This window comes from Novipirellula herctigrandis, assembly GCA_007859835.1.
Classification (GTDB): domain Bacteria; phylum Planctomycetota; class Planctomycetia; order Pirellulales; family Pirellulaceae; genus Novipirellula_A; species Novipirellula_A herctigrandis.
Genome location: SJPJ01000001.1, coordinates 5012278 through 5069948, shown reverse-complemented (window position 1 = coordinate 5069948; position 57671 = coordinate 5012278). Strand labels below are relative to the sequence as shown.

The 57671-nt window shown below is 52.4% G+C and carries 43 protein-coding genes and 2 pseudogenes (1 of these 45 running past the window's edge); 24 read left to right on the top strand and 21 right to left on the bottom strand.

Features of this window, described 5'->3' with window-relative positions; genetic code table 11:
- Both CA13_RS18420 and CA13_RS18415 read left to right on the top strand, forming a co-directional pair.
- Positions 1 to 188 carry the 3' end of a DUF1559 family PulG-like putative transporter gene (locus tag CA13_RS18420; RefSeq protein WP_146399060.1) on the top strand. The gene continues 1072 nt to the left of window position 1, outside the view, so the window shows 188 of its 1260 coding nt (coding positions 1073-1260); the start codon falls outside the window, past its left edge; it ends in the stop codon at positions 186 to 188.
- A gap of 120 nt (positions 189 to 308) precedes the next feature.
- The gene (locus CA13_RS18415; RefSeq protein ID WP_419194539.1) at positions 309 to 1508 is read left to right on the top strand and encodes a DUF1573 domain-containing protein; all 1200 of its coding nucleotides are present in this window, start codon (positions 309 to 311) and stop codon (positions 1506 to 1508) included.
- A 139-nt stretch (positions 1509 to 1647) separates the two neighbouring features.
- Here the strand turns inward: CA13_RS18415 and sucD are convergent, their stop codons facing one another.
- Together sucD and sucC are read right to left on the bottom strand one after the other, a co-directional pair.
- Positions 1648 to 2526, bottom strand: a complete 879-nt coding sequence (gene sucD / locus CA13_RS18410; protein ID WP_146399056.1) for a succinate--CoA ligase subunit alpha — start codon at positions 2524 to 2526, stop codon at positions 1648 to 1650.
- 69 nt (positions 2527 to 2595) lie between these two features.
- Positions 2596 to 3780: an ADP-forming succinate--CoA ligase subunit beta gene (sucC, locus tag CA13_RS18405; RefSeq protein WP_146399054.1), complete on the bottom strand. Its 1185-nt coding sequence runs from the start codon at positions 3778 to 3780 to the stop codon at positions 2596 to 2598.
- 225 nt (positions 3781 to 4005) lie between these two features.
- Between sucC and CA13_RS18400 the strand changes: the two genes are divergently transcribed.
- Positions 4006 to 6222 (top strand): FdhF/YdeP family oxidoreductase, encoded by a 2217-nt coding sequence (locus CA13_RS18400; protein WP_146403754.1) that lies wholly within the window; start codon positions 4006 to 4008, stop codon positions 6220 to 6222.
- A 39-nt stretch (positions 6223 to 6261) separates the two neighbouring features.
- On the opposite strand, the gene CA13_RS18395 is transcribed toward CA13_RS18400, so the two are convergent.
- The gene (locus CA13_RS18395) at positions 6262 to 7989 is read right to left on the bottom strand and encodes a hypothetical protein (RefSeq protein WP_146399052.1); all 1728 of its coding nucleotides are present in this window, start codon (positions 7987 to 7989) and stop codon (positions 6262 to 6264) included.
- 378 nt (positions 7990 to 8367) lie between these two features.
- Between CA13_RS18395 and CA13_RS18390 the strand changes: the two genes are divergently transcribed.
- On the top strand, positions 8368 to 9465 hold the full coding sequence (locus CA13_RS18390) for a hypothetical protein (protein WP_146399050.1): 1098 nt from the start codon (positions 8368 to 8370) through the stop codon (positions 9463 to 9465).
- 119 nt (positions 9466 to 9584) lie between these two features.
- Here the strand turns inward: CA13_RS18390 and CA13_RS18385 are convergent, their stop codons facing one another.
- Complete coding sequence (locus CA13_RS18385) at positions 9585 to 10100, bottom strand: hypothetical protein (RefSeq protein ID WP_146399048.1); 516 nt, start codon at positions 10098 to 10100, stop codon at positions 9585 to 9587.
- A 430-nt stretch (positions 10101 to 10530) separates the two neighbouring features.
- Here CA13_RS18385 and CA13_RS18380 point away from each other — a divergent pair, with 430 nt between their 5' ends.
- From CA13_RS18380 to rnc, 3 genes are all read left to right on the top strand, one after another.
- Positions 10531 to 11538, top strand: coding sequence for a PIN/TRAM domain-containing protein (locus tag CA13_RS18380; protein ID WP_146399046.1), 1008 nt, complete (start codon positions 10531 to 10533; stop codon positions 11536 to 11538).
- Positions 11516 to 11974, top strand: coding sequence for a hypothetical protein (locus tag CA13_RS18375; protein ID WP_146399044.1), 459 nt, complete (start codon positions 11516 to 11518; stop codon positions 11972 to 11974). The genes CA13_RS18380 and CA13_RS18375 overlap by 23 nt, the downstream gene beginning before the upstream one ends.
- A 247-nt stretch (positions 11975 to 12221) precedes the next feature.
- Positions 12222 to 13019, top strand: a complete 798-nt coding sequence (gene rnc, locus CA13_RS18370) for a ribonuclease III (protein ID WP_146399042.1) — start codon at positions 12222 to 12224, stop codon at positions 13017 to 13019.
- A 28-nt stretch (positions 13020 to 13047) separates the two neighbouring features.
- Here the strand turns inward: rnc and CA13_RS18365 are convergent, their stop codons facing one another.
- From CA13_RS18365 to CA13_RS18320, 10 genes are all read right to left on the bottom strand, one after another.
- Positions 13048 to 14508 (bottom strand): tetratricopeptide repeat protein, encoded by a 1461-nt coding sequence (locus CA13_RS18365; RefSeq protein WP_146399040.1) that lies wholly within the window; start codon positions 14506 to 14508, stop codon positions 13048 to 13050.
- Between the two features lie 247 nt (positions 14509 to 14755).
- Complete coding sequence (locus CA13_RS18360; protein ID WP_419194538.1) at positions 14756 to 15319, bottom strand: hypothetical protein; 564 nt, start codon at positions 15317 to 15319, stop codon at positions 14756 to 14758.
- A gap of 202 nt (positions 15320 to 15521) precedes the next feature.
- Positions 15522 to 15794, bottom strand: a complete 273-nt coding sequence (locus tag CA13_RS18355; protein WP_146399038.1) for an RNA-binding S4 domain-containing protein — start codon at positions 15792 to 15794, stop codon at positions 15522 to 15524.
- A 41-nt stretch (positions 15795 to 15835) separates the two neighbouring features.
- Positions 15836 to 16867, bottom strand: a complete 1032-nt coding sequence (locus tag CA13_RS18350; protein ID WP_146399036.1) for an endonuclease/exonuclease/phosphatase family protein — start codon at positions 16865 to 16867, stop codon at positions 15836 to 15838.
- Between the two features lie 267 nt (positions 16868 to 17134).
- Positions 17135 to 19018, bottom strand: a complete 1884-nt coding sequence (locus CA13_RS18345; RefSeq protein WP_419194537.1) for a hypothetical protein — start codon at positions 19016 to 19018, stop codon at positions 17135 to 17137.
- Positions 19019 to 19141: 123 nt separating this feature from the next.
- A complete protein-coding gene (locus CA13_RS18340; RefSeq protein WP_146399032.1) occupies positions 19142 to 20965 on the bottom strand; it encodes an adenylate/guanylate cyclase domain-containing protein in 1824 nt (607 codons plus the stop codon).
- Positions 20953 to 22443: a RecQ family ATP-dependent DNA helicase gene (locus CA13_RS18335; RefSeq protein ID WP_419194536.1), complete on the bottom strand. Its 1491-nt coding sequence runs from the start codon at positions 22441 to 22443 to the stop codon at positions 20953 to 20955. Before CA13_RS18335 ends, CA13_RS18340 begins: the two co-directional genes overlap by 13 nt.
- Positions 22440 to 23819, bottom strand: a complete 1380-nt coding sequence (locus CA13_RS18330; protein WP_146399030.1) for an HlyD family secretion protein — start codon at positions 23817 to 23819, stop codon at positions 22440 to 22442. The genes CA13_RS18335 and CA13_RS18330 overlap by 4 nt, the downstream gene beginning before the upstream one ends.
- 163 nt (positions 23820 to 23982) lie before the next feature.
- Complete coding sequence (locus CA13_RS18325; protein WP_146399028.1) at positions 23983 to 25344, bottom strand: serine/threonine-protein kinase; 1362 nt, start codon at positions 25342 to 25344, stop codon at positions 23983 to 23985.
- On the bottom strand, positions 25341 to 25895 hold the full coding sequence (locus CA13_RS18320) for an RNA polymerase sigma factor (protein ID WP_419194535.1): 555 nt from the start codon (positions 25893 to 25895) through the stop codon (positions 25341 to 25343). Before CA13_RS18320 ends, CA13_RS18325 begins: the two co-directional genes overlap by 4 nt.
- A gap of 268 nt (positions 25896 to 26163) precedes the next feature.
- Between CA13_RS18320 and CA13_RS18315 the strand changes: the two genes are divergently transcribed.
- The 7 genes and pseudogenes from CA13_RS18315 (at position 26164) to CA13_RS18280 (ending at position 33207) form a co-directional block, all read left to right on the top strand.
- Entirely contained in the window at positions 26164 to 26703 is a 540-nt protein-coding gene (locus tag CA13_RS18315; protein WP_146399024.1) for an RNA polymerase sigma factor, read from the top strand.
- Positions 26700 to 29750, top strand: a complete 3051-nt coding sequence (locus CA13_RS18310; RefSeq protein ID WP_146399022.1) for an MG2 domain-containing protein — start codon at positions 26700 to 26702, stop codon at positions 29748 to 29750. Before CA13_RS18315 ends, CA13_RS18310 begins: the two co-directional genes overlap by 4 nt.
- A pseudogene (locus CA13_RS18305) lies at positions 29751 to 29978 on the top strand (integrase core domain-containing protein); the annotation flags it as partial.
- Between the two features lie 71 nt (positions 29979 to 30049).
- Positions 30050 to 30565 carry a hypothetical protein gene (locus tag CA13_RS18300; protein ID WP_146399018.1) on the top strand — a complete coding sequence of 172 codons (516 nt, stop codon included), beginning with the start codon at positions 30050 to 30052 and terminating at the stop codon, positions 30563 to 30565.
- Positions 30566 to 30861: 296 nt separating this feature from the next.
- Positions 30862 to 32327: pseudogene (locus CA13_RS18290) on the top strand (IS701 family transposase).
- 109 nt (positions 32328 to 32436) lie between these two features.
- Positions 32437 to 32643, top strand: a complete 207-nt coding sequence (locus tag CA13_RS18285; RefSeq protein WP_146399016.1) for a hypothetical protein — start codon at positions 32437 to 32439, stop codon at positions 32641 to 32643.
- A gap of 3 nt (positions 32644 to 32646) precedes the next feature.
- Positions 32647 to 33207 carry a sulfotransferase domain-containing protein gene (locus tag CA13_RS18280; RefSeq protein ID WP_146399014.1) on the top strand — a complete coding sequence of 187 codons (561 nt, stop codon included), beginning with the start codon at positions 32647 to 32649 and terminating at the stop codon, positions 33205 to 33207.
- A 76-nt stretch (positions 33208 to 33283) separates the two neighbouring features.
- Here the strand turns inward: CA13_RS18280 and CA13_RS18275 are convergent, their stop codons facing one another.
- A complete protein-coding gene (locus CA13_RS18275; RefSeq protein WP_419194534.1) occupies positions 33284 to 34087 on the bottom strand; it encodes a hypothetical protein in 804 nt (267 codons plus the stop codon).
- 43 nt (positions 34088 to 34130) lie between these two features.
- The gene (locus CA13_RS18270) at positions 34131 to 34919 is read right to left on the bottom strand and encodes a hypothetical protein (protein ID WP_146399012.1); all 789 of its coding nucleotides are present in this window, start codon (positions 34917 to 34919) and stop codon (positions 34131 to 34133) included.
- Between CA13_RS18270 and CA13_RS18265 the strand changes: the two genes are divergently transcribed.
- Entirely contained in the window at positions 34918 to 35793 is an 876-nt protein-coding gene (locus CA13_RS18265) for a hypothetical protein (RefSeq protein WP_146399010.1), read from the top strand. The two genes, CA13_RS18270 and CA13_RS18265, sit on opposite strands and share 2 nt — an antisense overlap.
- A 2-nt stretch (positions 35794 to 35795) precedes the next feature.
- On the opposite strand, the gene CA13_RS18260 is transcribed toward CA13_RS18265, so the two are convergent.
- Entirely contained in the window at positions 35796 to 37838 is a 2043-nt protein-coding gene (locus CA13_RS18260; RefSeq protein WP_146403750.1) for a M3 family metallopeptidase, read from the bottom strand.
- 358 nt (positions 37839 to 38196) lie between these two features.
- Here CA13_RS18260 and CA13_RS18255 point away from each other — a divergent pair, with 358 nt between their 5' ends.
- The 6 genes from CA13_RS18255 (at position 38197) to CA13_RS18230 (ending at position 43822) form a co-directional block, all read left to right on the top strand.
- Positions 38197 to 39078 (top strand): rhomboid family intramembrane serine protease, encoded by an 882-nt coding sequence (locus CA13_RS18255; RefSeq protein ID WP_146399008.1) that lies wholly within the window; start codon positions 38197 to 38199, stop codon positions 39076 to 39078.
- Between the two features lie 32 nt (positions 39079 to 39110).
- Complete coding sequence (locus CA13_RS18250; RefSeq protein ID WP_146399006.1) at positions 39111 to 40037, top strand: sugar phosphate isomerase/epimerase family protein; 927 nt, start codon at positions 39111 to 39113, stop codon at positions 40035 to 40037.
- 5 nt (positions 40038 to 40042) lie between these two features.
- On the top strand, positions 40043 to 40621 hold the full coding sequence (locus CA13_RS18245) for a redoxin domain-containing protein (protein ID WP_419194533.1): 579 nt from the start codon (positions 40043 to 40045) through the stop codon (positions 40619 to 40621).
- Complete coding sequence (cbiE, locus tag CA13_RS18240) at positions 40611 to 41870, top strand: precorrin-6y C5,15-methyltransferase (decarboxylating) subunit CbiE (RefSeq protein WP_419194532.1); 1260 nt, start codon at positions 40611 to 40613, stop codon at positions 41868 to 41870. The genes CA13_RS18245 and cbiE overlap by 11 nt, the downstream gene beginning before the upstream one ends.
- Before the next feature lie 87 nt (positions 41871 to 41957).
- Entirely contained in the window at positions 41958 to 42200 is a 243-nt protein-coding gene (locus CA13_RS18235) for a hypothetical protein (protein ID WP_146399002.1), read from the top strand.
- Positions 42201 to 42334: 134 nt separating this feature from the next.
- Positions 42335 to 43822: a TlpA family protein disulfide reductase gene (locus CA13_RS18230; protein WP_419194531.1), complete on the top strand. Its 1488-nt coding sequence runs from the start codon at positions 42335 to 42337 to the stop codon at positions 43820 to 43822.
- Between the two features lie 66 nt (positions 43823 to 43888).
- Here CA13_RS18230 and rrtA read toward each other — a convergent pair whose 3' ends face one another.
- The 4 genes from rrtA to CA13_RS18210 form a co-directional block, all read right to left on the bottom strand.
- Positions 43889 to 44521: a rhombosortase gene (gene rrtA, locus CA13_RS18225; protein ID WP_146398998.1), complete on the bottom strand. Its 633-nt coding sequence runs from the start codon at positions 44519 to 44521 to the stop codon at positions 43889 to 43891.
- Positions 44522 to 44600: 79 nt separating this feature from the next.
- Positions 44601 to 46772 (bottom strand): VIT and vWA domain-containing protein, encoded by a 2172-nt coding sequence (locus CA13_RS18220; protein WP_146398996.1) that lies wholly within the window; start codon positions 46770 to 46772, stop codon positions 44601 to 44603.
- A 212-nt stretch (positions 46773 to 46984) separates the two neighbouring features.
- A complete protein-coding gene (locus tag CA13_RS18215; RefSeq protein ID WP_146398994.1) occupies positions 46985 to 48355 on the bottom strand; it encodes a DUF4185 domain-containing protein in 1371 nt (456 codons plus the stop codon).
- Positions 48356 to 48513: 158 nt separating this feature from the next.
- A complete protein-coding gene (locus CA13_RS18210) occupies positions 48514 to 51816 on the bottom strand; it encodes a carbohydrate-binding protein (protein ID WP_419194530.1) in 3303 nt (1100 codons plus the stop codon).
- Positions 51817 to 52339: 523 nt separating this feature from the next.
- On the opposite strand from CA13_RS18210, the gene CA13_RS18205 reads away from it, so the two are divergent.
- The 3 genes from CA13_RS18205 to nqrF all read left to right on the top strand — a co-directional run bounded on the left by CA13_RS18205 (position 52340) and on the right by nqrF (position 57523).
- Positions 52340 to 53614 (top strand): uroporphyrinogen decarboxylase family protein, encoded by a 1275-nt coding sequence (locus tag CA13_RS18205; protein ID WP_419194529.1) that lies wholly within the window; start codon positions 52340 to 52342, stop codon positions 53612 to 53614.
- A gap of 142 nt (positions 53615 to 53756) precedes the next feature.
- On the top strand, positions 53757 to 55160 hold the full coding sequence (locus CA13_RS18200; RefSeq protein WP_146398990.1) for a sugar porter family MFS transporter: 1404 nt from the start codon (positions 53757 to 53759) through the stop codon (positions 55158 to 55160).
- 47 nt (positions 55161 to 55207) lie between these two features.
- Complete coding sequence (gene nqrF, locus CA13_RS18195) at positions 55208 to 57523, top strand: NADH:ubiquinone reductase (Na(+)-transporting) subunit F (RefSeq protein WP_419194528.1); 2316 nt, start codon at positions 55208 to 55210, stop codon at positions 57521 to 57523.
- Positions 57524 to 57671 lie beyond the last annotated feature (148 nt).

The following is a 57671-nucleotide window of genomic DNA, read 5'->3' as shown; positions in this document are numbered from 1 at the left end:
GAAGCAACGGGGATGGTTACCTAAACCCTGGTTTCCAGTTCTATACTTCAACAAATACCAGTGGTGAAGCCGCTGACTCACAAATCAGTGGGTTCGCTGATAGCGAAGTTGAAATTGCTCCCAATGAAATGTTCAACGGGTTGTTCATCGACGAAATGATGTTGAAGGGCACCTTCGAGAGCAACTAGCTCGAACGACGTTGCCCCATGTCTTCGATCACCGGCCTGGGATTTGTCCCAGGCTGGCTGTCGTTCAAAGACGACCCGACCTATTGCCCCAAAGCTTCAACCATTTTCAATAGAATCACTATGTCGCTACATCCTTCCACTGGCATTCGTATTTCCATCGGCTTTGCTTGTGTCTTCATGGCGATCGGATTGGCCGTCTCGCTTGGCGCTGTCACGCCCAACAAGCCCTACGGTGTTCCTGACCATCGTCGAACCGAGTACGAGGAAAAGATCAGGTTGCTACGGATGGAATCAGCGGCAATCGAAACCGCAAAACGAAACACGTCACCCCGAGTTTCCATTGACGAAACAGAATATGACTTTGGCTACATTGACCCGGGCACCAACGGAGCGTCACACGAGTTTGTGGTCACCAACACGGGTGAGGGTGACTTGGTACTGAGCCCCGCTGGTAGCAGTTGTAAGTGCACTGTCGCAAAGATCAAAGACCGAATTGTACCCGCTGGTGAGTCCAGAAAAGTCGAGTTGATTTGGAACGTTGGGGAGGATGTTGCTGATCACTATGAGCAACGAGCCCACATCGAAACGAATGACCCAACGAGGGAGCAAATCGAACTCACCATCCGCGGAAAGGTCCGTTCGCAATGGGCATTCCATTCCGATGATCTGTTGAATCTAAAAGGATATGCTGGGCAAACCCTCGAAACATCCTGCGTGATCTACAGCCAAGTATTTGATGACTTCGTGGTACTCGAAACCGAACCGTCGACTGGCAAAATCCAGGTCAACGTTAAACCGATTCGTGCGATCGACCTTGTGGGTCTACATGCCCGGTCTGGCTACACGATTAAACTTACCTACTCCGCGCCGCAAACTCACTTGGAGAGTTTTGATGAAACGGTTCGCGTCCATCTGTTTGACACCGCCACAGAGACCGACCATTGGATCGAAATTCCGTTTCGTGGCAAGTTCGGAAAGCCAGTGGTTTTTCATGGTCCCGAATTAGACGCATCGGGTTTGGACCTCGGCACCATTGAACTTGGATCGAAAAAAGAATGGTCTTTTGTTGTCCGTTTTAAAACCGATGCCCCGCCCAAGGATGCGCATATCAAATCGTTGGAACCCGAGGGGCTAATTGCATCGTTACATCCGATCAAACGAGTTCCCAATACGTTTCGGGTAACGATTCGCTTAGCCGAGGACGCGAAACCCACCATATTCCGATTTAACAAGCAGGGCTACGTCGAAATCGCTGATCGTCAGCATCCCGATTTGTCGGATTGGATGCCACTGTTTGGCGAGATCATCCCAGCACCGTAAGTTGAACCAGCGTCTGAAATTCAAGATCTAACGAGTCGGGTTGCCCCCCGAGCCAAGATAAACTCGAGCCAAGATAAACTCGAGCCAAGATGATGTGTCCCGTGTCTTTCGCACGCTAAAGCGTGAAATCCAATGACACTTATGAATGTTTGGCGATCGCGTCGGCGACCGCTTGGCCCATGTCGGCCGGAGTTGGGGCGACCACGATACCGGCGGCTTCGAGTGCTGCGACCTTTTCGACGGCCGTTCCTTTGCCGCCACTAATGATTGCACCGGCGTGACCCATTCGTTTACCGGGAGGCGCCGTTCGACCGGCGATGAATGCAGCGACCGGCTTGGTAACGTGCTCTTTGACATACGCGGCGGCTTCTTCTTCGGCGGATCCGCCGATTTCACCGATCATCAGAATCGCTTCGGTTTGATCATCTTCTTGATAAAGCTTAAATAGGTCGATGTAGTTCGTCCCTACAATCGGATCCCCACCAAGTCCAACGCAGGTGCTTTGGCCTAGCTTCAAGTTACTGGTTTGCCAAACGGCTTCGTACGTCAATGTTCCGCTACGGCTCATCACGCCGACCTTTCCCTTTTGATGAATGTAGCCGGGCATAATACCGATCTTGCATTCGCCAGGCGTGATCAAACCGGGGCAGTTCGGGCCGATCAAGACCGAGCCACTTTCGCGAACCTTTCGATAGACGCGGACCATATCGAGCACGGGGACAAACTCGGTAATCGCAGCAATCACTTTGATGCCCGCATCGACCGCTTCAATGATTGCGTCGGACGTATACGCCGGCGGGACAAAGATCATCGTTGCATTGGCACCTTCTTGCTGGACCGCTTCCTCAACCGTGTCAAACACGGGGATGCCATCGACATCATGGCCGCCTTTTCCAGGCGTCACGCCGCCGACCATCTTGGTGCCGTAATCACGACAACCTAGGCTATGGAAGGTTCCTGCTTTTCCGGTAATGCCTTGGCAAATCACTCGTGTGTTGCCGTCGATCAGGATGCTCATGACTGTTGGGTTGTTCGAAAGGAGTGGTTGAATGGTGGAATTGTACGAGTTTTTGAAACTAACTAATCGTTACTTAACCGCTGCAACGATTTTTTTGGCCGCGTCTGTGATATCGACCGCGCTGATGATATCCACATCACTTTCGGCCAACATTTTCCGGCCTTCTTCGACTTCGGTCCCTTCGAGTCGGACGACCAACGGCACGGTAAATCCAATCGTTTCGCTCGCTTCGATCAACGCCGATGCAATCGTGGTACAACGAGCAATTCCGCCAAAGATGTTGACCAGAACGCCTTTGCAATTCGGATCCGAAAGCAGAATGCGGAATGCTTCGGTCACTTGTTGGGCATTTGCCCCGCCACCAACGTCAAGGAAGTTGGCTGGGTTTCCGCCGTGGTACTTGATGATATCCATCGTCGACATCGCTAATCCAGCACCATTGACCAAACAGCCGATATTGCCATCCAGCTTGACGTAACTCAATCCCGCGTCGCTGGCTCGGACTTCGCTTGGTTCTTCTTCGGACCAATCGCGGAGCTCAAGCAAGTCTGGGTGGCGGAACAAAGCATTGTCATCGAAGATAATTTTCGCGTCCAAGGCCACCATCAGACCATCCGACGTGATCACAAGCGGGTTGATTTCGGCCATCGAGCAGTCGTAATCGACAAAGAACTGGCAAATCGAAGTAAAGAAAGTCGCGGCCGATTTTGCCGCTGGGCCGTTGACATTGAGCTTCTTGCAAAGCTTACGCACTTGGAACGCATCTAAACCATAGGCCGGGTTGAAAGGCTCTTTGAAAATCAACTCAGGTGTTTTTTCTGCGACTGTCTCAATTTCCACGCCCCCCTCGGAGCTGACCATCAAAACCGGCTTGCATGCCGAACGGTCGATAACGATGCCGAGGTACAATTCACGAGCAATGTCACAGCCGGCTTCGACGAAAACGCGGTTGACCGTCTTGCCTTCGGGACCGGTTTGGATCGTGACTAGCTTTTTCTTCAACAGGCCCGCGGCGGCCGCTCGTGCTTCTTCGGCTGATTTGACGATCACGACCCCTTTTTGCGTTGGGTTGTCGATCACGGTCCCTTTACCGCGACCGCCCGCGTGGATTTGGGCTTTGACAACCGCGATCGACCCACCGAGCTTCTTGAACGCGGCGGCGGCTTCGTCAGCCGTACGAGCGACATGGCCTTCCAAAACGGGAACGCCCGCTTGGCGGAAGAGTTGTTTGCCTTGAAATTCGTGAATCTTCATCGAAGTGCAGCTGGATATTAGGGGGCGTATGCGGCAAATATGCCGTCTATAGAGAATGCTGGAATATACGCATCCAGCAAGTCGCGAGGAACCATAGGTAGAAAGAACAAACTCTACAACACCTAAAGAACCGCAAAACCTCAGCAAATCAGCGTTCGATCGAGTATAAACAAGCCCAGAAATTGCTACGGTTTTTCACTGCGATAGAAGATATAGGTGCGACCTGTGAAAGTAAGCAGCGGCGGCGGATTTCTCGCGATCCGATACACGTGGAAGAAAGGACGTGAAGCGGGAGGCGTTTGGAAATTGTTCAAAGCCCTCCGCAGTCGCAACGCCTGCAAGACCTGTGCGCTCGGGATGGGGGGCCAAAAAGGTGGCATGGTGAACGAAAAGGGAGCGTTCCCGGAAGTCTGCAAAAAGAGCATGCAGGCGATGGTCGCGGATATGCAACCGGCGATCGAGCCGACCTTGTGGGCCAAAACGCCCGTTTCTGAACTCCAAACCATGTCGCCTCGCCAACTCGAGAACCTCGGCCGGCTAATCCATCCACTCCGCTGGCGTAGAGGAACGGACCACTACGAAGTGATCACCTGGCAAGAGGCGTTCAAATCGATCGCCGAGAAACTCAAAGCGACACCTCCGGACGAGACGTTTTGGTACTTCAGCGGACGCAGCAGCAACGAAGCGGGCTTTTTGCTGCAACTACTCGCCCGCGTCTACGGCACCAACAACATCAACAACTGCAGCTACTATTGCCACCAGGCCAGCGGTGTGGGATTGATGTCAACGATCGGCAGCCCCACCGCAACGATTGTCCTTGACGATATCGACAAAGCGGATTTGGTGTTTCTAATCGGTGGCAATCCTGCGAGCAACCATCCGCGATTGATGACCTCGATGATGCATCTTCGTCGGCGCGGCGGAAAAATAATCGTGATCAATCCCGTCCGCGAAACCGGATTGATCAAATTTCGCGTCCCCAGTGATCCAATCTCTCTGATCTTAGGAACCAAGATCGCCAGCCACTATGTTCAACCGCACATCGGTGGCGACTTGGCACTGCTTTGGGGAATCGCCAAAGCGGTCAAACAAGCCGGGACACTCGACAAGTCGTTCCTCGAACACCATTGCCGTGGCACCGACGAGTGGCTTGCGACCCTCGACCATTTGTCGTGGCAAGAGATCGAAGCAAAATCAGGTGTCGCTCGAAGTGAGATTGAGACCATCGCAAAAGTTTACGGCGAATCCGACCGCGTGGTATTCGCATGGACGATGGGGATCACCCACCATGCACATGGCGTCGAAAATGTGCAAGCGATCGCCTCGCTAGCGATGGCACGAGGAATGATCGGTAAACCGGGCAGCGGCATGATGCCGATCCGCGGACACAGCAATGTGCAAGGCGTCGGATCGATGGGCGTCCAGCCACGATTGAGAAAACAGATTTTTGATTCGTTGCATTCCCAATTCGGAATTGATCTTCCCACAACCGAGGGCAAAGACACGTTGGCATGCATCGAAGCGGCACACAACGATGAAATGAAAGTTGGTTTTTGTTTGGGGGGAAATCTTTACGGATCCAACCCTGATTCGACCTACGCTGCCGAAGCATTGTCGCGGTTGGACATGAACGTCATGATGAGCACAACGATGAACACTGGACACGCTCATGGTTTAGCCGCAGAAACGATCATCTTGCCCGTTCTGGCTCGCGATGAAGAACCTCAACCGACCACGCAAGAGTCAATGTTCAATTTCGTTCGTATGAGTGACGGAGGCCCGCGACGAGTCCCTGGCCCGCGCAGCGAAGTGGAAGTGATCGCAACGCTCGGGCGTATGCTACTTTCCGATGCACCGGGTGTTGCCAATGCACCGGATATTGCCAATGCACCGGGTATTAACTGGGAAGCAATGCAGCGGACGGCGACCATCCGAGATTGGATCGGGGCGGTCGTGCCCGGTTACGAGAAAATCGCTGCGATCGACGACTCGAAAGAGGAGTTTCAGATCGGCGGCCGCACCTTCCATCAGCCTCGGTTCAATACCGACGATGGCCGTGGCATCTTTCATATCCACGAAATCCCACCGCTCAAAGGAACCGGGAATCAGAACCTGCGACTGATGACCGTTCGCAGCGAGGGCCAATTCAACACCGTCGTCTATGAAGAAGAAGATGTCTATCGCAACCAAAATCGTCGTGATGTGATTCTGATACACCCCGAGGATATCCAACGGTTGAGTCTCCAACATGATCAACGGGTCACCGTCAAAAGCGAGACCGGCCAACTAGCGAATATTTTGGTGAGAGAATACGAGATGATTCGTCCGGGAAACGCTTTGATGTACTACCCCGAAGCCAATGTCCTTGTGTCGCGTCAGGCTGACCCCAAAAGCAAAACGCCCGCCTTCAAAGGCGTCGTCGTTGAAATCGATGCGAGTTAGAGGTGAGATGCCTCATGTGACATGACAAACCCCATGCACCTAATTCGATTCTTTCAAAAGATGCCCTTGAAAAGAACCGAACTCGGCGAAATCAGTCGATCCAATTTGGTTTTTCGCGGCCAGCGTCACAACCAAATGAGCGGCTCCCTCAGGAACAACTGCATCGCCCTCTATCGTTCGCCATGTGTTTGGATCGCCATTGTGTGGGTAGACAATTGAATCAATACCACGCTTGACCAACCAATTGTTTTTGTCATCCCGAAACCGCAACGCCATCTTGATTAGCCCACGACCATTTTGGCGAGCTTTGGCGGATACACGATAGCGTTGGCCGGGTGTAACTGGAAAGGAGCAAAGCGCCGCAGCGTTTTTGGCGCCGCGAATCTCGATCACGGCTTTTCGTTCAGTTTCCGGTTTATCCGTCAGTTGATTGCCGCTGGTAGGATCAAGAAATTTTACTTGACCATCTGATTCAGGATGCACCCATGTTGTCCAATTTTCGAAAACGATTGGCGGACCGATAATCGCAGGAGAAATCGGCAACGCAGGAACGTATGGCAGGGATGCCGGCTCAACCGAATCACGCACCTCACCAATCACTTCCACACAGCCGGCAATTCGATCGGACCAAAGCGGATAGACGTCTTTGTTGTGCCACAGCGCCGTATTGGTTGGATCGGGCCACCAACGACCACGTTCACCGTACAACCACACGAAGCCGTCGCCTGCTTGGATCGCCATGGTCAATTGGCGACGAAGCACTGCCAATCGGTCTGTGACTTCAGGAGAGATCACCCACTTTGGAATAATGGTTGGTTCAACGATGTCGACAAACACGGGAAAACCAACTCGCATTTGAGCGTCATATTTTTTTCGCACGCTAGCATCGACTAACATTCGACCTCGCGTGCGGACATCGTGAGCAAGTTTGGCAAACTCATTCGGTTCGGTTAACCAATAGCCGTACTCACAACCGTCGATCAGCCGAAATTCCGCTGGCGACGCTTCGAGCAACCCTGTCAAAAACGAGGGTAGCAATCCGTAAGCATGTCCGGCCAAACACCAATCATAATCCTCGCGACGAAGGTCGTTGCCATTGATCGGCGAAGGTCCGCGATAACCATGATGATTGACCAAATAGCTCATCCAAAAATAGCTTGCCAATTCCATCTCGGGATATTCTTCCGCGATGGCCGTCATCACTTCATGGCCACGCTTCTGAGCCATTACGGCGTAATCACCGAAGGCATGCTCCGCTGCATTCGCTTGAGCATTGTATTCGAATTGTTTGAACGGTTTCTTGTACGGTTCCGGATCAAACAGCAAACCACGAAGTTTGCCACGTTTGGCCAATCGAGCCGCGATTCGCCAGCGGTCGACGACTCGCTGCCACGCTTGGTCATCGAACCAATCCGTATCTCCAGGATTCGCTTTCAAAATCAAATAGCTGCCCGCCCCCTGACCGGCTGACAAAGAATCCAACGCAATTTCAGTCGACGAGAACGAGACATTGTCCCAAGCCTCGACGGAATGTGCTTTCGATAGCGGATCAACAGGTGAACCCTCCGCCCGGACAACCACGACGCTGCCTGAAAAAGGCAACTTGGCAAATTGACGATAATCTCTCGCAAATTGTTGAGCGGTCGGAGCATTCCAACCGGTCGTGATAATTCGAGCGCGATCGTTCTGCGCCAACGGCACTTGCGCCCCAACGGCCAAGCAATGCAAGAGACACAAAAAAACAGAGATCAAGGATCGGATAGACAACGGTTTGCTTTTCCAAAAATCGGAACGGGAATGTGAACAACCACGAATTTTACCGTTCCTAGTGACGAATTGTTGGCACCCTATGACGAGTGCCTTTCGGAATATGCAAATGTGAAATCTGCCCGAGCCCCGTCGGGGGCAAGGCTCGCCTTCGATTGTTAAGCCAGCAACCCCTTAGTATTGACGGAAAAACGACAAAACCGATTGACTTTGGAGGGCAATCATCGCATATACTGAATCGAAATCTATTCCTGAATTCAGCGCCCCAATGATAATTAATTCGGGCCTCGCTACTGTACGCCATCGTTTTTCGCTTGCGACGTTTTCGTTCGCAATCGTTCTTTTCGTTTCCAAGAAGTCGTCAATAGGAGCGTTAGCATGACCACAACGTTTGTGGACACAACTGTTCGAGAAAACTCAGTCGTGCGAGACAAATCAGCTGTTCGTGCCAAACCATCGGAAGTTGATCCCGCCACCTCGAAGCCATTCACACTGGAACAAGAACTGAAACCGTTCGGAACGTGGGTCGACGCTCCAGTTTGGGTCCCGCCAAAAGATTCGAACAAAGAGATGGCCGAATCAATGCTCCAACAATCCGGTCTGCCGACGTCAAAGAGCAAACGTTGGGCTTCGGTCGAACGAGAGCATCGTGATCGGTTCACTCAAGTGCGCGAGATAGAACTGGCAAAAGCATCGATTCGTTTACCCAAAGGACGACTGTTTGTCAGCGTCACGGAACGGCAACACTTCGACCGGATTACGGACGCCATCCCCGACTGTGTTCAAACTCGGCTTGACGAGTTTCTTGCCGGACCAGGAAGAAGAACCGGAGTCAAAGTCTATTACCTCAAACCGCTTTGCGTGGAAGTCGGTGACGATCTTGTGTTTACGTCTCGCGAAGATGTAATGACGGCGATTGAAACCATTCAGCAAGAAGTGTTTACCGAATACCGCAGATTGTACATCCCACGTCGTGGTAAACAGTTTATTCGTCAGGCGGCTCACACCAGTTTGGCATTGCCTCGCGAGATTGCCAAATTCGTGATGCAACGTCGCAAGAAGATCGTGGATGCGTACCACGCAAAACTAGAATTTCAGCGACGAAAGACAGCGCTCCGTGCATTGCGAGCACATCAAAAATGTCGCAGTCATGGTTGCACGTTCGACGAAATGTTGGCGTTGACTAACCCGCTGGAACGCGACGATGTGATCGGACAATACGCAATCGAAAAAGAACTCTCGCGTGCCAAACAAGACCAGTTACTGCGCATGGCTGCGGGACAACTTCCGTGGTTCGTTGCCCTCTCAATGGGCTTGTCTTACCTCTCTGCTCTCTCGACGATCACGCTGACGTTTGCGCCGCCCATCATGGTTTGTGACCCAGCGTTCGTCGCAGAATTCCCCGGTTCGGGTGGCGTCTTGATGAACATCGGTCATTTCGACGAAATTGGCGGCGTCAGGCACGTTGAGTTCTAAGGCAGGCGGTGTGGGATGGCTGGAACAGACGCAAACCGCTTTGCAGGCTATCGATAGCAGGGCTACATCGATCAAGGCGCGGAGTTATTGACGCAGCATTGCGTCGGCAAAAAACGATGCTAGTTCTTTTCTTGGTCGAACATGGTGACGATCCAGACCAGGTTGCCAGATTTGAGTTTGACCGCAGGAGGCGTGATGTCGGTCACTTCGACGCCATCACGCGTTTCCCCGACCGCGAGCGCACAGGTGGATTTCTTCGTCCGCAGAATCACTTTCGGCTCTCCCAAATTCGCAAATCCAAGCACTTCCACTTGCGTTGCTTTTTCAACGCTCGACTTGCTTTTTCTTTCGGAGTTCGGCATTTCATCGCCGGGAAAACGGAACGGATCGACCCGATCAGGGTACTTCGGTTGATAGGAGATTGGGGTCGTCGTCGACTCGCCTGCTGCTTCAAACATGGTCAAGTTGGCCGTATTTCGGTGGGCGTGGCTGTCAATGGCGCTCGTCAAATCCGACTCGCTCGAACATCCACTCGCAAAAGAAATGACTGAGAGGATGGCGACAAACGCGAGCGTAGGGATTGAAAATCGCGGCGAGATCATCGTTAGCTTTTTCGTCTGTTTAGGAGGTGACATTGCCCATTTCCCTTCGATCCATTTTTTCTTTTGAGAAACACTCGGCCGGGAAACCGGACGTGCGTTCAGGAAAACGTAGGTCAGGCGGTGAGTTTAAGGGGTCATCGGACCACAATTTCGCCAGACCTTCGTCGGGCTCACGGGTTGGCTTGTACCCGTTGCAGCGATTTACTGGATCATTCCGGCTACTGCGGCGAACACGAAAGCCGTCGATGGCTGGTCCCGCAAAACCCTTCTTGTCGTCGATGCGTAACGATCCTAGGGATTTTTCCAAACTATCGAGCAAACCAAGGTACTGTTTCGAATTATCCCCTTGGGTCACACTAGATGGCTCATCTACACTATCCGTTATTCCTTTTCGTTTTGCCGACGCCTTTATCGTTATGTTGGCTATCCGATTCGACTTAACCCCCTACTCTGTCCAAGCCCAATGGCCCTGATCATCTTACGCTGCGTATTCCTGCTTTTTGCCGGAGGCGTTTCGACCTTTATCATTTCTTCGCTTTCAAGTGACACGCCCACGGCGGTTCCCTACTTGGTGTTTACCGGCATCATGTCGTTGGCGGCAGTGGTGATTATCACCGACATTTTCTTGCCTCGAAAACGGATCGACACCCTTTCGGCAATCTATTTCGGACTGCTCGTCGGCGTCCTTTTGACCTACGTCATGTGGATCGCCGTTGCTCCGCTGATCGACGCTTCGTTTAACGAGCGCGGGCTACAATTAACGATTGGGATGTTGTTGTGTTATATCTGCACGAGCCTGCTGCTACAAACCAAAGACGATTTTCGTTTTTTGATTCCCTATGTTGAGTTTGTTCGTGAAGTAAAGGGATTCAAACCGTTGGTACTTGATACCAGCGTCGTGATTGATGGCCGCATCGCCGACTTGGTGGGGACAGGAGTCTTTGACAACCAATTGATCATGCCTCGGTTTGCACTGACTGAATTGCAGGCGATCGCGGACAGTGGCGATAAACTGCGACGAACTCGCGGTCGACGTGGACTCGACGTACTCAACCGGATGCGAGCTGATGATAGCGTCGACTTGGTGATTTTTGATCGCGAGCTACCCGAATTGGCTGGTCAAACAGTCGACCTTAAACTCGTGCTCTTGGCCAAGCACCTCGACGGAAAAGTAGTGACGGGCGACTTCAACTTGAACAAAGTCGCCAAGATTCACAATGTGCCTGTGATCAACTTGAATGAGATCAGTAACGCGTTACGCCCCGTGTTTCTTCCTGACGAGACCTTCCGTATCAAGGTTATTAAAGCAGGCGAAGGGCCCGAGCAAGGTATCGGATACTTGGATGATGGAACGATGGTTGTGATTGAAGGTGCGCGACATCGGATTGGCCAAGATTTGGACGTTCGCGTCACCAGCACGCTGCAAACCAACGCGGGAAAAATGATCTTTGCCAAGCACGAAACGCGATAGTCGATTGGTGATGCCGAACGACTATTATCGCGCCGCGCTGCTCGCTTCGATTCCACTATTGTGGTGTGGCATTTGCCTAGTTCTCAGTTGGGCGAGCGGATGGTGGGTTTTGGCAAAACAGTTTCCCGCCCGTTCCAGAGTTGATGGTCCTGTTGCCCGAATGCGAACCGGATCGATCGGTCCGATTCACTATCATTCGATGTTAACTTTTGTGGCGGCCGAGCACGGGATTCGAATATCAATCTTCTTACCGTTTCGTATTGGACATCCACCTCTATTCATTCCGTGGGAAGCCTTTCTAAATATTCGCGACGATAGCAAGCTGTTTTCGCAAAAGGTCAAAATGTCGATCGGACAACCGGCAATCGCGCGTGTCGTTTTTCCAGGTTGGGTCAAATACCATATGCCGTTGGAGATGCGTTTCCCAGCCTCCTGACCGCTCAGTTAACCTGTTCCTCGTTGCGAAAAAAGAGTAGACTTGTGGTGTCGTCGCACCCCGGCGGTCGGGTTTCCACAAACCCGATCGCCGGCGTGTGACATGGTACGGCAAGGGCTCGCTCGCTCGAAGATCTCACCAAGGTTGCTGATAGGCCTTTGAAACGGCTAATCATCTTGGGGATGAACGGTAGCGGTTGCGTTCAGTTGTCGAGAGCGTCACGCGACAAAATTGGTAAGCTAGCTTCGTGAACTCATCGGAATCCAACTCATCATCTCCCGACGCGTCGGATGTCCACTTAGTGGATGATATTGACGGCGTCGATGGAGGTGACCAAGCCTCGAAATTGGCCCAGTGCCAAAAAATCATTGACTATTGGTTCAAAGATGAATCAATACTTCTTTCCGCTCTCACTCATGCATCGGGCGCGTCGCATCGGCTCGACAGCAACGAACGTTTGGAATTTCTCGGCGACGCAGTGTTAGGTTTGACGGTATGCCAATGGTTGTACGAGGAGTATCCCGAATACAACGAGGGTGATTTGACAAAGATCAAATCGTACGTCGTTAGTCGCCGCGCGTGTGGAAAAATCGCTTGTTCCCTCGGGCTCGATCGATGTTTGATCGTTGGCCGTGGCGTGACGCGGAACCGCAGCTTTCCGAAGTCGCTTGTGAGCGACGTTTTTGAATCCGTCGTCGCAGCAGTCTATCTTGATGGCGGCAGCGAGGTGATTTGCGATCGACTAAAGATTTGGTTGGCAGACGAAGTCCGGATCGCAGTCGAAAGCCAAGGAGCCAGCAATTTCAAAAGTGTCCTACAGCAATACGCCCAACGGGAGTTATCCAGTACTCCCGTGTATCGACTCGTTAAAGAAATCGGCCCCGATCATCGCAAGGCGTTTTTGATCGAAGCAGTGATTGGGGACCAACAGTTCACGGCTGCTTGGGGAAACAACAAAAAGGACGCGGAACAACGTGCCGCGTCCAATGCGCTTGCTCACTTGCATGAGCAACCTATTCCCTACCCCGAAGAAGACCGCGATTAGACTGTCTTTTCCATCGACACTATTGGGTTTACATCCCGGGCATCGTGAAGCCTTCGGGCAGCGTGAACGATGGGCCGTCGCTGCTGGTTGCCGGTAATGTTGAAGCCGGTGGTGCCGGTTTCGTGGGTGCCGGTTTCGTGGGAGCTGGTTTCGACGGAGCTGGCGTGGCTGATGGCGTGGCTGCTGGCGTAACAGTACCGGTCATACCCGAAGTCGACCACGATCCTTGCCCCCAATCCGGGGTCCCCGCAACAGTGGTCACGGGGCTCGATGCAGGTGCGATTGCCCCGCTTGGTGCTGGGGAATTAACGGCCGTAGGACATGAATCGGACGTCAATGGAGTTGCGGCGGGCTGCTTGATTGAAGCCATCGCTGGCCCCCAAGCCGTTGTACCAGGACGATAGCTCGCCGGGGCGGTCGGAACCGTTTGGCTCATCGGTTGACTTACCGCTTGAACCGTCGCGTTGGGAGTAGTCGATTCTGCAAGCGTGCTAGGTGACGCAGCAGCTTGTGGAGCGTCTGTGGCAGGTGCTTGGGCGATGTCCGAAATGTTGGTGTTGCTGGCGTCAAGCTGGACGAGCATTTCACGCGACCGATCGACGGCACGACGAACCGCTGCATCGCTAGACGCTTGAGCTTCGAACTTCATTGCCTCATTCAAATGATTTCGCGATTCCGCTTTTTGTCCTTTGCTGTAGTGCAGGTAAGCCATGTTGAAGTGAGCTACGGCCGCTTTGTTGTTTTCTTGCAAGACATTGAATGCACCTTGCTTGTCACCTGCTTCGAAGCGAACACTGGCTAGATTGTTTGCATAGCGACTCGTGCCGGGCGCCAATTGGAGTGCTTGGGTGAGCATCGCCGAGGCTTGTGCATGATCACCGGTTTTGCTGAGTGTCAAGCCAAGGTCGTTGTAAAGTGCAGCGTCCTTTGGACTTTCTTTGACGGCGAGTTGGAAGTACTCAACGGCTTGGGCGTGGTTGCCTTGGCGAAAATGAAGTCGTGCAACGCTTGTCAACGCGGCCGCATCGTTCGGTGCCTTTTCAAGTGCCTTGGAGTAGGCTTCCATCGCCTTGGGGAAATTGCCGGTCGATTCCCAAAGTTGACCGTTGGCCACAAAAACTTCGGGACCGACGTCCTCGGGCTTATCGGTCAGTTTGAGTGGATCCGAATCCGATATTTCGTCGGCGTCATGCGCACCATCGCGGCGGAAGACACTGGCTACCGCCCCGGTAGTTTTGCCGAATGCCGATTTGGCAGACGCTCCTACCGCACTAATCGACTTACCCGCACTTGTCGTGCTCGCGGCAATCGATTCGGTCATCGATGTTCGAGCCGGATCGGCGGGATCAGTCGCCGTCGATGGCTGCGAAAAAGGATTCATCGAGGCGATCGAAAAGCCACTGCTGGAACACCCCGTCGACCAAGTCAATGTCGAACCTGCGATGAGTGTCAAAAGAACAGCGCGGCGAAGTTTGGTTGAACGTTTCACGAAAAGGTCTCCCGAAGGAATGTCTTCAAACGAACCCTCAGTCAATTTAAGGTTCGCGAGACATCGATGCGTGCGATATTGCAGAATGTTAGTATCATTCCGATTATTGGGATCGACCGAATCAGAGAGGCTTCTTCAACGGTAATTGCGCTTTTGACGACAAACCCAAAAAAAGGTGAACTCCCGAATAATGGAAGTCCACCTCAAAAAAAACGCTATCAAATCGTCGTCGATCGCTACGGAGTCTCTACTCCGCTGCGCCTGCATCGCCCTGCGCGCTACGTTCAGGCAATTTTGGCTTGGGTAATACTTCCATCCAATCGCGTTGAATCCGGACTGCCCACGCACCCGGCGCCGTTGGTTGTTCCTTCTCGGTCACAATGACTTGCGGTGGCGGACCGACCATGTGCACGCTAGCAAGAGTTTGACGGACCGACGCGACACGTGCATTGGTCTCTTCGGGGCTCTTGCCGCGAAGCACATACACCGTTCGGCGCGATTCCGGTGCTTGAGTGGCAATCCAACAAACCCGGTTGTTTCCCGATGCCGAGAGGGCACCATCCCCTTGGCGGAACAGATCGTGACCGATCGTGTTATGCATCCGCCAACCATTGTGTTTCATGACTTCGAATGGCTGGACGACGTTAATCGCATCGGCCTCGTTAAACGGGTCAGGCCAGGCATTACCGCGGTGATAATCAACGTTAGCTTGATGCCAAAATTGGTGCCAATCAGCGGAAACGGTGCCACAACTAGCGCCAAGCATTAGTGCTGCGATGGCCAATGATCGTCGACGAATTGTAATCTTCATAATCAGGCAGTTCCTTCCGCCGAGTGCGAGACGTGTCCAACACACACCATCGGCGATACGACCCGATCGACTTGTCCAAACGGTATCGCCGTAGCGAAGGATAATCGAGCAGGGGAAGGATATTCAGTAAAACCGCCATACATTGCCACCCCCTGGATTGGGGTTTACCACTGCGGTTCAAGGGGCGCGTGGAAAGAGCCTCCTAATTCATCAAGTCGTCAAAATCGGTTTCGTTAACGATCAGAACTTCGCCATCAAAATCGACCACATCACCGATCACGATTTGTTTGCGACGCCGAGTCTCCACTTGGCCATTGAGCGAAACCTCACCTGCTTGAATTCGTACTTTTGCTTCCCCACCGGTTGCAACTAAGCCTCGACATTTTAGCAGGTCATCCAAACGGATCACTGGCCCGCGATTTCCCGGAACTCGATTAGAGGGGTTTTGTTCGTCGTCGTTCACTTCGTTACACATTCACCATTTCACTTCAAACGCACTATTTCACTTCAAACGCACTATTTCACTTCAAACGTCGCGAGCACCGGAAGATGATCGCTAATATCACGCTGTGAAGGTGGTATTTCCCAGTAGTGTTCCCAATGTTGCTCCGGCAGGTCTACCGCACCTTTCACATTCAAACTCGGAAGCACTTTGATTCCTTTGAAGACCAAATCCGCTTTGCTCGGATCATCCGTAACTAATGATCGGCTAACTAAGATACGATCAAACTGCTTCCCTTTCACTAAATGCGTTTGTCGCTTGTCGGCGGGCAAAAAATTGTTCAAATCGATCAAGTCATCTGCGTCCGTCGATGTTTCTGAGCCACTGGCAATCGCCACATCACTGGTCGTTCGCTTGGAACCAGACCTTTCTTCGGTGTTCAAGTCACCTAGCAAAATCACATTCTCACCCCGCTCGATTGCCGCACCAATCCACTGGTGCAATAGTCTCGCTTGGCGAATTCGAATCGGAGTCCCCTCTTCGCGGGATCGCAAGTGAACATTCATTAGTGTCACTCGTTCGAAACGATCCCCGACCGGAAAATGGAATACCGCCATCAAGTGCTTGGTAACGTTGTAGTAGCGGTCATTGGCCACCGAAGCTTCACTACGGTCAAATTGAGTCTGCAACAACAGGTCGGCAGGCTGTCGATACAAAAAACCGACATCTTGTTCGGTAAAGTGGTCCTGGCCCTCGATGCACAATTCCTCGTACGCTAGCGAGTGTTCGCGTTCGAGCGAGCGAGTCAAATACCAAAGCACTCGCCGGTTTTCGACCTCTTGAACCGCCACAATGGTTGGCTTTGCCTTGGCCAGACTCGCTGCAACCGCATCCCGTTTCCAATCCCACGCTTTTCGATCCGGCGCTGATTTTTCACGAGCAAGTTTGCTGTAATTATCGCCCGATTCCTCATCATAGAACCATTCCAAGTTCCACGTCATTACGGTGAGATTATCTTGGGCGACTGAAACTGGGTCAAACGGAATACCGCTGGCCATCAGAAACGCCGAGCAGATTGGCAAAAAGATTTTGATAGGGTGGAACAATTGCAGTTGATCCTTTTTAGTAGGAATGCGAGGGCCAAGTAGAAGAACCTATTTAAAACCTGACAACAACCCAACACTCGATCATAAACGCAAGCTTAGTGAACAGGAACGGATTTCACCCATTCTTCACGCGATGACGCCGACCGATGGTCGCGAAAAAGACTCACTATCGATACCGTCGCCCGAGAATCAAGGAAGCCACCCACGCGCTGCGGCGGCCACTGTTTCGACAATGGGAAATTGCTACGAGGCCAGAAATTGCTTGCCTTACTGAACCGCGATGGTCAGCCAACCGTCGCGAGCGTCAATGTAGGTGGGGCGAAACTCTCGACCACGAAGTGCATCCACTTTCACCGTCGCTGGGATCTCGATTTTGCGATGCAGCAACGTTTCTGGAAATGCTTCGGTGAATTTCTTCTGGATATTTCGCTTCAAACCGGACTGAGAGACACTCAATTTCTTTCGCCCCGGAAAATCAACATCGACTTCGCTGTCACGAAGCAGCACCATTCGGCCATCCTGCATTCGCGCCGGGCGATACATCGCCGTGATCTCCATTGCCACTTTTAATTCACGCTTTCCTTCGGCGAACCGTGTACCACGAAGTCCCAATCGCACAGCGCCATCACGTGCTTCGAAAACGATGGGTTGGACGCGAGCGAAGTCGAGTTCAAACGAAGTCGCTTCGTCGTCATCGTCACTATTCTTTGCTACGGCCTGTTGATCGGTACGCGACAATAATTGATTGATCTCGCTCTCTTTCACCGTTCGCCCCGCTAAAAGAGGACCGAGCGTATTGTCCACCACCGACTCTTGGAATTGGACTGCTACGTCATACGCAGCATTGATCGGCGGTTTAGAAACAACGGTCGAAATCTGATCGCCACGACGGAAGGTCGCATCAATGAAGATCGCTTCGTCAGTCGAACCCCATAGACGAGCCGGTTCTTCAAGCGACAAACGCCTTAACATCGGGGTGATTCGCCCCGAGACATCGGGCGGTTTGATTTCACTCGCTTGATTGGTTTCCTGCAAGAATTCATCCTTAACACGAGCTTCCAATTTTCTCAATGCGATCCGATCCGCTAGCGGTTTTTGTTCGGCTGATTTCTTTTTCGCAATGCGACGGACGATTCGAAGACGGTGTTCGATCGCATCGATTTGTGTATTCAAGACCGCTGTCGCAACTGCAGGTTCGAGTGTGACGCCTTGCTCGTTGACGTTGAGTGTTCGCCATGCGGAATAGTCCCCATTGCCAGTGGTTCGCAGCCGAACGGGGCCGTTGTAGCCGAAGCTCTTGGTAGTGACATGTCCCGCCAAAGCAACTTGGATTCGTGCCGAGCCAATCGACGGCAACAGGTTCGCAGTGACCACGCCATTGGTATAAGCAGTGCCCACGATTCGCGTTCCCAAAATACAATCACGAACCGGTTTCGACTCGTTGACCGCTCGATTGACCAACTTTTGGACGATCGGCTCCCCAACCAATACTGTCACGTTCGGACGGCCAAAAACGTCTTTCATGACTCCGACGACTTCTTTCGCTTGGCCCGATTCATCAATCAAACCAACAATCGCAGCAATCGCAGCAGCGTCTTCGGCCGAAGGAACGCGATCCAGCACTTCGATCCGCTCGACTAACGAATCGAGTTGCTTTTGGAATTGAATGACTGACTTGTCGGCATCTCGAAACCGTATCGCCGAGATCAAGTCTTCGACCGAATCACGCAAATGACGGATCACACTGATTTCCAGTCCCCGCGCGTTCCCAACCAATCGATGTCGCAAGTCAAATGCGGCGTATGCCAATTTGGCTGCCGATGCATCGTCGTTGATCGCGGTCGTGATCGGGGCCATTTCCAAGTAATCGAGCCATTCCTGACCGTTTGCCTTGGACGTCTGCGTCTGCATCACGCCGCGGACAATATTGCTGCGGCGGAGAACCTCCTGTTTAGCCGTCTCCAAATCAGGGAAGCGTTCGGCGACGATTTGGTTTTTCGAGTATTCAATCTGAGAAACCAGTCGCGCCCGATCGTAATCAGACAATTGCCCCAACGATATGCTGCATTGAAACGCCAAAAAGAGGCCCCAAAACGCCGATGATGCGATTTTCAATAAGGTAGTACAGGCAGTTGTCGATCGATGTCCCATGACAATCCTTGGACCAAATAGGTGGTTTGGGCAGCTTACAGCGGTCCATTGTAGATACTGGCCAGAGGAATGGTGAGAGGGCGTCTGGCTTTTATTTGCGCGTGCCTTTTGAGGTGAAGAACGCTACTTCGAAAATGGAATCGCACCAGACCAATCTGGCGGAGCAACAGCCTGATAGCGATCCATGTACTCGACAATCATTCGACTGGGGCGGTCGCGATCGGCAAGCTCTCCGAGAATCGAGCGGGCTTCAGACCATTCGCCCGCCGTAAATTTTTCGAGACCTTTTTCGTAGGTTTGGAAAAGTTGTTCTTCGGAGAACTCGGAAGTGACTAGCTCAAAAATCTTGGTGGGATGAGTGAAACCCGCCGGACAAACGTTCGCTAGTGGGCGAATTCGAAGACCAATAGCATCGGAATTCGCAATCGCGTTAGCGGTGGCTTGGTCCATAATCACATGAACACCAAATGATTTGGTCAATCCTTCCAAGCGACTGGCCAAGTTGACTACTGGGCCAAACGCCGTCACTTTCACCTGGTCGACGGTTCCAATTTGGCCCGCTACGGCGCGACCGGTCGCAATGCCAATGCCATGTTGGAAGCCGGTTCCACCAGCGGAAGCTTTCGCATGGGTTGCACGGATTTGCATCGCTGCCTCCGCTGCGCGCGTCGCACGATCGTTTTGCGCGAGCGGCCAACCCCAAAATCCCATTGCAGCATCACCATGGAAATCGCCAATCACACCGCCACTATCCAAAATCGCTCGGGTCATCAATCCAAGTGATTCGCTGACGCGGCCAAGCAATTCGAGTAACGAATCAGAATGCTCCTCACTCCGTCTCGAAAAACCACGAAGATCACAAAACATCACGGTCAAGTCAGTTTCTCGCGGCGCGAGAACTTGTTCAGGATCCCGACGAGCCAACGCATCCATTACCAGAGGAGCAAAAAATTGGCGCATCGATGCTTGGCGACGTTCAAGTCGATGGCTTTGCCGTAAATTGGCAACCATCGAACCGACGAGCTCCGCAAACTTCAAATCATCCTTTAACCCTTCGGGAACCTCTCGTGGTGCACTGGCCGGTTTCGAATCGCCCATCTGCATTTCAGCCGGTTCGACCATTGAGTCCGCGGCGAATTGCCCTGTGACGTAAATCGCCCATCCTCGGCACGCTTCCGAACGCATCGGCACACAAAACGCCCAATCGACCCCTTCATTGGTCGTAAACGCCGAAGCTGCGCCCGCTTGATCGGACCATATCTGCAAAACGCTCTCACGCTTTTCGATTGCACTTCGAGCCAACTTGGCACTGACCGAGGTCGAATTGGTATCGAAACGCCGACTATCGTAATGCAGCACGCTGACGTCACTCGTCGGCCTACCGTCATCCGACTCCGTGGCTACAACCGCAACGGCGGTGGCCGAAGGAGTTGATTGCAACAGCACGTTCGTCATCCGCACCAACAACTCCTCATCCGTCCCGCTGCTAGTGATCAAATCCGGTAGCCGGCTCAACACTTCAATTCGCGAAGCGGCGTCACGAAAATTGCGACCGCGTAGCATCGCTTGATCAAACGCATGTTCGGTGAGTTGGCGTTTCGATGAAATGCTGCTTTGTGGTGAAACATCGGACGCCCCAGGTCGATTGGCGAACGTGAACGTGGTTTTTCCGATCACGAAATGTTCGCCAACTGCCAATTTGAAGTGGCGAGATTGCTTACCGCGATAAAAAACCGGGTTTCGCGCCACAGCGTTTCCGGTCACTTGAAGATGCTTTTCAGGCAGCGATAAGAGCCGAACATGTTTGCGCGAGATCATCAAATCCCAAGGCACGTTCCAATCGCTGTCAGCGCGGCCGAGCGTGATTTCACGGCCCGAAGTGGGGTCTGGCAGCGGCCGACGCCAACGCTGTGTCGAAAGTGGTCCTTGAGCGATTAGGTCAAGCATGGCCGTGTCCCCTCAAAATAATGGGTCAAGAATGCTTTTCGATCTCCCGTTTCACCCGCCAATTGTACCATTGCATACAACCGCTGTTGGTCGCGCCGCTTTTTTTGCGACAAGGCCTCGTCATTTCGAAAATGTTCCGGTAACGCCGCTCGCACTTCAAAACACTCTGGCGCCTGTGGTCCCGCGATGACCCCTTGCCGATCGAGCATCGATAACGCAGTAGCCAAACGGTGATCATGACGGCTGAGTCGTTGAAGCCGGTCATTGAGCCATTCCATCCCAAAAGCGCGGCACGATTCGTTGTGCTCGACCAGTGTGTCGTATAGTCGGCCATAGAATTCGGCATCGGGATTTGCCCATTCGATGAACTGCATTTGCGTCATCAAGTCCTGTTGATCATAGAGCCAAAGGCACCGGCTCGGTTGATTATCGCGCCCCGCTCGGCCGACTTCTTGATAGTACGATTCAATCGATCCTGGGGTTTCGGCGTGAATCACAATCCGAATATCTTCTTTGTCGATTCCCATCCCAAACGCCGGTGTGGCCAGGACAATATCGCCATCGGCTCGCATAAAACGGTCTTGTACCTGACGCCGTCGTTGGCTGCCCAAGTCGCCATGATAACAATCGTGGTCGATTCCAAGTCGCATCAAATCATCACTAAACCGAGTGAGCGTCTTGATCAAGCTGAAGTAGACAATCACGCTGCCACCGGCGTAGTCGGGATCGTTCAAACACGCTTGGATCGCTTCGAACTTTTCGCTGTCGCCAAGAACCTGCTGGACATCCAAACGCAAATTCGGTCGATCGATCCCCTGATAGAAAAGTCGAATCTGCTCTGGATCGATACCAATTTGTTTGTAGATATCGGCTCGGCACTCGGACGTCGCAGTTGCGGTCACCGCGATCGTGGTCGGACGGCCTAACCGATCGCGAATTTCTCCCACTCGCGAATAGTCAGGGCGAAAATCGTGCCCCCACTGGCTTACACAATGAGCCTCGTCAATCGCCAACAATTTTATCTGACGCTTACCAATGACCTCACAAAATTCTGGTTTGCGAAACCGCTCCGGAGTGACGTAAAGCAATCGGTACTTCCCCAAGGCAACTTCGGCATACCGTTGCTCGCGACTTTGACGGTCGAGTGACGAGTTGATATAGGCCGCCTCGATACCTTTTTCCCTCAGCGCAGTCACTTGATCGTGCATCAAAGCAACCAGCGGCGAGAGGACCAACACAAGATCGCGAGAATCTTTAGGAATCGTCAACGCGGGAATTTGATAACAAAGGGACTTTCCCATTCCCGTCGGCATGACGACCATCGCGTGATTCCCACCGAGGACGTGCTCAATCACCGCTTGCTGGTCCGGCCGGAACGACGAATAACCGTAGTAACGACGCAGCAAATCATCGGGATTTTCCATGTTCGGTTTATCAATCAGTTGGGTTCGCGAGGCGGAAACCAACCTTGCTTTCATTCCGCTTCGGTTGCCTTCTCGTTATCGTTTTGCTCCACCGGTGCCTCGACTGTTTTCATCACTTTATCAAACTGTTCAAAATTGGCGACCGCTGTTTCGCGAGCCTTCTCAGCTTTTTCCAATTGCGCTACGGCATCAAGCCTTTCTATTCGACTTTTGATTCCTGGGTCCCCACTCGTTTGGATCAAGCTAAGTTTATCTCGCGCGTTCTTCACCTCCAACCCATGAAAATCAATGGTACGTCGGAGTGCTTCGCTTTCAGCATCCACTTGCATGTTGCGGATGACCATGTCCTGCTGAGCTCGTTTGAGTCGCGATTGTGCTTTCTGAAGTTCAAAAAGCGGTACCGCGCCTTGGGCTCGCAATTCTTCGGTTGCCTTGCAATAGGGCTCGGCTTCCTCCAGTTCAGCCTTTGCTGATGCATAATCTCGGGCAAGTGAAAAGATCGTTTCGTTCGCGGAATTGGATTTTCCGAGTGCGGGTGCTTGGATGTTGGTTCGGTCTTGGTTGAAGAAGCCGCTGCGACGATCGCGAAAATCACTTTCAGCTTGGGGGCGAGTCTGATCGCTAAGGGGAATTCGCTCACGAAGATAGGGAGTCGGACTGTTCGGTTGCGGACTGAGGACAGCAGGGCCAACCGGGAGAGTCGGAGGCTGGATTTGATTCGGGTAAGGCGGAGAGATAAACTCATTTGCAGAAGCATTGAAAGTCAATCCATTGTTTCGGGTTTGCATCGGTATTGAGTTTGGATCCCAATCCAATTCGTCGCTTTCGCCGAGCAGCTCATTCATACGCCGCAGAACGATTTTGTCTCGATTCTCGCCTCGCTGCTCGTGCCGCTTGGTCAGTGACTCCAATCGCTCCCGAGTTTCTCTGATCTCCTTTTCTTGCCGAGAGTGCATTTGGTCAAACTCTTGTTCGAGCTGTTGACGTAGTTCTGTGATTTTTTCCTCTCGCTTCTCGTCGTCCTTACTCATCGAACGGAGTGCATTCACCAATGGGTGTCGACCAGAAATCGTTGGGCCGATCGGAACCCACCGTTGTGTCTGCATCGGAACTCGCGTTGTTTCCATTCGGTACGTCGTTTTTGTTTCGCCCGTCTCGTTTTCCACGGTGGTAACCGGCACGGCGCGAGTTACGTCTTGGTACCGCGTTTCAAAAACCGGCCGCATGCCAGGCAGGGCAATGGAACTAAAACCAGTTCTGTCTAGTTGGTGGTTCGGATATTGGCTGCTAGGCTGCGGCGGAAGGTATACAGGGCTCGATGGTTCAAGAGGCTCGGGCGGGTCGGCTTGAGCACTCGAAAACACGGTGATTGACAATACGAGCAGCCCCATTCGAACGAGACCTGAGTGAGAGAGTTGAAGCGTTGCCATTGGATGGATTCCGTTTTCGAGAAGAATGAAGTCATTTGTAGTAGTACTGCGAAGCAAACTGCCGGGCGGTTAGCCCTACCATTTTTCGAATGCTCGCCAACCCAGCCTGTTGGAGGCTGCTTTCGTAGTTGCAATCGCATAGGCCGGAGGCGCAGAAACAGACTCACAGAGAAGCCTCAAGGCCACTCAACGTTTGTTGGATCGAACGTAGTTCCGACACTGCTTCCGTGTCGTACCAAGCATCATTTCGAAGTGGATTCAAAACTTCTTTCGAGATCGGTGCCCGAATTGCCTTTTCCCTATTCGTTTCGGCAAACCACGACAACCCGATTCCGATAGACGTGATCAACAACACGCTGCCAATCGCCAGCCAAGCTCGCTTTCGATTTCGTTGCAATGATCTTGGTAAGGATTCCATCGTTGGATTCCGCACATGCGAGAGTGCATCCCGAAGTAAACTCGCTGCCGCATCGGCGGTGGCGGTTCGTTTGCCAATCTCGGTTTGCATGAACTGCGAGACAAGGCCATCAAGCCACACTGGCATCTGTTCGTTGATCGCGTTAATCGGTCGAGGCCGCGTTTCAGAAATTTTGCGTAGCACCGCCAGCGGGCTTTCGGCGCGAAACGGTGGGCGACCGGTGGCGAGCCTGTAAAGAACACTGCCGAGACTAAACACGTCGCTGCGCACATCGACCGTTTCCCCTTTGGCTTGTTCGGGACTCATATATTGTGGCGTTCCCGCGATCATGCCACTCATCGTTAACGTCGCGTCGTCCAGTGCTCGGGCCAATCCAAAGTCGCTGATCAAAACGCGACCGTTCCCTTCCTCGATTAAAATATTCGCTGGTTTGATGTCGCGATGGATCACACCCTGGCGATGGGCCGCGGACAACCCTTCGGCGATTTGGAGTCCAATGCAAAGCACTTCGTCGAGCGACAGTGGACCATCGCGGTCGATCCGTTGTTGTAGATTTCCGCCTGCGATCCAAGGCATCACGATGTAGGGCAACCGCGCTGTCGGGACAACGCTATAGATCGGCACAATCGCGGGATGGACAATCGCCGCGGCCGCTTGTGCCTCACGCATGAACCTAGCTCGCGCCGCTCCGACACCTGCCAAATGAGGCGACAAGACTTTGATGGCAACCGGCCGATTCAATTCGGGATCGATCCCGCGCAACACGACCCCCATACCTCCTTGGCCGATCACTCCTTCCACCACGTAGTCATCTATCAGACCCATTCCATGTTCGCACGATTCGTCCAACAATGGTCGAATCCACTGTAGTGATGCATCGAGTGGCTGATCGGATTGCACGGGAATCGGCTCGGTTCGTTCGGAAAGGACATTAACCATTTCTTCCCAACACTCGGCTTTGCCCGCCAATTCCTCTAAGCGATCACGACATTTCCGGCAGTTTCCTAAATGCTTCTCGACCGCTTCGGTTTGTTCGCGTGGCAGCGATTCGTCAAGCAATTGACGTAGCGTCTCGTTTTCAAAATGGGGGTTGGTTTTTGCAATCATTCGCTGAGTCGCTCGTCGACCAATTCTCGGATTCGTTTCAAGATTCGGCATCGTGCGACGTAGACCGCTCCTTCGCCGATGTCCAATTCCCGTGCCACATCGGCCACGTCACACCCATCAACCGATGTTTTCCAGAACGCCATCCAATTCACTTCGCCCGTGCGCCTGCGAACTTCGCCCGCGGCCCAGCGGAAAAGTTGCCGGCGGCAATCGTGTTCAAACTCGTCGGCGACTTTTTCGTTGGCTGTCGCCTCGTCCAGCAATCTTGCCACGCCACTGGCATCGATCGTTTCCCCACGAGCGGTTTGTTGGCGGAACCGATCGATGGTGGCGTTTCGAGTGATGCGGCTGAGCCAGCCACGAAACGATCCGTTGGCTTCGACGTCAAAGCGATCGATTGCCGATGTAACCGATAGCAAAACTTCTTGGACAATTTCCCGTGCATCAGCGTCTTGCAAGCCACGACGAAGCGTCATTCGATAGATGACTGGTTCATATACCGCCGCGAATTCAGCCCACGCTTGCTCGTCACGCGAATTCTGCAATCGCACGAGTAAGCTGGGGCGGGTCACAGGATCGGAATTCAACACACTCATCCGCAAACCACAGTTCTTTGGGAAGCAAGCATCCTTTGCTATAGAGTATCACGAACACAAATGGGATAATCTTGCACGGAGTAAAAAAATTCGACGAACTCGCATCGAGTTTCGGCAATCTCCGGGACAACGCATGCTCGGATCGAAAGTCACAGCGATTTCTGCTACGGTTTGAAATTCCCCAAATCCAACTCGCTCCCTCAATCGTCTTACCTTTAGACATATGGAAACGAGGCCCGAAACGTCCACTGACATCGAGACGCGACTCCGCCAACGGCTTGAGTCGTTGTTCGCCGATGCGCATGGGGAAATTCTCGGGACGCTGTTTTATTTAGTCGGAAATAAGGAAGATGCCCACGATGCCCTTCAAGAAACCTTCCTGAAATGTTGGCGACACCGAGAACAAATTGCCCAAGTCGCCAACCTACGTGCCTGGGTCTTTCGGATCGCCCTGAATACCGGCCGCGATTGTCGCAAGGCGGCGTGGAATCGGCGGCGACAATCTTTGCCGGAGCCAATTGATATGGTATCGACCACCGATTCTCCCGACGCGGGGATGATACGCGATGAACAAATCCTTACGCTCCAACACGAAGTGATGAAACTTCGAGAACAAGAACGCGAAGTCTTTTTGCTTCGGCAAAACGGCGAGCTTACTTACGAACAAATCGCCGAAGCGACATCTCTACCCCTAGGAACCGTCAAAACCCGAATGCGAACGGCCATCCGTACCCTCCGCAAAGCTGTAGGAGGCCTCTCATGAACTCGAACGATCAGAATAAAGACGAACTTCGCCAATCGTTGCTGGAATTGCATTACGATCTTCTTGACCAAGACGAAGCCCAAAAACTGCGCCAGCGAATTTCAACCGACCCCCAAGTCGCTGCCGAGTGGAGCGAGACCCGAAAGCTAGCCGACAAGCTCGCTGAAGCTGCACAAATACCCCGTAGCGCTAGTATCCCATCTTCGACCGCTTCGGAGCAACTTCCCTCGGCGACTCCGATTCCCTCTACCATCAAAGCCAAACCGATCTGGTTCGGCCCCACATTGATCGGCGCAATCGCCGCGTCGATCGGAATGTTGATACTGGGATCGTTGTACGTCAAACGACTGCCTGAAACCCCCATGGTGCCCGTTCGCATCGAAGCCAAAGTCACTCCTGTGATGACCGCGGGCACAGATCACCAGTACAACATTGTCACGAAAAAGCTCGATACCGTCGGAACCTCCATCGGCGGTTTTTCGGTCACTCCTGCGTCGTTATCCTTCGCGGTGCTCGCCAAAGGGACGATCTTGTTTTCCGGTGTCACCGATACCGATGCATCAGGAACGGGGAAGATCGTTCTACCATCGGACATCGTAATCCCAGAAAACGCAAAATTATCGATAACGGCAACTTCTGACAAATCGAACGTCTCATCGGCAACCATCGAAGTCCCGCTGGAACCGACGCGGTGTTTGACCTATTTGACGACCGATCGACCAGTTTATCGCCCCGGGGAAACAATCTATTTTCGATCGTTGACACTCGATCGTCGATCCTTTCGATCCATAGTGGACGTCCCGATTCGCTATGAAATCCTCGGTTCCAACGGAACTCCGATACAAACACTCGCAACCGAAGGTGTTACCGACCGTGGCGTCGGCAATGGTGCATTAACGATTCCCTCGACCATATCCGGCGGCCCCTACACGTTGATCGCCAAAAGCCTTGACGGATTCTTTCCCGACGAGCGATGTGATTTCCAAGTGCGACCGTATCGGGTTCCGCGGTTCAATACACAGCTTGATTTTCATCGGCGTAGTTATGGACCGGGCGAAACGGTCGAGGCCGATTTTCATGCGACAAAAGCAGAAGGCGGTCCAGTTGCAAATGCGAAAGTGCGAGTCAATGCAACATTAGACGATCGTGTCATTCACAGCGTTCGCACAACGACGAACAACAACGGATCATGCAAAATTGCATTTTCGTTACCTTCGCATATCGCTCGGGCGGCCGGAAAGTTGTTGGTGGTGGTCGAGGATAGTGGTACACAAGAAGCGAAAACAAAGACGATCCCAATCCAACTAGGTCGCATTGAGATCGACTTCTATCCCGAAGGAGGTTATCTCGTCGACGGTCTTCTTAATCGAGTCTACTTCTCGGCTCGCGATTCGCTCGGCAAACCGATTCATTTCGCGGGCGAAATCCAAACGCATCAGAATGAGCGTGTCACCACCATCGAAACGATTCGTGATGGTATGGGACGTTTTGAGTTCGTGCCCGAGCGAGGAAAACGGTACTCGCTAGTGGTCACCACTCCGGTGGGCATCACTCATTCACCAAAGTTGCCCGCCGTCGTGAGAGCCTTTCCCGTATTGGATACAGGGTCAGGCGTGTTCGATATCGACGAAGCAATCACAATGAACATCCGCACGCAAACAGAGCGCCGGGTGATCATTCGCGCTGTCTGTCGTGGCCAATTGGTTGGGGAAAAACAAGTAAGACTGGGCATTGGAGAGAATTCCCTTTCACTACCAATACGTGACGACACCGCAGGCGTGGTTCGGGTGACCGTCTTTGATGTAACGATGGTCCCGGCGCAGCCTCTTGTCGAACGATTAGTATTCCGCCGACAATCCAAACGGCTTCATATCGAAATCGAATCTTCATCACCAACTGACGCTTCGCCGGGCGAGCCTTTGCGTATAACCCTGCAAGTACGTGACGAAACCGGCGAGCCAACACCGGCGGTGTTGGGCGCGGCGGTAGTCGACAATGCGTCGCTTCGTTTGCGTGAAAACGAACGCCCGAACATGCAAACGCACTTTTTGTTAACCAGCGAAGTGCAGAAACCGGAAGACCTTGAATACGCTAACTTCTATCTCGACGAATCCGCCGAAGCGGCCACTGCGGTGGACTTGTTACTTGGGACGCAAGGATGGCGACGTTTTGTCAGCGGTTCCAACAACCAACCGAACGTCGATTTTCGCAAACAATTGGTTCGATTGATCCAGCTCGATGGTAGCGATGCGGAGACAAAACCAAGGTCATTTGAAAGTCCGAATGAACCCTCACACGAATGGTCGCTTTATCAGGAACAAGTCATCATCGCATGGCGGACCTTTACGTCCCAAACGAGATTCCTGTTGGCTACGATTTTCATCCTCTGGCTTGTTGCATTGGTAATTCGCATACGTCGTCGACCACAAAAAAAAATCGCGATATGGTTGTTGGTTGCGTCGACATCGTTAGCCACTGTCGGGTGCGGCAGTCCAGAAAACGCCACCGTCCAGATGGATAATTCACCGACGCTTGATAGGGATGCAATGGAAAGATCGGCTGCCGCTAATCCCGACGTGGGATCGCAAGCGGGTTCGTCCGAAGCAATCGAGGTCGCGGAACTGCTTTTACAGGCCAGCCATTTCGATGAGTTAGAGAGCGTTCGTAGCCGATTGCTAAGAACGACATCGGAACCGACACCCGAGCGAACGCTGACCAAGACAGAACTGCAAAAATTGTTCGCTTCGCGCGGGCTTGATGTCGAATCGTTTGCCGATCAATTGATGAATGAACTTCGGTTTCCCGTGCGTGAATATGCTCATCACTACCAATCGGGCGACGACGAAACGCAAACAGATTCTGCCGAAACACTATTTTGGCACCCGCTCTTAATCACCAACTCTGATGGCCGAGTGACCATCGATTTCGAGTTGCCTGATTCGACGACCACGTTTCGTGTCGACGTGAACGCGCATACGATCGATGGGCGCATTGGATCTGCGAGCGGCGAAGTCGTTTCACGAAGAACGGACCCCGACCAACGCTAGTGGGCGTACACTAATGAAGTGACACTTCACTTCAGTAGCCCCGGGAAACCAACGGATAACGCATTCATTGAATCCTTCAATGAGAATGAGTTCTTGTCGCTTGACGACGCACAGGAGAAGATCGACACTTGGCGTGTTGACTACAACGAACATCGACCCCACAGCGCTTTGGGCAACCTGGCCCCCAAAGATTTCGCTTCATCTGGCCGGGCTAGCCCGGCCAGATGAAACCCAGATTTTCTCACTGCAGTTGGTACAGATTCGGGGAGCAGGACACATTCCAACGGAGCCTATCCGATATGAAAAAATCGACGTTCACCGTTTGGCGATGGCTACCGATCTTAATGTTTGTCTTGCCACTTAACATCAACATGGTTGATGCAGAGGAACTGGCGGTGGTTGGATGGGCAACGTCGAGCGACGGGAAATTTGAAGAACTCGCCGTCGAGGTGGGTTTAGAGAATGTTCCCGACGGCCTACTAGCGTCGCGCTATTATTTGGTCCAGGACATCGTCGCGAAAATTGTTGAAAACGACCCCCAAGCATTGGAGGACACGGTGTCGTTTTTGGGGCGGAATGTTTATAGCCTCGATTGGCGTTTCGCGGCAAGTTGTCTCGATACGCTACTGGATTTGGAGTACGAGGAGTTTGGAATAGGCAGACGATTGAATCTCGTCGTCCACCGCGTTCTATCACGGCTCGATGAACGCGCTAAAGCCTTTGTTGAGCAATACAACGTACCGGGGCACGTTCTTATCCCAGCGTGGGTTTCTTTGGATTTGCCAATCGTGATTTGGATCCATTGCGACTGTTAAACCTGCGTTTGATTCGAGTACCAAACGGTTTAGCAAGACACCTGGATCATGGACTTGGCTTTAGATTAGGGGACCTAGCAATACAAAACTCAGGTCTTACTGACTTTGATTTGCCATTGTTGAATGGATTTCGAGAACTTACTTGTCTTGACCTAGCTGGACAGCGCCACTTCGTGGCTTCCTGATTTCGTAAGTTGTGACTGTGCCGCGAGTTATCTCGCTTGACTTGGGAGTCAAAAAGAAACGACCCTCCGTGTGCTAATTGTTTCACGACGAAACCACGGAAGGTCGCCTCTATGTCACTACAGGATATCGCATCGCTCGGAAAGATGCTCGCCCAATTTCTCGCCATCTTTGCCGATTGTTTCCACGGCGTCAAAGGCCGAAGGCTGTTTGCCGCGTATGTTCGCGGACTGCTCTCGGAACTGCAGCGAAAGAACGTCGAAGCGATTGCTTTGAAACAAGGCATTGCACCGCGAACGCTCCAACGATTCCTCGAGTCCATCAAGTGGGACCACGACGAAGTACTCCAGCGATGCCGCAACGTGATCGTCCGCGAACAGGCCGACCCGCAGGCCATCGGAGTGATCGACGAAACCGGTACGGCCAAAGCCGGCAAGGAAACCGTCGGAGTCAAACGACAATACAACGGCAATCGCGGCAAAGTTGAAAACGCGGTTGTCAACGTCGCTCTATCGTTTGCCACAGCGACTTTCCAGTGCCTGATCGCCGCCCGAACGTACTTGCCCGAAGACTGGGCCAACGACACCGCGCGCCGAAAAAAACTCATGTCCCTGACGAGGCCCAGTTTCTGACCAAGCCGCAGATCGCCTTGGTGCTGATCGACCAGGCAATGGCCGATGGCATCACCGTCAAAGCCTGGACGTTTGATGAACTTTACGGTCGTGACGGGAAGTTTCTCGATGGGCTCGACGAGCGCAAACAGGCATTCGTTGGCGAAGTACCGCCGAACTTTCGGGCATGGGCGCGGAAGCCAAAAGTGCTGCGAAAATCGAGGCAAAAGACCAAGAGGCGGCAAAAGAAATACCCTCGCTTGGCCACCAGCGACTCGAAGGCTTGCCAAGTGCAGAACTTGGCCAAGTACTCGCCCGGCCTGGCCTCGCAAACACCGCAGCGTTACCGCACACGGGACTCGCATAAGGGGCCCGAGATTTGGGAAGTTCGCTGGCATATCGTCCATCGCAAGACTCACGACGGTCGCTTGGTCAGCTCGCAATGCACATTGATCGTTGCCAAGAACGTTCGCACCGGAGAAGTAAAGTACTTCATCAGCAATCGAATTCCAGGCCGTGATGGATGGACGGTTCGCGAGTTGCTGCGAATTGCGTTCGGACGCTGGAAGGTGGAAGCGTGCTTTCGCGAAGCCAAAGAGGAATTAGGCTGGGATCACTTTGAATGCCGTGGATGGGACTGCGTTCATCGTCACATGATCGTGGCGATCGTCAGCCAATTGTTCTGTGCCCGGGTTCGTCATCGTCTGTGCCGCACGGAGGTCGTCACCGACGCTGAGCGTCTGACGCTTGAACAGGTTCGACGGGCGGCCGATGTGGTGATCCGCTGCATCGGTCTTCCCAAGCGACTTCGAGATGAGCAGTACGAAGCAGAGCGTCTCCGAATCAGCTACCATCAACGTCGTAACGCGGAAGCAAGTCGTTGCCATCGTAAGAAACGTATCGCTGACTGTCATGACCTTGGAATCGACCCCGGTCAAATCAAAAGCGTCGAGCCAAAATCCGCGTGAAACTATAACCAATAACATCAAACTGGCGCTGTCCAACTAGGATACAACCCTCTGAATGGCTCCGGTCTTGAGAAGTTAGTCTTGCCCTCCTTACGGGTACTGCGACTCGATGGATGCAAGCGGATTGGCAAAGCTTCAGTCATTGGGAATTGACAATGAGCTGATTATCAATGCTTCGCTTGAGCAGATCTCGAAACTCGGAAAGTTAAAGCGACTAATCATCAGTGGCGATCTTCCACCCGATCGCTCTTTGGATGACATCCAGAGAGCCCTTCCAAACGTTGAAATCAAGATAATTCCCGCCGAGGAGAAGTAGGGAATGAAACGAATCGTTTGGTTGGCTTCGTATCCGAAGTCGGGAAATACGTGGATGCGGATGATGTTTGCAGCCTATCGTAAACCACTGGGCGAATCGCTCGCTCTTCGTGAAGCGTTCCAAACAACGATCTCGGATTCTCGTCGCGAGGAATTCGAAAGGGCGGCCGGTCGTGATAATTTGAGCGACGCGGAAGTGGACCAGTTGCGCGAGGAGGTACAGATTTCATTGGCCAAGCGGGTCCAGCCGCCGGTGTTGGTCAAAACACACAACGCGCGAGTGCAACGCAATGGCTGCCCGCTGATCCGACGTGAGTTAACACTCGGTGCAATCTACATCGTCCGCAATCCGCTCAGTGTCGTCGATTCCGTCGCGGATCATTGGGGCTGTTCCATCGACGAAGCGGTTCACATGCTGAATTTTTCTCGACACTCGATCGGTGGCGGCAAGGACAAGATGGTGCGACAGTACTTGCAGAACTGGAGCATGCACGTGCTGTCGTGGATCGATCAACCGGCATTTCCGACGCTGCTGAATCGACGACCGCGTTTCGTGTCGACGTGAATGTGCATACGATCGATGGCCGAATTGGATCTGTGTGCAGCGAAGTCGTTTCACGCAGAACGGACCCCGACCAACGCTAGAACGCTTTTTCGTTTTGTGATTGCTTTAGAATGATAATCTTTTGCCAAATTTTTCGGCTTAGGCTCGTGCTGAGTTGCTCGATCTCCGTTACCGCAGCCACGGACACGCCGTCATCGAAACGCTCGACATAGAGAGCGGCGATTTTGCCAATCAGTGACAGCATCTCGCTACAGTAATCCAGATAGCGTCCCAATTGGAATGGCGTCATCGAGGTTTTGGGCGAATTGTCCGTCGCTTGCCAGTTACTCAAAATTCGCTCGGGGTCTTTGGTCAATTGATGCATGTCAATGATGTGCGCAAGCGAACGCAACTCATGCACCGCAGCCAACGCACGACGACGTTTGATTCGCTTCTCTAGACTGAGCAAGAAATAGATCGCGATGGCGACAAAGACAAGCCCGTTGACAGCAGGCTCAAAGGTTTGAATGAATTCCAACCAACTGAGTTCATGGGTTTCTAAACGAATCGCCATTGTGCCGAAACCAAATAGAATCGCTAGCAGCATAAACGTTAACAGAAGACCGACCAATCGTATCGAAAGAATCGGCCGACCTATCCATGTCGAACGCTCCGACGCTTGGCAAGCCACTTGGTGCAAGTGCCCGCAAAGGCGACCAAGACCACTGCTAGGGAATCGTTCGTGAATGCGCACCTGCAACTTGGCAACGGTCTCGACAATCCGATCGTCGCGCAGAATGAGAGATTCGAGTCGCTCGGTGCAGAGCGGCGCTGGTTTGGACGACGCGTTTTCTTCCGCGCTCGGTGGTTCCTCCGAGGATGGTCGTTCGGCTTCATTCATGGTGAGCAATTACAATTAGAACCGTATATAAGAGAATGATTCGTCACACAGCCATGTACTCTTCAATGGCATCGATAATGATCTCAGGCGAGGGCGTTTCGCCGATCCATTGTTCGATGCAGTGGCACAGGGCACCGACTTGCCGCTGATCACACGTTATCACGGTGCGCCCCGACTCAACCAGTTTTGGCAATAGTGGATATCCATCCGTCATGTCGACGACCAGCACCGATGAATTCGAAAGAAGCCAATCGTCCCACTCCAGTGCAGCGTTGTGCTCGCCCAACAGGATGATTCCTGCATCGCGGATCACGTCCTCCTCAAATTTCTCGCCATCTTCGCGTAACAAAAACGCAACCGACTCGCTAAACTCTTTCGGCAAAACCCGCTGTTCGTCCAAATGGAATTGGCCGATCACACAAACCGAACGAGAAAGTGATTCGTTCGCTGACCGATAGTGCGTTTCAATTTGTCTGCGGATCCAATCACTCTGGGCATCATACCCGATCAATCCAACGCGTATTTTTTCGTTGCGATAGAAACAATCGAACTTTACCAAGTTGGGCTCATCGGAAGTGTTTTCATCCGAGACGGGCGCCGCGTGCTGTGTTGCCGTGTGCTTTGTTAAGGCAGTATCGAGTAAAACGCCCTGGACACCTAACACCTCAAGACCCAACAATGCCGTCGCCAGATTCTCTGGTTTAACGTCAAAAGAAAGGACCCTCCAATCGAGATGCAGTGAATCGAAGACTCGCTCCAACGCAAACTGCGTAGGGTTTCCGGCAATCGGGTGCCCAATCACCGCGATGATCGATTCAGTGGTACCATCCATGTTTTCATGCCTATCCGAAAAGGGGGCTGGTTTGAACAAACAAAGCTACATGATCCCGCGACTGAACCAAAGGGCACTACCCATTTTAGCACTCTGGGCTGTCACGATGGGTGTTTGGTTTTTGCTGCTCCAACCCAATGTTGTTTCGACCATCGAATCTCCTGAGTTGGCGTTCGTGGTGGAAAGTCTCTACGCGGGTGCCGTTCTTGGGACCATGGCCGCTGGATGTTGGGTCGCGTCGGCGGCTCCAGGAAATTGGCTTCGTTTTGCTATCCAAGCGGGGTGCATCTTGCTTGGAACCGCTATGCTGTTGAAATTTTCCAATGACAACACGCCCGCTCGAACGTTGATCAATTGTCTAGGTTTGATCCTCAGCCAAAACCTTCTATTCGCTTGGATCGGCATTCCCCATTTTAATGAGGTGCGTGATCAAGCGGATCGTCGCCGCAGACAATTCTCGATTTCGGACATGATCGTCGCGACGACTGCGTTTGCGTTACTGCTCGGCTTTGCTCGCTGGCATCAGCCCCCGATGAATCCGCATAACTATTGGATCGTCTTCACCGCCGTTTGTATTGGTCTGTCTTTGATTTCGACATTGCTATGTCGTGCAATGTTGAGTGTGAGCTTTGGAACGGGTTTGCTTCGCATACTGGGTGTGGTTTTGCTATGCGTGGCTGGAGCTGTTGCGCTAGCGTTTTGCGAATCCAAGCTCACTCAACCACCGATCGATTACCAATTGGCGATCTACTACGCACTTTCCTACTTGATGGTTTTCGCAGGCCATTTTGCAGCGATCGCCGTCACCGCCGCCGCGGGTCGGATGGGAGCAACCGCGGGGAAAGTCGCCGAGACTTTCCCCGGTTCACCTTAACATCAATCTACTGGAAAGCCCCGTTTTCGAAGTAGCGCACTGGTGTCAACATCGCGACCTCGGAATCGTCGGAAACCTTCCTCGGGATCGATCGTGTCACCAACACTCATCACGTCGTCGTGCAATCGCTTTGCGATGTCGGGATCATAGAATGTGCCCGCTTCTTCAAACACCTCCGCTGCATCCGCTGTCAACGCGTCCGACCAAAGGTAACTGTAGTAACCTGCCGAATACGAATCGCTACTGAAGATATGAGCGAAATGGGGCGTGCGGTGTCGCATCGGCAATTCTTCGGGCATTCCGATTTCTACCAATGTGTCGCGTTCAAATTTATCCGGATCAATCTTCTCTTGTTCAGTGGTATGCAATTTCATGTCGACAATCGCACTAGCCAAATACTCGACCGTGTCAAAACCTTGATTGAACTTCGATGCCTTTTTGATCTTTTCAAGTAGCTCCGCTGGCATCGACTGGCCCGTTTGGTAGTGCACGCAGTATTTACTAAGCACTTCGGGTGTATCAAGCCAATGTTCCATTAACTGCGAAGGAAACTCGACATAATCTCGGGCTACGTTCGTGCCGGCTTGCGAAGGATAGTTCACATTCGAATTCAATCCGTGCAACGCGTGCCCGAACTCGTGGAACAATGTCACCGCATCATCCCAGGAAATCAAAACCGGTTGACCTTCGACTCCTTTGATGAAGTTTGAATTATTCGAAACAATCGGCGTGATCGGCTTGTCGATATTTTCTTGCAATCGGTACGCATTCATCCATGCGCCGCTTCGTTTACCTTCGCGGGCAAAAGGATCGAAATACCACAAACCGATCCGATTTCCCTCCTTGTCATCGACTCGCCAAACACGCACGTCAGGATGAAAGACAGGTACGTCCGTCACGAGGGTGAATTGCATCCCGTACAATTGGCCAGCCGCCCACATCATCGCTTCACGCAATTTTTCCAGCTGCATATACGGTTTCACTTCGTTGAAATCGAGATCGTACTTTGCCTTGCGAACCTTCTCGGCATAGTACCGATAATCCCATGGTGCAATCTTGATGTTCGCACCTTCTTGGTCCGCGATGGCCTGCATGTCGGTCACCTCTTCCTTTACTCGGGCAACCGCCTTGGGCCAGACCTTCATCATCAACTCCATCGTCGCCGCAGGCGTTTTAGCCATCGTCGGTTCAAGTCGCCATTGGGCATGGTTTTTGTAGCCAAGCAGTTTCGCCCGAGCGTCGCGTAGACTCAAAATTTCCGAGATGATCGCGTTGTTGTCATGCTTGTCGCCATTGTCACAACGGTTGTAGTAGTTTCGCCAAACGGTTTCGCGAAGCGCACGATTATCAGAGTACGTCAAAAACGGGTCCATCGACGAACGGGTATTTGTAACGGCCCATTGATCAGGCTTGCCGCGATTCGTGGCCGCGGACTTCATTGCTGTCTTGACGCTATTAGGAAGACCTGCCAAATCCGCTTCGTTGTCGACCCAAGTGACAAAGCCTTTTTCGTCTTCGAGGACGTTCTGACTAAAGTCGGTAAAGAGCCGAGCCAAGCGAGTATTGATTTGCGATAGCTTTGCTTTGTCGCTTTGATTCAGTTTTGCACCTTGGCGGACAAAGGTTTTGTAGAGATCGTCAACAAGTCGCTTTTGTGCGACCGTGAACGAATCCATCGCGTCACTTTCGAAGATCGTCTCGATTCGTTTAAACAGCTTTGCGTTCTGGTAGATGGTATCGCGATAAGCGGATAACTGAGGCGCGACGGATCGTTCAATGTCAGGAATCGGGCCAAGGTTTAGGTTGGATGAATGCACATCGAATTGAGTTTCGAGTCGATCAAGCATATCGCCCGATTTTTCGAGCGCCACGATTGTATTTTCAAATGTCGGCGGTTCCGATTGATTGGCGATCGTTTCGATCTCTTCCTGTGCTGCGGCTATCGCGATGTCAAAGGCACTTTGAAACTCGTCCGTTCGCACTAAGTTCCACGGTGGCACCCCGCCGTAAGGTCCAGTCCATTTCTGTAGCAGCGGCGAATTCATTTCTTGACTCACGAGGGTGTCGGTGGATTCAGCAAAAACTTGTGGGCGAGCATACGAGAGAAACGCGAAAACGGTCGATCCCAAAACGAGGGTGACGGTTCTCAGCAATGCAAAGGGTGGGCGGTTCACGTGTGATTCCTTGCGAGTTGAAATTTCAAATTTTGCGTGGTCTTCGGGGTTACTGGCAATTCGGTTCACGCTGATGTGTCGATCTGCTGTGTCGATAAGGCGTCTTAGTATAGGGACGATTCCGCTGGATATCGACGAGTTGGCCCATTGATTGCTACGATAAGGGCTGATTGATTGCCAAAATGATAGCATTCTCCCATACTGGGAGCGAACTGAGGAACCTTTTGTCATGGGTCTATATGACCGCGATTACGGTCGCAACGAAACCCGGACCCCCTGGGACCGGATTGAAAAGCCGCACAGCACGACGATCATTCTGATTGTCATCAATGTGGTGGTTTTTCTGCTACAAATGATTTTCGATGGATCGCTCGAAGGGTGGTTGGCCACACATGGCTTCACACTGCTGCAACCATGGTTGTGGTGGGAATTTTTGACGTACGGGTTTGTTCACGATCCGAGTAACATCAACCACATTCTGTTCAACATGATTGGCCTGTTCTTTTTCGGCCGAATTGTCGAACGAAGGATTAGCCAGCAAGAGTTCTTGAAATTTTATCTTGCCGCGATCCTGATCGGTGGACTGGTTGCATCGGTTTCCTTTTTGTTCAAGGGCCAACCCGGTGGCAGTGTCATCGGCGCTAGCGGGGCGGTCGTCGCGACAACCATTCTGTTTGCGTGCTACTATCCGCAAGCCGAAGTCTTGCTAATGTTTGTGTTGCCGGTGAAAGCGTGGGTGATCGCCGTTTTCTTTGTCGCGGCTGACTTTGCAGGTGCCCTTGGCATCATGTCGCTCACAGGAGCCAACACGGCATTCGAAGTTCACTTGGCTGGTGCGGCATTTGCTTTACTCTACTTTTTTCGCAATTGGAATCTCCGCTGGTTCAGCTTCGATTTTCTGACCGAGTTTCCTGAGCGAATCCGTCAGCGGTCACGCCGCGCGAAACTGAAAATTCACGATCCTGATCGGAAAATCGAAAAAGAAGCTGAGGAAGCAGACCGGATTTTGGCAAAAATCCATGAACTTGGCGAAAGTAGCCTGTCAAGGTCCGAACGCAAGACACTTGAGCGTTATAGTCGACGGCAACGCGAACGACGTGATCATTCTTAAAATACGTTTCTCTCATCCCCGAGGCGCCGAACATGAATCATCCAAATGTCCACTCGTCTAGTGTTTGCTTGAGTCGCCGAAATTTGGTGAAAGCTTCGGCCATCGCCGGCTTCGCTGCGATGCTTGCTCGGCCGCTCGAAGCCTTCGCGGCTAATGCTCCTTATCTCGACCGCATCGGGCTTCAACTCTACACCGTCCGCAACCAGATGTCCGAGGATGCCGAGGTAACGCTCTCGGCAATCGCCAAAGCGGGATATCAACAAGTCGAGTTGATGTCGATTGACGAGGACGCCATCAAGATTGCGGGAATCGCCCGTGACAATGGGATGATGGTTCACAGCGCGTTTATGGATTGGAAAGCAATCGCGGATCCCACAGCCAAAGGTGTAACAAGTGTCGACAAGAGTATCGAACTTGCTGAGCGTTTGGGACTTCGGCACATCGTTTTCGGCTACATCGGTAAACAGAACCGCGATACGCTCGAAAAGTGCCAACGAATTGCCGACGCGTCCAACGAAGCGGCGTCCAAGGCGCACGATGCTGGTATGCGAATGTGTTACCACAACCATTCCTTCGAGTTTGCAAAATTTGAAGGGAATGACCAGACTCCCTATGACGTTTTCATGGAACGGTTTGACCCCGAGTTAATGGAATTCGAACTCGATGTTTTCTGGGTTAAAATCGGCGGAAAGGATCCGTTAGCGATGATGAACCAGCTTGGCAAACGGATCAGCCAAGTTCATTTGAAGGATTTGAAGGATGGTGTCGGGACAATCAACGACGAAGGAAAGGTCCCCGCCGACGCATTCAAGGAACTCGGTAACGGTACGATCGACATGAGACAGATTGTCGACTTGGCGAAGAAGATCGGTGTCGCCGAATGCCATGTCGAGCAAGATCAGTCACCCAATCCAATCGAAAGCATCCGTACAAGTATCTCTCACCTTCAATCCCTCTGAGCTTTATGAAATCGATTCTAAGACCACTCGCTACGATCATGCTGCTAGCAACTGCTGTTCTTGTGAACGCCGACGAACCAGCTAAAACAGGCCCTTTGGCGGTCGGGGACAAAGCGATCAACTTTGAATTGCCGATCATCGGCGAAAATAGCTACGTCAATCTCGAAGACGAAATTAGAAAAGGCCCCGTTGTGGTCGTGGTCCTTCGCGGTTATCCCGGATACCAATGTCCGCTGTGTAATCAGCAAGTCAGTTCGTTGATCAATCGAGCGAAAAAACTTGCCGAGTCCTGCCAACGAGTCATCTTGGTTTATCCTGGAAAAGCCAACATGCTAGAGCAACACGCCGAAGAGTTTATGGGATCACGATCGATTCCAGATCCAATGGTGATGGTTCGAGATGACGCGATGAAGATGGTCACAGAGTGGGGAATCCGTTGGAATTCACCTCGCGAAACGGCCTATCCTGCCACCTACGTGATCAACCAAAATGGCCGGGTCGCATGGTCCAAGATCAGCGATTCACATGCCGGCCGAAGTCGACCTGAAGAGATACTCCAAGCGATTCGCAAACTTGAAAAGTAAGAAAGAGACACCCTTGACCGCTCGCATTCAAATTGTTGGTATTGGCGACGATGGACTTGATGGTTTAACTGGCCAAGCCAGACAACTAATCAAAAATGCCACCGTTCTTGTTGGCCCATCGCTGCTGTTAGACAAAATCGGGAATACGGATTCCAAACGGATTGTCGTCGGCAGTAACCTTCAACAACTTCAACAAGCGATCAAAGAGCTTGGTGATTCATCAGCAGTCGTTCTAGCTAGTGGTGATCCACTGTTCTACGGAATCGCCCGATATTTAACCGAAACGTTTGGCAAAGATCGCTTTGAAGTGATCCCGCATGTTAGCAGTATGCAATTGGCGTTCGCTCGGGTGAAAGAAAGCTGGGACGATGCCTACCTCACCAACCTTGCCACGCAACCACTCGATCGTGTGGTCGACAACATTCGCACAGCGGAACTGGTCGGACTTTTTACCACCGAATCCATCACACCCGCTGTCGTCGCTGAAGCACTTCTAGACCGTCGGATCGACTATTTCACTGGATATGTTTGCGAAAACCTCGGTACGCCTGACGAAACCGTGACCCAAGGAGATCTGCAATCGATCCGCACGCAATCCTTTGGTTCAATGAACGTGATGGTTTTGGTCCGCCGGCACGGAGCAGCCGACCGACCGAGCGGCAGCGCGCAACGACGTTTGTTCGGTAACCCTGACGACCTTTTCCTGCAATCACGCCCCAAACGTGGACTACTAACACCATCGGAAGTCCGCTGTATCGCCTTGGCAGAATTGAGTCTGACCCCCACCAGTGTTGTTTGGGACGTCGGCGCGGGCAGTGGATCATTAGCCATCGAAGCAGCAGCAATTGCGAATAAAGGCAAAGTCTTTGCCATCGAAATGGATGCGGAAGACTTCGCCCTAATGATCGAGAACGCCAAGATGTTCGATGTCCCCTCCTTGGTTCCAATACATGGTCAAGCACCGGAGGCATGGAAGGAACTGCCAGACGCCAATGCCATTTTTGTTGGCGGCAGTGGGCGAATCGTTCCTGAGTTGGTTTCCAGCGCAATCAAGCGTCTAACAAGTGGCGGACGAATCGTGGTGAATGTTTCGAGTCCGGACAATTTGGTTGCTGTGCAACAAGTCCTCGGGGACGCAGCAATGCAACCGGATGTCCGCATGATTAACATCGCTCGTGGCCAATACCAACTCGATCGAGTCCGCTTCGCCTCACTAAATCCAACGTTTTTGGTTTTGGGGCAAAAGTAAGCTCGAACTTCACTTCCACAACGGACCATCTCGTCCTACCGAGAACATCCCTTTCGATACAATCTTTCGGCGACTAAAAGAAAAATCGTGTCCCAACCCCAACCCCAACCCGTTACCGCCGAATGTCGATTTGAGTCGAACGATTGCGATGAATCCGCCGGCACGCTTTATATCAAGGTTTTAGAACGACTGATCGCCATCCCAACGACATCGCGCTTACAGGCGCACCAAATGCTCGGTTCTGACGAACTGGTTGCCATCCTGCGCGACAATGAGATCGAAGCGGTTGATGGCTATTTCTGGGGCGACCAAGGTTGCTGTGGCTTCTAAACCGATCAGCGTGGAATGGGCGACGTGATTGTCAATGATCCCTGGACACGTGCTTCACATGTACAATGGACGATTCGACCCCGAAAGGATCGCTTGGTATCTCTCTAGAGCCGATAGCACAGGACTCATCAATCATGCAATCGTCAACAAAGTTCAAACGCCAAGCCCTCCACGGCCGATTCAAATTGCTGGTCGTTTTATCATTGGCCGTTCTTCTTGTCGCGGAACGAGGAACGACCGCGTTGACTCAGGATTCCGCTTCATCCCCCACGGGCAAGTCGTTTCGTGAACTTCACGATGATCTTCGCCAGCGAATGTCCGAAGACCTTGGCGAAGCCGAACGCTTTCTCGACGCTCAAATTGCCGCCGATCCCAATTCGGCCGATCTGAATGTTCTGCGCCATGCATTGGCCATTAAACTGATCGATTCTGGCGACGAAAAAGCCGCCACGGCGCAGTTCCAAAAGTTGCTAAATTTCCAAATCCAAAACATCAACGAGTCGGAAAATCAATTTGGTGTCTGGATGACAGTGCAGAGCATTCGTGAAATCGTTGACCGAAGCGGTCAAATGGATGAGTTGAATCAAGCCGTTGACCTAAGTCTCAAAGCGTTCGCAACGCTCGACACCGACAGCGAGATCCAGCGGATCTTCCCCTTCACTCAACTGGCCGTCCTCAAGGCCCAGCAAATCGCAAATGATGGTCAGAGCGAAACTGCCAAGCAATTCGTTGACGCACACTTGGTCAAGATGACCAAGATGATCCAATCCGCCGATGCCACCGACGAATCATTTCACGCCGTCATCCAAATGCTTATGGCTTTAACGGACAACAGCGCCGAGAACGATGCATGGCGTGAAGAGTGCATTACAAAACTCGACTCATTTGTTGACGAAGCGATCGAGCGGTTTCCCGACTCACCGTTACTGCAATCCGATTATGCAACCGCTCAATTTGCACTGATCACCAAGTGGCGTCAGGATGACCCGGACGCCACACTAAAGAGAATCGAACGGGTGACGAAAAAACTGACATCCGTCGCCACCAAGAATCGCGCCGTTGCAGCAACGCTGCGACGAATCGAAGTTCGCCAGGAAAACATTTCTGCTGCTAAATCGGTTTCATCCATGGTCGGTAAGCCCGCCCCCGCTTGGGACGTTGACGCATGCGTCAACCGATTGGAAATTAGCCAATCATCGCTGAAAGGCAAGGTTGTGCTTGTCGATTTTTGGGCGATGTGGTGCGGTCCTTGTATCGCTACCTTTGACCATTTGCGAACGTGGCGAGAAGAATTTGGTGACAAAGGATTCGAAATTGTCGGGGTGACTCAGTACTACCGATTCAAATGGGATGACCAAAAAAAGAGAGCCTCACGGTCCAAAGAAGAATTTGAACCGACGGACGAAATCAAATCGCTTCGCATGTTCCTCGATCATTACAAGCTTGAGCACCCCGTTTTCGTCACTCCAATGCATAGCGAAATGCAAAGCAATTACGGTGTCCGCGGGATTCCGCATGTGGTTCTAATCGATCGAGAAGGTGTCGTTCAATTCGTCAAAACAGGCGCTGGCGAGGCAACAGCGAAAGTAATCCACGACAAAATCCAAGAGCTTCTCAAATGAACTTGGCTAGCCGTCTGCATGCCTAAACTCGATTGAGTTTTCCAACCCCGATCAGCCCCGCTATTGCTACTTCGACGGCATCAAGCGGCTACCGCGCCGCTTGAATTTCGCGAGACTGGATGAATTGCATGCCAATTGCCCCAAGAGTAATCCAAAGAATGCACCAGCAAGGTGAGCTTCAACGATTGGCGTAAAGTTCGCTGCGTCGACGAACAAGGTTTGCCCCGTCGTGGCTTCGTAAGTGAGCTTGCCGATCAGCCCGACAACGGGAGTCAGCCAGACCAACGCCGCGATCCGATCGCGATCGATCCAGCAACGGCGGCATTGATCAGCGACCAGCCAAACGAACAATCCCGTATCGATACCGCTCAGTCCTCGATAGACCAGCATCTCGTCGCAACACAGCGCGATGATCAATGCAACACCCGCCATCATGATGACCAATGCAATCGCAAACCAACGCGGATGTTCCCGTTCGCACGCCGCGCCCAAAATCGCGAACATCAATAGGTCCCAGCACAGATGGTTCCCATCGTAATGTGTCAGGTGACCTGTCCAAATCCGCCACCACTGGCCGTCGGCGACGAGAAGGTAATCCAATTCCATCCACTGTGACAGCGAGGGAATCAAAAAGGCGAGTACCGCAACCAGCGTGATGGCGATAGTGAATCGGTAGTTTTGGATGGCTTGTGTACACATCGTGAATTAGCTCATGGAATGATGACAACGCATCATGACGACGGCCGTTGCGACCGTCGCGGATGTCCAGGCAAGTTGCTTACGTCCTGTTGCGGTTTTTTCTTCTTCCCGCCATCGCAGCTCCACCGGCGGTTACCAGCGCCAGTAGCGCAGTCACGGGATCAATCGCACCACCACCACGTCCACCACGGTTACGACCACGACTAGAGGATTCAACATCCAAGTCCACGCTGCGGCTTGGCCGGACCGATTGCGATGGAGACTGCGAAGCCGATTGATTCGGCTGCGGCCTCGTTGTTGCGGGAGCTTGCACCCGATCCGGTGTTGAAACCAACTTCTCGGCTCGCTCGACCTCAAAGCCCTCGCTCGCACGGCGTCGCATTTCCGCGAGTTTTTCTTGAACGGTGTTGCGTGATTGTCGGTCACGCTCTATTCGCGTCGCATTGCGCTGCTCGATCTTCCAACGTTTGTACTCGGCATTGTTTTCCAACACGAGCATTGACGCATAGGGCGATACGATTGAATATGCCTCGGATAGACGGACGATCTCGTCACGCTGGGATCCTTTCCCAGCTCGCTCGCCCGCCAACAGTCGTTGCACGCGTTGTTGGGCCCAGATTCGTTCGATTTCACTGTTACCTTCGTCTGCTTTTGGCAAATCCACCTCGACGGTTTGTTTCCAAGGCCCGCCTTGTACGGTACCGGTGAGCGTGATCGCGACCGGACCGTTCGCACCATATCGCCCGAGCAGTCGCAGTGGAGTCCCGTAGAATAGGTCCCCTAGTTCCGTCGGTTCGACATCACGTACTGCAGCTCCGGCAAATTGCGCCGCAACATTCTCGATGGCGGGACGTACGAGTTTCTGACGCATCAGGTGCGCCTGACGGCCAAAGCTGTCTTCGGTCGAGACGAAAGCGGCCAACCCACCCGCCTGTTTTGCCATTTGATCGAGCAACGGGCGATTGACTTCATTTCCAACACCGATACAGAACACTCGGACGCCCGCGGGTCGAGACTGGATCAAGCCAAGCAACTCTGCCTGTTCACCCACTTCGGTCATCCCGTCACTGAGCAGGACGACATTGAGCGGGCGATCATCATCACGATAGGCGTAGGCAGCCGATAGCGCGGGTTGCAGTACTGTGCCGCCGCGTGCTCGTTGCGCATCGAAAAATTCTTTGGCTTGATCCAAATTTTCAGCAGCTGCGAGTTGCAGAGAACGGAACAGTGGCGTTGGCACAAGATTGAAAGCCAAGCATTCAAAGCGGTCGTCGGGACCGAGCGAATCGATGAATGCCACCACACTTTGTCGGCTGATCGCGAGCTTTTCGTCACGAGACATACTTCCCGAAACGTCGAGCAAGAAAACATAGTCCATCGGTTCGGCGGTGCTGCTTAGGTCTTCACCAGGAGTCAGCGTCAACATGAAGTAACCGTCCTCGCCTGCGGGATGACTGGTGATTACATCCAAGCCGGTCCGGGGACGCTTGGTTTGCACCGCCATCACAATATCGCGAGACAAATCGGCTTCGTTCAGTTCCATCGCGGCTTGAGCGTATTTAGGCTCGTGGCTGACCACGACAAAGTCATCTGGGTGTGACTCGCTATGGAGTTCCTTGATCGGCACTTCACTTTTGAAATCAACTGTCATCGAAAACCGCCCCTTCACTTGCGAGTCGAGTTGTCCGCCACGGACATCGGTCGCGAGCGGATAAACGTAAGTTGCCCAATCATGATCGACATTGAGCTGCTGATAATACTCGATTCGGATTCGTTGTTCGGCACCGGCGGGAATCGGGAAAATCCGCATCTCGAATTGCTTGAAATCGACCTGCTCTAGCAACCCCGGATCGCGTTTCTTTTGTTTGTAGCTTTCGTAGATTTGCCGGGCTCGTTCCTTTTCAACGACTTCACCGATCATTTCTTTCCCTGCGATCCACATGCTAAAATTGGAAACGCTGGCTTCGCGAGGAACGGGAAACGTATACAGGGCTTCGACCTGGCGATTCTCTGTGTTCACAAACACCTGGTCCACCTGTGTGACGGCGATCGAGTTGTTGACGGTGACGCGAACATCATGTTCTTTCATTTCAAGCACCCCACCAAATCCACCTTGGGACACCAACAATCCAGCGGCCGAAGCGTGTGAAGGAAGAACAAGAGTGATCAGTGCCACCATGACTCCAGCGGCAAGAATAGCCGTACCATGTCGGTTCTGAATTTGGTGACATCGAGTTGCTTGCGTAGTCATAGCGGTACCCCTCACGTAGAAGTTGAGAAATGGGCGACCAGAAATAGGTCGCTAAGATTGAAGAGCCCCCGACGAGCTGACTTGCGCGCGCTTTCACCGAATTTGAGATACGACGGCTGAGAGCATGTCAGTGATAGATTGACGAGCATTGATGCGCAAAAGTCACCATCCGCCACCGAATGACGAACGTCGATGAATCGCAAGCCAAATGACTATTCGGCATCGTTTTCCATGACCTTGAATTCATGGAGACTCAGAGAGTACGCACTTCCGGCGGGCTCGGTCTTTGCAACGTAGGCAGGGTCGTTCCTCCGATTTCCTTCCATGTAGTTGGCCGAGTAACACAACCACATCGTCTTGCCGTCATCGGAAACAAACTTAGAAGGGATGTTTAGAAAGTAGGCCTGAGGCCCGAAGTTCTTCATGTGCGCCACCAACTTCCACGGCCCCGTAAGTCTATCGGAGGCAAGGATATAGCTCGTGTATTTGAGACGACTGGTGACCTTTCGGTGACCGTCGGTGATACACATGAAATATTGTTTGAGGCCCGGGTTGTAAGAAACCGTCGTGATGCCGCAGTGGTTGTTCCATGAGAAGATCGGTTTGATTTCTTGGAAGTCTCTCGTCCAAATGGGCTCACCGTTTTCGTTACGCCCACAGAAGAACTCATATTTTGAAACATCGTTGATGTTACCGATACTTGGCGTCACGCGCGCCATGTAGACCGAGTCGCCGGTAACCCAAGAGTTGTTGGCAAGGCGTGGATGACGATCGGGAGACTCCGCCCCATGCCCCACCAAATACGCCTTCCCGTCCGGAGAGTGTTCCATGTTCTTACCGAAATCAACGAAGTGCGGCGCCCCCATCTTGATGAACGGACCCGCTTTTCCTTGGTTGAGGTCGAGTTGATCCCGAGCTACCTCCTGAAACAGAGGCTTGTCGGCAGTGTGTGGCGTTTCGTGCCAAGTCTTGCCGAAATCGATCGACCAACTGAATCCTACGAGTGGACCGAGCACATACCAACCAAAATCCGAACTCACTGTCTTAACCGGTTGGTCTAGTCCATAGGTTCCGTAGTACCACACTCCATCATGCAGCAAGCTTCCGCAGGGATACCGTCCTTGAAAAGGCGATGCCGATGCGACGCGAGTGCCCCAATCAGCGATTTTAAGATCGAGCGGGTCGTCACCTTCAATCCTGGCGTAACCCGTCTCTGCGTCCTTGCCTTTGGCGGACCACACGAAGTCCATCTTGCCGATGGTTCCGTCGGTCCAAGGCGAGTAAAGGTGACCGTCCGAAGCCCAAGACGGATACCAGGTGTCAGCCTTGGTATAGTTCGCGTAGCGACCACTGAATTCGACACCACGAAAACGCTCCGATACCGGTGGCGCGCCCGACGGAAGTTCGCCCGATGCTTCATACGTTGTCGGCATCGTTGGCCTAACCTCGATAGCAGTCCACACCGTTTCCTTTGTTGCATCGCTTGCCAACTCTGGTTCCTCGGCAATGACCCAAACACCTATGGCCCAAACACCTATGGCCCAAACACCTATGGCCCAAACACCTATGGCAAGGAGTAACATCAATCTTCGGTACATTTCCAGCCAACCTCGCTGCATAGGACTATGGCAACACAACAACCTTCGAAGGCTGTGCGCTACCATGTGTTGTTTCTACTTAATCGACGAATTATCTTCACTCTGGTTGCTCTGCACTTTCGTTGCTCAGCACTTTCTCTCACCTATGACGCTTCTTGGACCGGGCCATGAACGATCTTGATGATTGGCGTTGGAACGCTTTCGTTTCCCTGTTCGTCAACGGCAACGACACGATAAAAATAATTGCCCAAAAGCGGTTGTCCGTTGCGATCTCGTGCCTTGTCGGTGAAGACCAAGGCATCCGAAGGTAAGTAAGTCAACAAGGTCGCTGGGCCAGGCAGAAAATCAGGCGATTTGCTGCGGTATATCTGGTACCAATACATGTCGTCGCCCGATGCACGCCATTTCAATATGCCATCCGAATCGACGAGTCCTGACGGCGGAGATGGAAGTGTTATGTCTTTGATTGAGTAACCTACCAACGACGCAGGCTGCATGACGCCAGCTTTAGGAAAATGGCCAGTATTTGTTCCATCGGATGCGGCGACATAATACTCCAAACCAGCCTCGGTGACCTCGTGCCCTGGAATGCGTCCGCCAAAAACGGCTTTTGCTTGTCGCGTCATCGGCAATTCGATCCACTCCGGCTCGCCCGGTTTGCGGAAGAAAATCATTGCCGAAATTTCTTCGAATGCCCGACCATCGAGCACTCTTGCCACGACATCAACCGGCTGTCCGATAGGTTGAGATGTAGGTGGCGAAATCACAATCACGCGCGGGTCAGCTACGTCTGCATCACCGCCTGAACAATGGCTACGAATCGAGCGAAGACTTTCGTTACCTGCCGCATCCACCGCCGCTACTTGATAGGCAAATCTCCCATTCACTTGATCAGCGTAGGTGTTAGCGTCCGGTGGCAATAGAGTTTCATTGATTTGTTGTCCGTCGCGATAAACATTGAATCCATGGACGGACGGTTGTTCGTTTTGCCAGGAAATGCACGTTCCGTCGGTTGTGCCGCGGGCGGATACATCCGAGGGCGATTGAATTTGCTGTTCGCGACGAAGCTCATCAACTTTCGAGACATATCGGAGTTTTACAAACCGATTCTGAATACTGATGATATTGCCAAGCGACGAGATGTCGTGGACTCGTGCAACAAAATTACCAACCCAATCGTCAAAGGCACCCGGTAGCTCATTCCAAGTGATGTATGGAAAGTGCTCGTCCATCTTCAAGTAGTTTCTCACGCTTGCGAGCCGGTTTTCCAGTCGCTCGAGCCGCTCTTTTTGACCGATGTCTTTGCTTTTGTCGACGAGGCCTTGGACCACTTCAAGTTGCGAGGTGGCTTTGTCGTATTCGTTCTTGGCTTTCAGCAAGAAACGCAAACAGAGCGTGTGTTTTCCAGTAACAATTTCAGTATCCGTCTGAGTGGTCTGCCATTGCGCTGAATGAGCCAAGTCGCAAACGCCGACAAGTGGACCATTGGGCCCGTCGATTCGCACTTCGACATCCAAGTCCTTCCGTACTCGCGACTCTAGGGCAATTGCGTTTGCACCGGTACCAAAATCAACATCGTCAAAGTGTAGCCAGTCGCCGCAGACAATTTTACGAACGTACTCTCCATGATCATCCTCTCCATGATCATCGGATTTGAACTTTTGGAGTGTTGGCCCACGTCGGAGCGAATAGCTGACAGCAGCAATCTTTGTAACGGTCGATGCGGGCTGATCGTTCGAATGGCGATTGAGCAGTGTAATCTTCGCCAAATCTAGCACATGCCCTTGCTCAGCACGTCGGTTTGATCCCGTAAAATGGGGCGTTTGTCGACACTCCCCATGGTCTTCCGCGAATGGTTCATTCTCGTTGATGATTTCTGTAACGGCTGCCGCGTTTTCCGATCCATAGTTCTTTTGGGCATACTCGTGGTAGACGTCATACGACGAGTCATATTTATTCTCGAGATCCCAAGGAGCTTTGGCAATGTACGACAACTTAGGCTCGATCGCATCGCTAAGTCGCCATGTCAGGCAATACAGTCCCGTCATGTTGGGGACACGTTTTTTGTAGGAAGCGATCGTTGTTGATAGATGCGTGCCGTACGGATAATAGTGCTGAGAGCACCCGCCGTCGACTTCGAGCCACGGACATCCCCAGTACTCTCGATCACCGTAGATTTCTCCATTCTCGAAACTTGCCCCGTAGCGGGCGATCGGCGCGCAGATCACATCCTCGGGTAGCGATGCCACCGGCTCGGGTTGTAGGCCCCATCCCGAAACGGCCAAACGTGTTTTGGGCGATTTCGCTTTCACTCCGTCGTAGATCTGGTCAAAAATCTCGCGCCATTGCTTGTATTCGTCGCTGCTCCAAGCACTATGCTTTTCGGACTGAAAACAAAGCAAATAGTCCAGTTCAGGATAGTGGCTCGTGATCTGATCAATTCGAGACTGAACTAGTTCAGCATTCGTGGCCGCCACACCATACTCAGACGGTACAACATCAATATCCAGGCCGATCCCAATTTTGATGCCACGTGAGTGCGCATAGGAAATGACACGTTCGAACTCCGAAATCCCCTTATTGGCAACTTGTAAATTGGTTAAGGATTCGTTGTGCAAGGTACAGTCGGCGCCAAAATCATAATCGCCATATAAATCGCTGGCACCAAAGCGATATTCGTTGACGTCCCAGGCTGGACAACACCAATGGTGTCCCGTGGATGCACTGGCCATCCAACTGCGTTTCAAAAACCCTTGATATTGGAACGTATGGAACATTTCCGTGTGACCACGACCGTCCCAACTATGCGATTTGTTGTAGTTGTGGATGTGGATAAAATTCATCCGCATCTTGGCGGCTTGATCGAGTACAAACTTCCAATCATTCCATGAAAAAACAGTGGCCGATTGGTGGAAGTTTGTCCAAGGCAGTACGCCACGAATCCGCATCTCCGGTGTTTTGCATTCATCGATATCGGGAATGGTCAGACGATCTTTCTTCTCAGGCAACACATCGCCGGAAAAGTAAAAGCCTACGCCGTAGTGATCATCCAATAGGCCGTAGACACCATAGAGTGTCCCCTCGGCATCATGACCAACGATTGCCAACACGGGATGTCCGTTTTGATGCAATTTTCGAAGTAAAAAACCTTGTGGGCCGAGTGCCTCGGAATCCACTTCCAACTGACCATCAGCGGCCAATTGTCTGACAACCGCGTTGGTTTGTTTGGTGCCAACGACAAAAGCAGGACCATCGATCGACGCGTTATCGTCCACGATGGCTAGTTGCGAACCGGAAAGTTGATAGAGGTATCGTTGCAGTTCCAACGCAGCGTATTGTTCCATCTCGCTCGCCGCAACGCCGACGACGATTTGTCCATCGGATGCTTCAGCCGCATTTATACAAAACAACGAATACACTGCCAAAATCGAGATAAAGTGTCTCATGGTTTGTTCGCAATACCTAAAGAACGCGGTTGGTGGGCGATAAGAGCTTGCCTTATCGTTGATGGAGGCGTGCAACCCAAAACGGAGGGAAATGGGTATCAACTGGAATGCTGGGCTCCGGAATGCTGGGCTCCGGAAGGCTGGGCTCCGGAAGGCTGGGCTCCGGAATGCTGGGCTCCGGCAATCGTTCCTACACATCTTGCTGAAAAAACTCCCAGCAAACAAGTTGAAAACGATGGACGGAAGTGCTGATTGCATGGATGAAGTTCGCGTTGTCATCCGCTGCTGTTGGGCATGCCACTCCTGTAGCAAATCTTGGAATCATTAAGGTTTTGTCATTCTGGAAGACTAGTAGCGGATTAGGTGGATTGGAACCGAGATACGAATAATGTCCATGCATTCAGCACTTCCGTCCATCCTATCCACTGTTTCGGGAAGGTATGCTTAGAACACTACCAAGGTTTGATGAACCTGTTCTAGAACGCACAAAACTTGACTCTGAATTGCGAGATACCAGGGGATCATGATGACTCCGCGCGAACGCCTGAGAGCTACACTCAATCATCAGCAACCCGACCGGGTCTGCCTCGATCTCGGAGCAACGTGGGTGACGGGCATTGCAGCGAGTGCTTATGCGCGGCTGAGGGCTGCCCTGAACCTTCCCGAGCGTCCCCCCAAAGTTCACGAGCCTTACCAGCTTTTGGGGTTCGTCGAGGAGGACGTGCGGCAAGCGTTGGGGGTTGATGTTGTCGGTCTTTGGGGGCGATCGACCATCTTTGGATTTAAGAACGATGGATGGAAGCCTTGGACGTTGCAAGATGGCACGGCGGTACAGGTATCAAAACAGTTTGAGTACAGCGAAGAAACCAATGGTGACATTTTGGTTTATCCCAAAGGGGATCGTAATGCCAAACCATCGGGACGACTTCCCAAGGGAGGTTACTTCTTTGACGCCATCGTGCGCCAGCAACCGATCGACGAGCACAACCTTGACCCCAATGACTGGGCCGATTCATTTGGCGAATTTGATGATGAGGATCTTGCTCACTTCGAGCGTGAAGCGAACCATGTGCATCAGCAAACCGATTACGGGCTGGTGATGAATTTCGGCCAGGGTGGACTCGGTGATGTCGCCTTTGTCCCCGGTGAGAATCTGATCGAGCCCAAGGGTCTTCGCGACCCGAACCTTTGGTACGAGTATTTGCTGCTTGAACCCGATTACATTCGTGGCATCTATGAACTACAGACCCAGGCCGCGATTCGAAATATGGAGTTATTGCATCAAGCCGTCGGCGAAAAACTCGATGTCATCATTATTAGTGGGACCGACTTCGGGGGCCAGGAAGGCATGTTAATTTCTCCGAAAACATTCCGCTCTTTGTGGAAACCATTGTTCAAGCAAATGAACGATTGGGTTCATGAACATACGACATGGAAAACTTTCTTTCACACCGATGGCTCGATTGTTCCTATCCTCGATGACTTCATCGAAATCGGCGTCGACATCATTAATCCGGTGCAATGCTCTGCTGCGGGGATGGAAGCCCAAGCGTTCAAAGATACTTATGGCGACCGCTTGGTCGTCTGGGGCGGCGGTGTCGACACGCAAAACACGCTACCCTTTGGATCTCCAGAGGAAGTCTACGACGAAGTCAGCGAACGTATCCGGATCTTCAATTCCGGCGGCGGTTTCGTCTTTAACAACATTCACAATATTCAGGCACCCACATCTTCCGAGAACCTGCTCGCCATGTACCGGGCGGTGAAGGATAGCTATGCGACTGCGGAAAAGTTCTAAAGTTTCTTTACCGGTTTTTACCCAAACTGAAAAGCGAGGCCACGATGTACAAGGTGTGGTCGCGTTTGTTTCCGCGATCCAGTCAATAGTGCTGCCCGTTGCCAATAGTGCCCGTCGCCAATAGTGCCCGTTGAAAGTAGCTATGATGAACCAAACTCGCAGCACTCACCAAGACGATCATGGAAGCACCGTGTACCTGACGCTTGTCGTGTTGGTCGCCACGCTAGGAGGCTTGCTGTTTGGCTACGATACCGCGGTGATTAGCGGCGCTATTGGTTTTTTGCAGCAACATTTTGAACTCGATGCGGCCACAAAAGGATGGGCTGCTTCAAGCGCCCTCGTCGGATGCTTCGCAGGGGTCACTTTCGCAGGAGAACTCAATGATCGCTTGGGGCGGCGGTTTGCACTTCTGATTTCGGCGTCACTTTTTCTCGTTTCAGCAATCGGCACCGCGCTACCAGAGACGCTTACCCAGTTCATTATCTTTCGCGCCATAGGTGGCCTTGGAGTCGGGATTGCGTCCATGACCAGCCCGATGTACATCGCCGAAATTAGCCCCGCACGGATTCGCGGGCGAATGGTCTCGCTCAACCAATTCGCGATCATCTTCGGCATGTTGGTCGTCTATTTCGTAAACTACTTTATCGTCGGTCAAGGTGACGAGGCTTGGAATACAAGTACTGGATGGCGATGGATGTTTGGATCCGAAGCGATTCCGGCGCTGCTGCTCCTCGGACTCATGCTTGTCGTACCGGAAAGCCCGCGTTTTCTGTTCAAGCAAGGCAACCAGGAAAAGGCCCGCAGGATTCTTCAACGGATTGATGGCGAAACACACGCCGATCGGGAGATCGCAGAGATCAAAGCGACGATGGACGAAGAAACCGGGTCGATCACCCAACTTTTACAACCTGGGATGCGTATTGTTCTTGTCATTGCCATCCTTCTCGCGGTGCTGCAGCAGATTACTGGCATCAACGTGTTTCTGTATTATGCACCGGAGATTCTCAAGTCGATGGCGGGAGCAGAAACGGATGTGGCCCTGCTGCAGACAGTGCTTGTTGGTGCCGTCAATCTTGTCTTCACCGTGCTGGCGATTTGGATTGTCGACAAGGTAGGTCGCAAACCGCTAATGATCATCGGTGCCGCGGGTATGGGCATTTGCCTCACCGCAATCGGCCTATCGGTAAGTGCCGGAGCGGTTAGCGGCTGGTTGCTCATTTTTATGCTTGGATACATCGCCTGCTTTGCAATGTCCGTGGGGCCAGTAACGTGGGTGATCCTTTCCGAGATCTTTCCTACGAAGATCCGCGGCCGGGCTTTGGCGATCGCCACATTCTTCCTTTGGTTTTCAAACTTCGTCGTCTCCCAAACGTTTCCGATGATGGACGAGCATCCGTGGTTGGTGGAGAAATTTAATCATGGCTTTCCATTTTTTGTCTATGCAGCGTTCTGCCTCGTCCTGGTTGTTGTGATGTTTTGTTTTGTTCCGGAGACCAAGGGCCGAACTTTGGAAGAACTCGAACGGATGTGGCTTGAGCGCCGGTAGGATCTCGTTTGTGACATTACGGATTCTTACTTTGAATTGGAGACGCAGTGGCTCTGGAACATAACCACCGACCTGCGGCGACCATGCGTCTGCCCAGTGCGTTCGACTATAGCCTTACCGGCGAAAATGCCGATCGTGCTGTGGAACTCGGGCTTTCCGAAGCCGATTGGTACCAATGCGCGGTCCCTCGCGCCACGATGCGCAGGCTGTTGGTACGCAGCAACGGTCCGGCGATTCGCGACACGATCATCTGGCTCGGGCTAATCGTTTGCTGTGGCGGTGCAACGATCACGTTATGGGGGTCGTGGTGGGCACTGTTACCGTACCTCGGCTACGCGATGCTTTACGCTTCGACATCCGATTCACGCTGGCACGAATCAAGCCACGGTACTGCCTTCAAAACCGATTGGATGAACAACGCACTCTACGAACTCGCCTCGTTCATGGTAATGCGAGAGTCGGTCGTTTGGCGTTGGAGCCACACGCGGCATCACAGCGACACGATCATCGTTGGTCGCGATCCTGAGATCGTGGTGCCGCGTCCGCCAAACATCAAAGCGTTGGTCTGGGGTTTCTTCGCTTTTCCGGTAATTCCAAAGTACTTCACACGGATTGTCATGCACAGTTTCGGCCAGATGGCGGAAGAGGAGAAAACATTTATTCCCGAGTCTGAGTTTTCCAAAGTCTACCACCGCGCGGGCATTTATTTGGCGATCTATTTCATGATAGTCGCCTTGGCAATAGCAACCTGGATTGCGACCGGCAGCCTTCTGTGGGGAAGTCTGCCACTCTTGCTCGCCTTGCCACATCTGTTTGGCTCTTGGCTGATGCCGATCTACGGACTAACACAGCACGCAGGACTTGCCGAAAACGTTTTGGATCACCGTTTGAATTGCCGCACGGTCAATATGAATCGGATCAACCGGTTTCTGTACTGGAATATGAACTTCCACGTCGAGCACCACATGTTTCCTCTAGTTCCCTATCATCGTTTACCCGAATTGCATGAGTTGGTGAAGGATGATTGTCCAGCGTCGTACAGGGGCTTGCTCGTCGCATGGCGAGAAATCGTGCCGGCACTGCGGCGGCAAGTGAAAGACCCGACATATCACGTTAAACGCATCCTACCCGATCCCAAGACCCAATCGAACGAATGCCTTCACCGTTCCGATGCCCCGCCCGACGCTGAGGGGTGGCTTGATGTGATGGCCGCTGATAATCTCGATCGTGAGGACGTTGTTCGATTTGATCATGGCAGGAAGTCCTTCGCGATTTACCGCGGCGACTTAGGGCAACTGTATGCGACGGACGGAATCTGCACGCATGGCAACACCCACCTAGCCAACGGGTTGGTCAAAGGCAAGGTGATCGAATGCTCGAAGCACAACGGCCGCTTCGACCTTGAAGATGGCTCGCCAGCCCGAGCACCGATTTGCCGCGCACTCGCCACTTACCCTGTTGAAGAGCGTGCAGGCCGACTGCGGATCAACGTGATGAAGGCTGGCGGCAAAGGAGCACGCAAGAAAGAGGCATTCACTTTGCGAGTAATCAACTGCCGGAGCGTCTCGACCTTTATTAGGGAACTGGTTTTCGAGCCAGTCGATCAACAGGAATCGGTCAAGTTTGAGCCAGGAGACCATTTGCAGTTTGATATCCCGGCGTATGAGCGGATCGAGTATCGCGATTTCGATATCCCAGAGCCTTATGCCTCGGTATGGAGAAACCAGCATGTCTTCGATTTGGGCGTTACGAACAGCGATACAAGTCGGTGCAACAACTACTCTATCGCAAACCACAAAGAGCCAGACCGGAAGTTGATGTTCAATGTGCGAATTGCCACCCCGCCGGCGGGACAACTCTGTCCACCCGGAGTTGGCTCGAGCTATATGTTCAATTTGAAAGCTGGAGACACGGTGACCGCGACTGGTCCCTTCGGAAACTTCCATATCAAACCAACCTACAAGGAAATGGTCTACATCGGTGGCGGTGCAGGAATGGCTCCGCTACGGGCGCATCTTTCTCATCTCCTAAACAATGAAAATACAGCTCGCAAGCTGAGCTATTGGTATGGCGCACGTTCACAACAAGAAATCTACTATGCGGAATACTTCGAGAAGCTGGCCGCAACCCACGACAATTTCGACTTTCATCTTGCGCTCTCCGAACCGCTTAAAAAAGACAACTGGATGGGCCACGTCGGATATATCCACGAGGTAGTGCGCGAGCATTACCTTAACAATCACTCGAGCCTCAAAGCAGTTGAGTTCTATCTTTGCGGTCCTCCGATGATGATCAAGGCGTGTACCAAGATGCTTGGAAGTTTAGGCGTGGAGCCGTGTCAGATTGCCTACGACGAATTCTGATTCGCTTAGATTGTTCGCGACGAGGTGGTTTCCGGCACCCATTTTCAACCTGAACCTATCGTACAAACCAAGGACGATGACTTCCAACGGTTCTTAGCCTGACGTTTCTTCCTGCGACGGGCTGGCTGGATTCTAACGGACCATACCT

Bases quoted from the DNA above. Each gene is read 5' to 3' on its own strand.
- CA13_RS18415 (WP_419194539.1), top strand. From the start codon at position 309: ATGTCGCTACATCCTTCCACTGGCATTCGTATTTCCATCGGCTTTGCT.
- sucD (WP_146399056.1), bottom strand. From the start codon at position 2,526: ATGAGCATCCTGATCGACGGCAACACACGAGTGATTTGCCAAGGCATT.
- sucC (WP_146399054.1), bottom strand. From the start codon at position 3,780: ATGAAGATTCACGAATTTCAAGGCAAACAACTCTTCCGCCAAGCGGGC.
- CA13_RS18390 (WP_146399050.1), top strand. From the start codon at position 8,368: ATGACCACAACGTTTGTGGACACAACTGTTCGAGAAAACTCAGTCGTG.
- CA13_RS18385 (WP_146399048.1), bottom strand. From the start codon at position 10,100: ATGTCACCTCCTAAACAGACGAAAAAGCTAACGATGATCTCGCCGCGA.
- CA13_RS18380 (WP_146399046.1), top strand. From the start codon at position 10,531: ATGGCCCTGATCATCTTACGCTGCGTATTCCTGCTTTTTGCCGGAGGC.
- CA13_RS18360 (WP_419194538.1), bottom strand. From the start codon at position 15,319: ATGAAGATTACAATTCGTCGACGATCATTGGCCATCGCAGCACTAATG.
- CA13_RS18355 (WP_146399038.1), bottom strand. From the start codon at position 15,794: ATGTGTAACGAAGTGAACGACGACGAACAAAACCCCTCTAATCGAGTT.
- CA13_RS18345 (WP_419194537.1), bottom strand. From the start codon at position 19,018: ATGGGACATCGATCGACAACTGCCTGTACTACCTTATTGAAAATCGCA.
- CA13_RS18340 (WP_146399032.1), bottom strand. From the start codon at position 20,965: ATGCTTGACCTAATCGCTCAAGGACCACTTTCGACACAGCGTTGGCGT.
- CA13_RS18335 (WP_419194536.1), bottom strand. From the start codon at position 22,443: ATGAAAGCAAGGTTGGTTTCCGCCTCGCGAACCCAACTGATTGATAAA.
- CA13_RS18330 (WP_146399030.1), bottom strand. From the start codon at position 23,819: ATGGCAACGCTTCAACTCTCTCACTCAGGTCTCGTTCGAATGGGGCTG.
- CA13_RS18325 (WP_146399028.1), bottom strand. From the start codon at position 25,344: ATGATTGCAAAAACCAACCCCCATTTTGAAAACGAGACGCTACGTCAA.
- CA13_RS18315 (WP_146399024.1), top strand. From the start codon at position 26,164: ATGGAAACGAGGCCCGAAACGTCCACTGACATCGAGACGCGACTCCGC.
- CA13_RS18310 (WP_146399022.1), top strand. From the start codon at position 26,700: ATGAACTCGAACGATCAGAATAAAGACGAACTTCGCCAATCGTTGCTG.
- CA13_RS18300 (WP_146399018.1), top strand. From the start codon at position 30,050: ATGAAAAAATCGACGTTCACCGTTTGGCGATGGCTACCGATCTTAATG.
- CA13_RS18285 (WP_146399016.1), top strand. From the start codon at position 32,437: ATGGATGCAAGCGGATTGGCAAAGCTTCAGTCATTGGGAATTGACAAT.
- CA13_RS18280 (WP_146399014.1), top strand. From the start codon at position 32,647: ATGAAACGAATCGTTTGGTTGGCTTCGTATCCGAAGTCGGGAAATACG.
- CA13_RS18275 (WP_419194534.1), bottom strand. From the start codon at position 34,087: ATGAATGAAGCCGAACGACCATCCTCGGAGGAACCACCGAGCGCGGAA.
- CA13_RS18265 (WP_146399010.1), top strand. From the start codon at position 34,918: ATGTTTTCATGCCTATCCGAAAAGGGGGCTGGTTTGAACAAACAAAGC.
- CA13_RS18270 (WP_146399012.1), bottom strand. From the start codon at position 34,919: ATGGATGGTACCACTGAATCGATCATCGCGGTGATTGGGCACCCGATT.
- CA13_RS18260 (WP_146403750.1), bottom strand. From the start codon at position 37,838: ATGAATTCGCCGCTGCTACAGAAATGGACTGGACCTTACGGCGGGGTG.
- CA13_RS18255 (WP_146399008.1), top strand. From the start codon at position 38,197: ATGGGTCTATATGACCGCGATTACGGTCGCAACGAAACCCGGACCCCC.
- CA13_RS18250 (WP_146399006.1), top strand. From the start codon at position 39,111: ATGAATCATCCAAATGTCCACTCGTCTAGTGTTTGCTTGAGTCGCCGA.
- CA13_RS18245 (WP_419194533.1), top strand. From the start codon at position 40,043: ATGAAATCGATTCTAAGACCACTCGCTACGATCATGCTGCTAGCAACT.
- CA13_RS18230 (WP_419194531.1), top strand. From the start codon at position 42,335: ATGCAATCGTCAACAAAGTTCAAACGCCAAGCCCTCCACGGCCGATTC.
- rrtA (WP_146398998.1), bottom strand. From the start codon at position 44,521: ATGTGTACACAAGCCATCCAAAACTACCGATTCACTATCGCCATCACG.
- CA13_RS18220 (WP_146398996.1), bottom strand. From the start codon at position 46,772: ATGACTACGCAAGCAACTCGATGTCACCAAATTCAGAACCGACATGGT.
- CA13_RS18215 (WP_146398994.1), bottom strand. From the start codon at position 48,355: ATGTTACTCCTTGCCATAGGTGTTTGGGCCATAGGTGTTTGGGCCATA.
- CA13_RS18210 (WP_419194530.1), bottom strand. From the start codon at position 51,816: ATGAGACACTTTATCTCGATTTTGGCAGTGTATTCGTTGTTTTGTATA.
- CA13_RS18205 (WP_419194529.1), top strand. From the start codon at position 52,340: ATGATGACTCCGCGCGAACGCCTGAGAGCTACACTCAATCATCAGCAA.
- CA13_RS18200 (WP_146398990.1), top strand. From the start codon at position 53,757: ATGATGAACCAAACTCGCAGCACTCACCAAGACGATCATGGAAGCACC.